At 62.8% G+C, this 57,671-nt stretch carries 52 protein-coding genes, 1 tRNA gene and 1 riboswitch (1 of these 54 cut by a window edge); of the genes, 43 read left to right on the plus strand and 10 right to left on the minus strand.

Annotated features, from left to right (window positions below):
- The 33 genes from KIT10_12930 to tsaB form a co-directional block, all read left to right on the plus strand.
- Nucleotides 1-294, plus strand: partial view of an aldehyde dehydrogenase family protein gene (locus tag KIT10_12930; GenBank protein MCW5900164.1) — the end only. Its footprint begins 657 nt before the window's first position; 294 of the gene's 951 nt are visible here — the last part of the coding sequence; its start codon lies off the left edge, out of view; its stop codon occupies nucleotides 292-294.
- A gap of 31 nt (nucleotides 295-325) precedes the next feature.
- A complete protein-coding gene (locus KIT10_12935) occupies nucleotides 326-1,327 on the plus strand; it encodes a serine protease (GenBank protein MCW5900165.1) in 1,002 nt (333 codons plus the stop codon).
- Between the two features lie 164 nt (nucleotides 1,328-1,491).
- Complete coding sequence (locus KIT10_12940; protein ID MCW5900166.1) at nucleotides 1,492-1,641, plus strand: hypothetical protein; 150 nt, start codon at nucleotides 1,492-1,494, stop codon at nucleotides 1,639-1,641.
- Nucleotides 1,642-1,727: 86 nt separating this feature from the next.
- Nucleotides 1,728-2,579 carry a 3'(2'),5'-bisphosphate nucleotidase CysQ gene (gene cysQ / locus KIT10_12945; GenBank protein ID MCW5900167.1) on the plus strand — a complete coding sequence of 284 codons (852 nt, stop codon included), beginning with the start codon at nucleotides 1,728-1,730 and terminating at the stop codon, nucleotides 2,577-2,579.
- Between the two features lie 5 nt (nucleotides 2,580-2,584).
- Nucleotides 2,585-3,718 carry a GDP-mannose 4,6-dehydratase gene (gene gmd / locus KIT10_12950; GenBank protein ID MCW5900168.1) on the plus strand — a complete coding sequence of 378 codons (1,134 nt, stop codon included), beginning with the start codon at nucleotides 2,585-2,587 and terminating at the stop codon, nucleotides 3,716-3,718.
- Nucleotides 3,719-3,805: 87 nt separating this feature from the next.
- On the plus strand, nucleotides 3,806-4,744 hold the full coding sequence (locus tag KIT10_12955; protein MCW5900169.1) for a GDP-L-fucose synthase: 939 nt from the start codon (nucleotides 3,806-3,808) through the stop codon (nucleotides 4,742-4,744).
- Between the two features lie 14 nt (nucleotides 4,745-4,758).
- Nucleotides 4,759-6,381, plus strand: a complete 1,623-nt coding sequence (locus KIT10_12960; GenBank protein MCW5900170.1) for a hypothetical protein — start codon at nucleotides 4,759-4,761, stop codon at nucleotides 6,379-6,381.
- 16 nt (nucleotides 6,382-6,397) lie between these two features.
- Nucleotides 6,398-7,516, plus strand: a complete 1,119-nt coding sequence (locus tag KIT10_12965) for an undecaprenyl/decaprenyl-phosphate alpha-N-acetylglucosaminyl 1-phosphate transferase (GenBank protein MCW5900171.1) — start codon at nucleotides 6,398-6,400, stop codon at nucleotides 7,514-7,516.
- A complete protein-coding gene (locus KIT10_12970; protein ID MCW5900172.1) occupies nucleotides 7,513-9,108 on the plus strand; it encodes a hypothetical protein in 1,596 nt (531 codons plus the stop codon). Before KIT10_12965 ends, KIT10_12970 begins: the two co-directional genes overlap by 4 nt.
- Before the next feature lie 64 nt (nucleotides 9,109-9,172).
- Nucleotides 9,173-10,066 carry a heme o synthase gene (cyoE, locus tag KIT10_12975; GenBank protein ID MCW5900173.1) on the plus strand — a complete coding sequence of 298 codons (894 nt, stop codon included), beginning with the start codon at nucleotides 9,173-9,175 and terminating at the stop codon, nucleotides 10,064-10,066.
- A gap of 59 nt (nucleotides 10,067-10,125) precedes the next feature.
- Nucleotides 10,126-10,788, plus strand: coding sequence for a cytochrome c oxidase subunit 3 (locus KIT10_12980; GenBank protein MCW5900174.1), 663 nt, complete (start codon nucleotides 10,126-10,128; stop codon nucleotides 10,786-10,788).
- Between the two features lie 24 nt (nucleotides 10,789-10,812).
- Nucleotides 10,813-11,670 carry a cytochrome c oxidase subunit 3 gene (locus KIT10_12985; protein ID MCW5900175.1) on the plus strand — a complete coding sequence of 286 codons (858 nt, stop codon included), beginning with the start codon at nucleotides 10,813-10,815 and terminating at the stop codon, nucleotides 11,668-11,670.
- 1 nt (nucleotide 11,671) lies between these two features.
- Nucleotides 11,672-12,040, plus strand: coding sequence for a cytochrome C oxidase subunit IV family protein (locus tag KIT10_12990; GenBank protein ID MCW5900176.1), 369 nt, complete (start codon nucleotides 11,672-11,674; stop codon nucleotides 12,038-12,040).
- Nucleotides 12,016-12,774 (plus strand): SCO family protein, encoded by a 759-nt coding sequence (locus KIT10_12995; GenBank protein ID MCW5900177.1) that lies wholly within the window; start codon nucleotides 12,016-12,018, stop codon nucleotides 12,772-12,774. The genes KIT10_12990 and KIT10_12995 overlap by 25 nt, the downstream gene beginning before the upstream one ends.
- Before the next feature lie 36 nt (nucleotides 12,775-12,810).
- Nucleotides 12,811-13,359: a DUF420 domain-containing protein gene (locus tag KIT10_13000; protein MCW5900178.1), complete on the plus strand. Its 549-nt coding sequence runs from the start codon at nucleotides 12,811-12,813 to the stop codon at nucleotides 13,357-13,359.
- A 50-nt stretch (nucleotides 13,360-13,409) separates the two neighbouring features.
- Nucleotides 13,410-13,667 (plus strand): hypothetical protein, encoded by a 258-nt coding sequence (locus tag KIT10_13005; GenBank protein ID MCW5900179.1) that lies wholly within the window; start codon nucleotides 13,410-13,412, stop codon nucleotides 13,665-13,667.
- A 61-nt stretch (nucleotides 13,668-13,728) separates the two neighbouring features.
- Nucleotides 13,729-13,843: riboswitch (SAM riboswitch) on the plus strand.
- A gap of 78 nt (nucleotides 13,844-13,921) precedes the next feature.
- Entirely contained in the window at nucleotides 13,922-14,923 is a 1,002-nt protein-coding gene (locus KIT10_13010; GenBank protein MCW5900180.1) for a homocysteine S-methyltransferase family protein, read from the plus strand.
- Between the two features lie 43 nt (nucleotides 14,924-14,966).
- On the plus strand, nucleotides 14,967-17,657 hold the full coding sequence (metH, locus tag KIT10_13015; GenBank protein ID MCW5900181.1) for a methionine synthase: 2,691 nt from the start codon (nucleotides 14,967-14,969) through the stop codon (nucleotides 17,655-17,657).
- A 26-nt stretch (nucleotides 17,658-17,683) separates the two neighbouring features.
- A complete protein-coding gene (locus KIT10_13020; GenBank protein MCW5900182.1) occupies nucleotides 17,684-18,919 on the plus strand; it encodes an OmpA family protein in 1,236 nt (411 codons plus the stop codon).
- A 128-nt stretch (nucleotides 18,920-19,047) separates the two neighbouring features.
- The gene (locus tag KIT10_13025) at nucleotides 19,048-20,466 is read left to right on the plus strand and encodes a TolC family protein (protein ID MCW5900183.1); all 1,419 of its coding nucleotides are present in this window, start codon (nucleotides 19,048-19,050) and stop codon (nucleotides 20,464-20,466) included.
- A gap of 90 nt (nucleotides 20,467-20,556) precedes the next feature.
- Complete coding sequence (locus tag KIT10_13030; protein MCW5900184.1) at nucleotides 20,557-21,219, plus strand: TetR/AcrR family transcriptional regulator; 663 nt, start codon at nucleotides 20,557-20,559, stop codon at nucleotides 21,217-21,219.
- Between the two features lie 3 nt (nucleotides 21,220-21,222).
- The gene (locus KIT10_13035) at nucleotides 21,223-22,824 is read left to right on the plus strand and encodes an acyl-CoA carboxylase subunit beta (protein MCW5900185.1); all 1,602 of its coding nucleotides are present in this window, start codon (nucleotides 21,223-21,225) and stop codon (nucleotides 22,822-22,824) included.
- 270 nt (nucleotides 22,825-23,094) lie between these two features.
- Nucleotides 23,095-25,074: an acetyl-CoA carboxylase biotin carboxylase subunit gene (locus KIT10_13040; protein ID MCW5900186.1), complete on the plus strand. Its 1,980-nt coding sequence runs from the start codon at nucleotides 23,095-23,097 to the stop codon at nucleotides 25,072-25,074.
- Between the two features lie 47 nt (nucleotides 25,075-25,121).
- A complete protein-coding gene (locus KIT10_13045; protein MCW5900187.1) occupies nucleotides 25,122-25,940 on the plus strand; it encodes an enoyl-CoA hydratase/isomerase family protein in 819 nt (272 codons plus the stop codon).
- 21 nt (nucleotides 25,941-25,961) lie between these two features.
- A complete protein-coding gene (locus KIT10_13050; protein MCW5900188.1) occupies nucleotides 25,962-26,837 on the plus strand; it encodes a 3-keto-5-aminohexanoate cleavage protein in 876 nt (291 codons plus the stop codon).
- Nucleotides 26,838-26,856: 19 nt separating this feature from the next.
- Entirely contained in the window at nucleotides 26,857-27,660 is an 804-nt protein-coding gene (locus KIT10_13055; GenBank protein ID MCW5900189.1) for an SDR family oxidoreductase, read from the plus strand.
- A gap of 121 nt (nucleotides 27,661-27,781) precedes the next feature.
- Nucleotides 27,782-29,569 (plus strand): acyl-CoA dehydrogenase family protein, encoded by a 1,788-nt coding sequence (locus KIT10_13060; protein MCW5900190.1) that lies wholly within the window; start codon nucleotides 27,782-27,784, stop codon nucleotides 29,567-29,569.
- A gap of 147 nt (nucleotides 29,570-29,716) precedes the next feature.
- Entirely contained in the window at nucleotides 29,717-31,411 is a 1,695-nt protein-coding gene (locus tag KIT10_13065) for an AMP-binding protein (GenBank protein MCW5900191.1), read from the plus strand.
- A complete protein-coding gene (locus KIT10_13070) occupies nucleotides 31,408-32,841 on the plus strand; it encodes an aldehyde dehydrogenase family protein (protein ID MCW5900192.1) in 1,434 nt (477 codons plus the stop codon). Before KIT10_13065 ends, KIT10_13070 begins: the two co-directional genes overlap by 4 nt.
- Nucleotides 32,838-33,635, plus strand: coding sequence for an SDR family oxidoreductase (locus KIT10_13075; protein ID MCW5900193.1), 798 nt, complete (start codon nucleotides 32,838-32,840; stop codon nucleotides 33,633-33,635). The genes KIT10_13070 and KIT10_13075 overlap by 4 nt, the downstream gene beginning before the upstream one ends.
- Before the next feature lie 23 nt (nucleotides 33,636-33,658).
- Nucleotides 33,659-35,209, plus strand: a complete 1,551-nt coding sequence (locus tag KIT10_13080; protein ID MCW5900194.1) for an acyl-CoA dehydrogenase family protein — start codon at nucleotides 33,659-33,661, stop codon at nucleotides 35,207-35,209.
- Nucleotides 35,210-35,351: 142 nt separating this feature from the next.
- Entirely contained in the window at nucleotides 35,352-35,651 is a 300-nt protein-coding gene (locus tag KIT10_13085) for an SCP2 sterol-binding domain-containing protein (GenBank protein MCW5900195.1), read from the plus strand.
- Between the two features lie 151 nt (nucleotides 35,652-35,802).
- Nucleotides 35,803-36,480, plus strand: coding sequence for a tRNA (adenosine(37)-N6)-threonylcarbamoyltransferase complex dimerization subunit type 1 TsaB (gene tsaB, locus KIT10_13090; protein ID MCW5900196.1), 678 nt, complete (start codon nucleotides 35,803-35,805; stop codon nucleotides 36,478-36,480).
- Nucleotides 36,481-36,496: 16 nt separating this feature from the next.
- Here tsaB and KIT10_13095 read toward each other — a convergent pair whose 3' ends face one another.
- From KIT10_13095 to KIT10_13110, 4 genes are read right to left on the minus strand one after another with little or no spacing between them, the layout of a single operon-like run.
- The gene (locus KIT10_13095) at nucleotides 36,497-36,934 is read right to left on the minus strand and encodes a hypothetical protein (protein ID MCW5900197.1); all 438 of its coding nucleotides are present in this window, start codon (nucleotides 36,932-36,934) and stop codon (nucleotides 36,497-36,499) included.
- A 44-nt stretch (nucleotides 36,935-36,978) separates the two neighbouring features.
- Entirely contained in the window at nucleotides 36,979-37,476 is a 498-nt protein-coding gene (locus KIT10_13100) for a hypothetical protein (protein ID MCW5900198.1), read from the minus strand.
- Nucleotides 37,477-37,486: 10 nt separating this feature from the next.
- Entirely contained in the window at nucleotides 37,487-38,383 is an 897-nt protein-coding gene (locus KIT10_13105) for a hypothetical protein (protein MCW5900199.1), read from the minus strand.
- Entirely contained in the window at nucleotides 38,380-40,410 is a 2,031-nt protein-coding gene (locus KIT10_13110) for a thioredoxin domain-containing protein (GenBank protein ID MCW5900200.1), read from the minus strand. The genes KIT10_13105 and KIT10_13110 overlap by 4 nt, the downstream gene beginning before the upstream one ends.
- Nucleotides 40,411-40,462: 52 nt before the next feature.
- Here KIT10_13110 and KIT10_13115 point away from each other — a divergent pair, with 52 nt between their 5' ends.
- Nucleotides 40,463-40,987 carry a hypothetical protein gene (locus KIT10_13115; GenBank protein MCW5900201.1) on the plus strand — a complete coding sequence of 175 codons (525 nt, stop codon included), beginning with the start codon at nucleotides 40,463-40,465 and terminating at the stop codon, nucleotides 40,985-40,987.
- Here KIT10_13115 and KIT10_13120 read toward each other — a convergent pair.
- From KIT10_13120 to KIT10_13130, 3 genes are all read right to left on the minus strand, one after another.
- Nucleotides 40,973-41,428 (minus strand): LEA type 2 family protein, encoded by a 456-nt coding sequence (locus KIT10_13120; protein MCW5900202.1) that lies wholly within the window; start codon nucleotides 41,426-41,428, stop codon nucleotides 40,973-40,975. The two genes, KIT10_13115 and KIT10_13120, sit on opposite strands and share 15 nt — an antisense overlap.
- 86 nt (nucleotides 41,429-41,514) lie before the next feature.
- A complete protein-coding gene (locus KIT10_13125) occupies nucleotides 41,515-42,342 on the minus strand; it encodes a class I SAM-dependent methyltransferase (GenBank protein MCW5900203.1) in 828 nt (275 codons plus the stop codon).
- Nucleotides 42,343-42,407: 65 nt separating this feature from the next.
- The gene (locus tag KIT10_13130; protein MCW5900204.1) at nucleotides 42,408-43,784 is read right to left on the minus strand and encodes a dipeptidase; all 1,377 of its coding nucleotides are present in this window, start codon (nucleotides 43,782-43,784) and stop codon (nucleotides 42,408-42,410) included.
- Between the two features lie 147 nt (nucleotides 43,785-43,931).
- Between KIT10_13130 and KIT10_13135 the strand changes: the two genes are divergently transcribed.
- Both KIT10_13135 and KIT10_13140 read left to right on the plus strand, forming a co-directional pair.
- A complete protein-coding gene (locus KIT10_13135) occupies nucleotides 43,932-46,574 on the plus strand; it encodes a choice-of-anchor L domain-containing protein (protein MCW5900205.1) in 2,643 nt (880 codons plus the stop codon).
- On the plus strand, nucleotides 46,574-48,778 hold the full coding sequence (locus KIT10_13140; GenBank protein MCW5900206.1) for a choice-of-anchor L domain-containing protein: 2,205 nt from the start codon (nucleotides 46,574-46,576) through the stop codon (nucleotides 48,776-48,778). The genes KIT10_13135 and KIT10_13140 overlap by 1 nt, the downstream gene beginning before the upstream one ends.
- A 10-nt stretch (nucleotides 48,779-48,788) precedes the next feature.
- On the opposite strand, the gene gpmI is transcribed toward KIT10_13140, so the two are convergent.
- The gene (gene gpmI / locus KIT10_13145; GenBank protein MCW5900207.1) at nucleotides 48,789-50,291 is read right to left on the minus strand and encodes a 2,3-bisphosphoglycerate-independent phosphoglycerate mutase; all 1,503 of its coding nucleotides are present in this window, start codon (nucleotides 50,289-50,291) and stop codon (nucleotides 48,789-48,791) included.
- 23 nt (nucleotides 50,292-50,314) lie between these two features.
- The gene (locus KIT10_13150) at nucleotides 50,315-51,268 is read right to left on the minus strand and encodes a HAMP domain-containing histidine kinase (protein MCW5900208.1); all 954 of its coding nucleotides are present in this window, start codon (nucleotides 51,266-51,268) and stop codon (nucleotides 50,315-50,317) included.
- Between the two features lie 59 nt (nucleotides 51,269-51,327).
- On the opposite strand from KIT10_13150, the gene KIT10_13155 reads away from it, so the two are divergent.
- Nucleotides 51,328-51,924 (plus strand): HD domain-containing protein, encoded by a 597-nt coding sequence (locus KIT10_13155; GenBank protein MCW5900209.1) that lies wholly within the window; start codon nucleotides 51,328-51,330, stop codon nucleotides 51,922-51,924.
- Between the two features lie 42 nt (nucleotides 51,925-51,966).
- Here the strand turns inward: KIT10_13155 and KIT10_13160 are convergent.
- Nucleotides 51,967-52,042: transfer RNA gene (locus tag KIT10_13160), tRNA-Phe, on the minus strand.
- A 71-nt stretch (nucleotides 52,043-52,113) separates the two neighbouring features.
- Between KIT10_13160 and KIT10_13165 the strand changes: the two genes are divergently transcribed.
- Genes KIT10_13165 through KIT10_13190 form a run of 6 tightly spaced genes read left to right on the plus strand, consistent with a single transcriptional unit; the run spans nucleotide 52,114 to nucleotide 57,630 of the window.
- Nucleotides 52,114-52,908, plus strand: coding sequence for a type III pantothenate kinase (locus KIT10_13165; GenBank protein MCW5900210.1), 795 nt, complete (start codon nucleotides 52,114-52,116; stop codon nucleotides 52,906-52,908).
- On the plus strand, nucleotides 52,820-54,184 hold the full coding sequence (locus KIT10_13170) for a hypothetical protein (GenBank protein ID MCW5900211.1): 1,365 nt from the start codon (nucleotides 52,820-52,822) through the stop codon (nucleotides 54,182-54,184). Before KIT10_13165 ends, KIT10_13170 begins: the two co-directional genes overlap by 89 nt.
- Nucleotides 54,181-55,500, plus strand: coding sequence for a hypothetical protein (locus KIT10_13175; protein ID MCW5900212.1), 1,320 nt, complete (start codon nucleotides 54,181-54,183; stop codon nucleotides 55,498-55,500). The genes KIT10_13170 and KIT10_13175 overlap by 4 nt, the downstream gene beginning before the upstream one ends.
- A gap of 7 nt (nucleotides 55,501-55,507) precedes the next feature.
- The gene (lptC, locus tag KIT10_13180) at nucleotides 55,508-56,074 is read left to right on the plus strand and encodes an LPS export ABC transporter periplasmic protein LptC (GenBank protein MCW5900213.1); all 567 of its coding nucleotides are present in this window, start codon (nucleotides 55,508-55,510) and stop codon (nucleotides 56,072-56,074) included.
- 1 nt (nucleotide 56,075) lies between these two features.
- On the plus strand, nucleotides 56,076-56,291 hold the full coding sequence (locus KIT10_13185; GenBank protein ID MCW5900214.1) for a hypothetical protein: 216 nt from the start codon (nucleotides 56,076-56,078) through the stop codon (nucleotides 56,289-56,291).
- Nucleotides 56,292-56,340: 49 nt separating this feature from the next.
- A complete protein-coding gene (locus tag KIT10_13190) occupies nucleotides 56,341-57,630 on the plus strand; it encodes an HlyC/CorC family transporter (protein MCW5900215.1) in 1,290 nt (429 codons plus the stop codon).
- Nucleotides 57,631-57,671 lie beyond the last annotated feature (41 nt).

Here is a 57,671-nt window from a genome sequence, read left to right on the forward strand (position 1 = left end):
GTGCTCGCCACCAGCGATCTGCCAGGTGGTGTGGTGAACCTGATGACCGGCTTCCGCAGCGAACTGCTCAAGCCCTTGGTGGCGCACATGGACATCAATGCGGTGGTCGTGGCCGATGCGTCCAAGGAAGAGCGGATCATGCTGGAGACAGAGGCCACCTGCAATTTGAAGCGGGTGGTCTATCCCAAGTTGGGTGATGCCGCCCATGGTCCGTATGCCATCCTGGACACCCAGGAGGTGAAGACCACCTGGCACCCGATCGAAAAGGGGCAGGGTGGTGGCGGGGGCTATTGAGCGACCAGTCTTCCCGACCCCGACATTCCCCATGCTGAAGGACCGCATCGCCCACTACCGCCAGTTGGAACAGCTGCGCGGCTCGAAGCTGCTGGTGTACGTTACCGGCGACCGCAAGGGCCTGGAGTTGAACATCGCACCGGACATCCTGCCCTTCGTGGGCCGGCACCTGGAGGCGATGGGCGATGTGCCGCGCATATCGCTGCTGCTCCACACCCGCGGTGGCATCACCTTGGCGGCCTGGAGCCTGGTGAACCTGATCCGCAGTTACTGCCAGGAGATGGAGGTGATCGTGCCCTTTCGAGCCTTGAGCGCCGGCACGCTCATCTGCCTGGGTGCCGAGCGCATCGTGATGACGCGCCAGGCCGCCTTGGGGCCCATCGACCCGAGCACCAACGGATACATGAATCCGCAGGTGGACATCAACGGCAAGCGTGTGAAGGTGCCCCTGAGCGTGGAGCAGGTGAGCGCCTACCTGGACATGGCGCGCAATGATCTCGGCATCCACGATCAGCAGCATCTGAAGGACATCCTGATCCAACTCGCCGAGAAGGTGCATCCATTGTCGCTGGGCGATGTGTACCGGTCGCGTGCCCAGATCCAGATGCTCGCCAAGCGCCTGCTGCGCAACCAGAGGATCGATCCGGAAAAGGAGGCACGCGCCATCAGCTTCCTCACCAGCGAGTCCGGCAGCCACGACTACACCATCCACCGGCAGGAGGCTGCCGAGGAACTGGGCCTGCATGTGGAGCGTCCGGATGATGTGCAGGAAGCCCTGGTCCGGGCGATATATCGCGACATTTCCACCGAGTTGGAACTCGACGAGCCCTACGATCCGCGTTTCATGCTGGCCCAGGCGGCTCCCGTGAAGTATGCCCACCGGCGCGGCCTGATCGAGAGCCTGGCCGGTGGCACGCATGTCTTCCTCAGCACCGGCGTGCTCGCCCGGCCCGCCGCCGCCACGCCGCAGGGGCCGCCGTTCATGGACCAGCGCACTTTCGAAGGCTGGCGCCATGAACCTATCGTCGGCTGATCCGATCGCCCGGCCAGGGAGGCTCCTGACGGCCCTCGCCCCAGCACCATGGAAGGCTTGTTGATAACCTGATGGTGTCCAGGGGGACCGGAGCGGCTTCGGCCGGTACCTTGTCCACACGTTCAACCCTTCCGCCCCCGGGCGGATCATCAAACCACAAGACCATGGCCGTTGAAGCATACTGCGTGAAGTGCAAGGCGAAGCGCGACATGAAGGACCCCAAGGAGAACATCATGGCCAATGGCCGCAAGGCGATGAAGGGGACCTGCCCGGTGTGTGGCACCGGCATGTTCAAGATCATGGGCAAGGCCTGAGGGCCGGTCGCCGGTACACCGGTCCGACCGCCGCTGCGAAGGGATCCACGCGGAGGGCACGCGTGTGCCGCTACTTTTGGCGCCGCATGACGCAAAAGGACCTTCCCGCACTCGTCGATCTGGCCATCGAGGCCGCTTTGGATGCCGGACGCGGCATCATGGATGTCTACAGCTCCGAGTTCTCTGTGGACCACAAGGAGGACCGCTCCCCCTTGACGGAGGCGGACCGGCGGGCGCATCGAGCCATCATGGAGGTCCTGGAGCGTTCCGGCTTGCCCGTGCTCAGCGAGGAGGGCCGCAGCATACCGCCCGCCGAACGCCAGGCTTGGGACCGCTACTGGTTGGTCGATCCGTTGGACGGCACCAAGGAGTTCATCAAGCGCAATGGCGAATTCACGGTGAACATCGCCTTGATGGAACGCGACGACCAGCCGGGAGGCCCGCTCGGCACTTCCACGCCCATTGCCGGGGTGCTCTACGCACCTGCGCTGGACATCCTCTACTTCGCGTGGCGGAGTGGTGGGGCTTATCGTGTGAAGGAGGCCACAACCCGTGCGCAAGGGTCAGCGTATGAACGCGCCGCCATGGCCGAGCGACTGCCGATACCACACGATGCAAGAGCCTTCACCATCGTGGCCAGCCGCTCGCACCCCAGCCCGGAAACGGCCGCCTTCATCCAGCGCATGGAAGAGAAGCACGGGGCCGTGGCGCTCACCAGCATGGGCAGCGCCCTGAAGATCTGCCTGGTGGCGGAAGGGGCCGCCGATGCCTACCCGCGCTATGCGCCCACCATGGAATGGGACACCGCGGCGGGCCACGCCATCGCACTGGAGGCGGGGCGTCAACTCACCGATGTGACCACCGAGGCGCCCATGCGCTACAACAAGCACGAACTGGTGAACAATTGGTTCATCGTACAACAAGCGGCAACGCACTAGATCACATGGCGAAGAAGAAAGCGACGACGGCGAAGACGAAGAAGGGCGGCAAGCGCAAGGTGGCGCTCATCACCGGGGTCACCGGCCAGGATGGGGCCTACCTCAGTGAGCTGCTGCTCAACAAGGGATACGAGGTGCATGGTGTGAAGCGCCGCAGCTCCCTGTTCAATACCGACCGCATCGACCATCTCTACCACGACATGCACGAGAAGGGCCGGCCCTTTTACCTGCATTACGGCGACCTCACCGACAGCGTGAACTGTCTGCGCCTGGTGCAACAGGTGCAGCCGGACGAGATCTACAACCTCGCCGCCATGAGCCATGTGCATGTGAGCTTCGAGATGCCCGAGTACACGGCCAATGCGGACGGCATCGGTGCGCTGCGTTTCCTGGAGGCCATCCGCATCCTGGGTCTGGAGAAGAAGACCAGGTTCTACCAGGCCTCCACCAGCGAATTGTATGGCGGTGTTCGGCCCCATGCGCAGAATGAGGAGACCCCTTTCCACCCGCGCAGCCCCTATGGTGTGGCCAAGCTCTACGCCTTCTGGATCACCAGGAACTACCGCGAGGCCTACGGCATCTTCGCCTGCAACGGGATCCTCTTCAACCACGAGAGTCCGCTGCGTGGGGAGACCTTCGTGACACGCAAGATCACGCGGGCCGCGGCCAAGATCAAGCTCGGCCTGCAAGAAACGCTATACCTCGGCAACCTGGACGCCAAGCGGGACTGGGGCCATGCCAAGGACTATGTGGAGGGCATGTGGCTGATGTTGCAGACCAGGAAGCCCGATGACTACGTGCTCGCCACCGGCAAGACCTACACGGTGCGCCACTTCGTGGACCTGGCCTTCGGTGAAGTGGGCATCAAGCTGGAGTGGAAGGGCAAGGGCGAAAAGGAGAAAGGCCATGACAAGAAGACCGGCAAGGTGCTGGTGGCCATTGACAAGCGCTACTACCGCCCCGCCGAGGTGGACCACCTGGAAGGCGACCCCAGCAAGGCCATGCGCGAGTTGGGCTGGAAGCACAAGTACGACCTGAAGGCCCTGGTGAAGGAGATGATGGCCAGTGATCTGGAGCTCTTCAAACGAGACGTGTACCTGCAGAAGGGCGGGCACAAGATCCTGCACGAGCAGGAGTAGCTCGTTGCGTTTTGACGGGTTGGCGGGTTACGCGTTTGACGCGCTCCCAACACGCAACACGCAACTGACCAACACGCAACGCATTCCATGGAGAAGCAAGAAAAGATCTACATCGCCGGCCACCGCGGCATGGTGGGCAGTGCCATCGTGCGCAAGCTCCAGGCCGAGGGCTTCGCGAACATCGTGACGCGCACCAGCGATGCGTTGGACCTGAAGGAGCAGCGGGCCGTGCGCGACTTCTTCGCTGCGGAGAAGCCCGCCTACGTGGTGCTGGCGGCGGCCAAGGTGGGCGGCATCCACGCCAACAACGTGTACCGCGCGCAATTCCTCTACGAGAACCTGATGATCCAGAACAACGTGATGCACGCCAGCCACGAGGCCGGGGTGAAGAAGCTCTTGTTCCTGGGTTCCTCCTGCATCTACCCCAAATTGGCGCCACAGCCGTTGAAGGAGGAAAGCCTGCTCACCGGTCCGCTGGAACAGACCAACGAGCCCTATGCCATCGCCAAGATCGCGGGCATCAAAATGGCCGAGAGCTATCGCAGGCAGTATGGCGACAACTACATCAGCGCCATGCCCACCAACCTCTATGGGCCCAACGACAACTACGACCTCAACAACAGCCACGTGCTGCCGGCCTTGATCCGCAAGTTCCACACGGCCAAGGTCACCGGGGCCAGGCAGGTGGAGGTCTGGGGCACGGGCAGCCCGCGGCGCGAATTCCTGCATGTGGACGACCTGGCCGACGCCTGCCTCTTCCTGATGCTCAACTACGACGAGGAACTCTTCGTGAACGTGGGCACCGGAGAGGACCTGACCATCAAGGAACTCGCGGAGATGATCAAGGAGATCGTGGGCTACTCCGGTGAGCTGGTGTGGAACACCGACAAGCCTGATGGCACACCGCGCAAACTGATGGACGTGGGCCGCCTCCACAGCATGGGCTGGAAGCACCGCATCGGCCTGCGCGAAGGCATCACCGCCGTCTACGCCGATTTCGCGAAGAGCGACCTGGCCAGGGCCTGAGCATCGAAGGCCTGGTGGGCCTACCTTCGGCCGGTCCTATCCGCCGCGCCGTGGCCGCCCGCCGCTCGTTCCGCATTCCTGCCGTGTTCGCCTGGTCGCTGGCCACCTTGCCGGTGCTGGCGCAACATGCGCCGGTGCCCCTGCAACGCGACTTCAACGCGGACATCGAACGGGCCGGTGCCTTGCGGGAAAGCCGCATGCACACAGGGCTCAAGCCCTTGATCGGATCGCGCGCCGAGTTGGACGATGTGCTCGGCTACCGCCAGGACAGTACCCGGCATTACTACTGGCTGACCGAGAAACTGCTGCGCGACCACCTCCTGGAGGTGAAAGGTGATGGCTTCCGATTGATCGCCGATCCGCTCTTCGAGTTCCAATGGGGCATCGACGAGGGCGACCCCTCGGACTATCCCACCAACCGGCGCTACCGGGTGAACACCCGGGGTGTGCGGGTGAAGGGCGACCTGGGCGGCAAGATCTCCTTCGAGTCCATGTTCCATGAGACGCAGACGGTGCTGCCGGGCTACCTCCACCGCATGGTGCAGGAGGAGGGCGTGCTGATGGGGCACGGCCGGGTGAAGTTCGATGGTGGTGTGGTGGACGTGGGTTGGTCACGTTCCTGCGTCAGTTATGTGCCGGTGCGCTGGTTGAACCTGCAGGTGGGGCATGGGAGGCACTTCGTGGGCCATGGCCACCGGTCCATGTTGCTCAGCGACCAGGCTCCCGACGCGCCCTATGTCAAGGCCAGCTTCCTGTTGCTCCAGGATCGCGTGCAGTACACCACCTGGCACACCAAGCTCACGCACCGCCTGCGCACGCCTGACGATCGCCTGGCGGCGGGTGATGCCAGCGAAGCCATCTTCTATTGGTCGCGCGCTCGGTTCAACCATCTGTCCGCCCGCATGGGCCGCGTCGAGCTGGGCCTCTTCGATGCCACCATCTTCCGCAACATCGATGAGAACGGCCTGGTGGCCTTCGACGCCCTGGAGCTGAATCCCTTGGTGGGCGTGGCCGGTCTGGTGGCCGGCTTCGATGGCCCCTACAAGACCTTGGTCGGCGCCGACCTGAAGGTGCGCTTGCACGACCAAGCCATCGTCTATGGCCAATGGGCCAGCGACCGGCCGGGCGAACGCATGGCCTGGCAGGCCGGATTGCGCGTCTTCGACCTGCCGGTCCAGGGCATGAACGCGCAGGTGGAGTACAACACGGCCGACGCCTTCATGTACATGAGCGATCCCGTGCGGCAGGCCTATGTGCATGCGGCCACACCCTTGGCGCATCCCATGGGCGCCCATTTCGAGGAGGTGACGGCCATGCTGGAACACACCTACCGGCGCTTCCGTGGCCAGGCCCGGGTGAATCTGGCCCACTACAACAAGGACCGCGGCTTTCTGGAGAACCATGGCGGTGACCTGCTGAAGCCCGACGTACCCGCATCCGCCCCGGAAGGCCCCTGGGCACAGCGACTGACCTTCCTGGACCTGAACGGCTCCTACCTTTTCAACCCGAAGACCAACATGCGCCTGGTGGCCGGATTCATGCGCCGCGACCTGCAGGGCGCGCCGGACATCCGCCAGTCGGGCTACCTCTACATCGCCCTGCGCACCGGTCTCTACGACCGCTATTACGATCTTTGAACGCCTCCCACGACACGTGAAGGAACACGGCTATATCCTGGTGCTCGGTTTCTTCACCGCCTTCATGGTGGTGCTCTTCACCATGCCCTCGCTCATCAAGGTGGCGCGCATCAAGCACCTGGTCGATGAGCCCGGCGACTTGCGCAAGCTCCATGCGCGCAGCGTGCCCACCATCGGGGGCATCATCATCTTCGCCGCCATCATCTTCTCCTACGCGCTCTGGTTCCCCGAGGCCAAGCTTCTGGGAACGGACGAGGACGGCTACCGTTTCCTCTACTTGGCCATGGGCCAGGCCTACGCGGAGTTCAAGTTCATCCTGGCGGCCATGGTGTTGCTCTTCTTCATCGGCGTGAAGGATGACATCGTGGGTTTCTCTCCGGTGAAGAAGCTGCTGGGCCATATCGTGGTGGGCTACATCCTGGTGGTGGTGGCGGGCGTGCGCATCAATGACCTGCACGGCATTTTCGGCGTCTACGAAGTGCCCGACTATGTGGCCATCGGCTTCTCCTTCTTCGTGTACGTGGTGCTGGTGAACGCCTTCAACCTGATCGACGGCGTGGATGGGCTGGCCGGCGGCGTGGGCCTGATCGCCGCCATGGCCTATGGCACCTGGCTGCTGCTCGCGGGCAATGTGGCGCTGGCGCTGCTCGCCTTCGTGCTGGCCGGGGCCCTGGTGGGCTTCCTCGTCTTCAATTACCACCCGGCGCGCATCTTCATGGGCGACAGCGGCTCGCTGATCATCGGCGCCATCCTGGCCGTGCTGGCCATGCGCATCGTGGACCACGATACCTCGCGCCTGCCCATCCAACTGAAGCAGATCCCAACCCCCATCTTCGTCATGGCGGTGGTGGCCTATCCGCTGGTGGACACCCTGCGCGTCTTCATCGTGCGCATGGCGCGCGGCATATCGCCATTCGCCGCCGACCGCAACCACATCCACCACCGGTTGCTGGACATGGGTCTGGGCCATCGGGGCACGGCGGCCATCCTCTACTTCTACGCCATCCTCATCATCGCGCTCAGTCTCATCACGCGGAAGTGGCACCCGAATGTGGGGCTGATGGTCCTGGGTTCCACCGCCTTCGTGCTGGCCATGCTGCCCTTCGTACTTCCCAAGCGCAAGGACGAGGCATGAGACGCTGGGCGTTGGTGCCGGTGCTCTGCTGGGCCATGTCGGCGCACGCCCAGCCCGCCTGGTTGCCCCTGAGTCGCGATGTGGAGCGGCCCCATGCGAAAGGCCTGCAGGCCGTAGGGTCGGAGGCGCACACCGCCATACGCCCCTACCGCCGGGAAGAGGTCCAGGCGCTTGCCGTGGAGGACAGCATCCGGCTGAGCGCCGTGCTGCCCGCTTTGGACCGATGGGCGGGCGTGCGCAACGGCCGGAAGTTCCGCTGGGGACCCTTGCTGGACGCCTCAGCGGGTTTTTCAGCGATGGAGGAGCAGCCTCTGTTGCCGAGAGCCGGCGCGGGTTTCTGGTCCGACCTGGACCTCGGCGACAAATGGTCCTTCCACCTGGACGCCCAGACCTGGGGCGAGCGATTCGTGGACTATATGGACACCCTGGTGCGCGCCACGCGGGTCGCTCCCGGCGAAGGCTATGCCTATGGCGATGGGCCCGAATTCGGCCACTTCGAGGTGAACGGGCAGGTGAGTTGGGACCCCGGGCGCTTCTTCAACCTCACCGCTGGCCGCGGACGGAACGCCATCGGTGATGGCCACCGCTCGATGATGCTCTCCGATGAAGCGGCCTCCTACCCATTCCTGCGGATCACCACTTCGGTCTGGCGCATCCGGTACATGAACCTCTTCGCCCGCATGAGCGACATCCGCGGATCGCGTGGATACATCGGCGACTACCGGCCGAAGTACGCCAGCATGCACTACTTGAGCTGGAACATCACCAAGCGGATCAACGTGGGACTCTTCGAAGCGATCATGTGGAGCGCCGGAGACAGCACCTATCCGCGTGGTTTCGACCTGCACTACCTGAACCCCCTCATCTTCTACCGCCCGGTGGAGTTCCAGATCGGATCGCCGGACAACGCGCTGCTCGGCGGATCCTTCAGTGTGAAAGTGTGGAAGCACACGATGGTCTATGGGCAGGTGATGCTGGACGAATTGCTGCTGGACGAGGTGCGCGGCGGCAAAGGCTGGTGGGCCAACAAACAATCGCTGCAATTGGGCGTGGTGGCCCGCGAAGCCTTCGGCGTGCACGGCCTGCACTTGCGTGCCGAGTGGGACTACGTGCGTCCCTTCATGTACACCCATTCGGACACGCGGCAGAACTATGCCCACTTCGGCCAACCGCTGGCCCATCCCTTCGGCAGCAACGTGCAGGAAGCCATCGTGCATGCCGAGCGTGACCATGGCCGCTGGATGTATGGGCTGCGCACCAGCATGGCATGGTTGGGCAGTGACACGGAGTACAGTTACGGGAACAACATTTTCCGCCCCGAGCGCGACCGGCCGCGGGATGCGGGTGGCAACCCGGTGAACTACGGCTACTACCCCGGCAACGCCAGCCTGGTGACCCTGTTCCATGGAGAAGCGCGAGGCGGCTTCTTGTTGGATCCGAGTACAGGCACCCGGCTGGAAGCCTCCTACCTGTACCGGCAGCGTGATGCGGAAGGCGGCAATACCACCACCACGCACTTCTTCCGGCTGGGCGTGGTGTGCCATTTACGCGAGCGGCATCCGGAGCAGGAGGTGCGCTACCTGCTGCCCTGAACCGCTGGCAGGTGATTTCCCCGCGAAGGGTACTTTTGCGCCGCTCCGTTCGCCCGAACCCCTCTTGGCCCGTTCCGCCGCATACGCCGCCTCTTCGCCCTGGTCCAGGGTCCGCGAATTCGCCGTCCTCTTCAAGCTGCGCCTCGCCTCCCTGGTGGTGGTGAGCGCTGCGCTGGGCTACCTCATGGGCATCCCGGCGGGTGCCTTTTCCTGGGCCGGACTTTTGGGCCTGGTGGTAGCGGGTACCCTGCTCACCGGGGCCAGCAACGCCTTGAACCAGGTTCTCGAGATCCGGGAGGATGCCCTGATGGCGCGTACGGCCAACCGCCCCCTGGTGCGCGGCACGCTCACCTCCGGCCAGGCCGTGGTGGCCGCCTTCGTAGCCGGAGGCCTGGCCACGCTGATGCTCTGGCTGCAGTTCGGGCCGCTCACCGGCATCCTGGGCTTCATGTCGCTCTTCATGTATGTGGCGCTCTACACCCCGCTGAAGAAGCACAGCGCGTGGGCCGTGTTCGTGGGCGCCTTCCCGGGGGCTTTTCCGCCCATGATCGGCTACGTGGCCGCCACGGGCCAGTTCGGCCTGGGGCCGGGTCTGCTCTTCGCCATGCAGTTCATGTGGCAGTTCCCGCACTTCTGGGCCATCGCCTGGGTGCTGCACGATGATTACCTGCGGGCCGGCTATCGCCTGCTGCCCTCAACAGGGGGCCGTGATGCGCGCAGCGCATTTCTGATCCTTTTGTACACCCTGTTCGTTGTTCCGGTCGGCATGATGCCCTGGGTCTTCGGTCTTACTGGAACGGCTTCCATGGTGGTGGCCGTGGTCACAGGCCTGGTGATGCTGGTGCCGGCCTTCCGACTGGTCCGCTCGCACGCGACCCGGGACGCCAGGCATCTGATGTTCGCCAGTTTCCTCTACCTGCCGTTGACCCAGCTGGCCTACGTGCTGGACCGCCTATGACCAACGGGAGCTACACCCCTGAAGAGGAGCGTCAGCGCGCTTTCCGCGCCCGGCGCACCATGACACGCCTGATCGTATTCGCCATCGTGATGTTCTTCGCCGGACTCACCAGCGCCTACGTGGTGAGCATGAGCGGCGGCTACTGGGTGCGTTTCGATCTGCCCAGGCCATTCACTTGGAGCACGGTGGCCATCCTGCTGAGCAGTCTTACCGCCCAGTTGGCCCTGAGGAGCGCCCGGCGGGGGAGCCCCGGCCGGCTACCCGCCTTGTTGCTGGCCACCCTGGTGCTCGGCAGTGCCTTCGCCTGGTTCCAATTCCAAGGCTGGGGCGAATTGGTGCGCAAGGGCAACTACGTGGTGGGCAAGATGCTGGACAATTCCGGCCTCTACGGCGAGGAGTGGACGATCACCTACAAGGGCGAGACCCTGGTGCTGGAGAACGGCGATTTCTACCGCCCCTCCGACGGCCCGCAGGCCAAACCGCTGAACGCCGAACTGGATGAGCAGCGCAACACGGCCAGCAGCTATTTCTACGTGCTTACGGCCGCCCACCTCGCGCACCTTTTCTTCGGCCTCGTGGCGCTGGTGGTGATGACGATCATGGCCCTGCTGGGCCGCTACTCGCGCGACGACCACGCAGGACTCTGGTCCGGCGTGGTCTATTGGCACTTCCTCGGCGGGCTGTGGGTCTATCTCCTTTTGTTCCTCAGCCTGATCCATTAACATTGCGCCCGGAAAACCACGACCATGGCAGGTGAAGCGACCAAGGCTTTGAGCAACGACGTCCTCTGGGGCGGCGGCCGATCCCCGTTCAGCATCAGCTACGGGAAAATGATGATGTGGTTCTTCCTGGTGTCGGACGCGCTGACCTTCTCCGGCCTGCTGGTGGCCTACGGCTTCGTGCGCCACAGCACCACGGATGCCTGGCCCATCGGCGACGAGGTTTTCCGGGCCCTGCCCGGCCTCTCGGGCGATTACCCGCTGATCTACGTGGCGCTGATGACCTTCATCCTGATCATCAGTTCCGTGACCATGGTGCTCGCGGTGGAGGCGGGTCACCGCATGGACAAGAAGGGTGTGATCAAATGGCTCTTCCTCACCGTGATCGGTGGCTTCTTCTTCGTGGGATCGCAGGCTTGGGAGTGGTACCACTTCATCCATGGCGGCGGTGGCTACATCACCACCACCGAGGGGGCCAAGTACTGGGTCATGAACGATGACCATGACACCCACGACCCCGTCAACGCGGCGGGCTTCCATCTGCTCACGGCCAAGCCCGGCCACTACCTGATCGGAGAGGAGCGCATCGAGGGCCCTGCTGCCGTGAAGCTCTGGGAGGACCGGGTGGCCTACATCGACGGGGCCAACATGACCCGCAACGAGTACGGCCCGCCGCAATACGCGAACTTCTTCTTCTTCATCACCGGATTCCACGGCTTCCACGTGTTCAGCGGGGTGGTCATCAACCTCATCGTCCTGATCATGGTGATCAAGGGGGTCTTCCATCGCCGGGGCCATTATGAGATGGTGGAGAAGGTCGGCCTCTACTGGCACTTCGTGGACCTGGTCTGGGTTTTCGTGTTCACCTTCTTCTACCTCGTCTGAAATGGAGCGCGACGACATCATCGAGTACAGCCTGGACGCCCACCACAGCGAGGAGGCTGGCCGGGCCATCCGCAAGAAGATCTATTTCGTCACGATCCTGCTCACCCTGATCACCTGTGTGGAGGTGGGGCTGGGCATCGTGTGGAAAAGCTGGTTCCCCGATTCCTGGGGCATGGTGAAGTGGACCTTCATCGTCCTCACGCTGGTGAAGGCCACCTACATCGTGATGACCTTCATGCATCTGGGTGATGAGCGCCGAAACATCCGCGCGATCATTCTGCTGCCCTACGCGTTGTTCATCCTGTACCTGATCTGGATCGCGATCTGGGAATCGAACTACGTGAATTGGATCTGGAACAACTTCCTCTGAGCCGGGCACCGAAGCCCGCCAGCCCAGCGGTTAAATGGCTGGTGTTGGGTGGCATCGCGCTGTTCGTGGCCAGTCTCTTCATCTTCTTCTCTCCCGCGCTGGGCCTGGTGAAACACAATTTCACCTACCTGCCCTACTACGGCCCCAAGGAACCCGTGCTTGTGGAGCGCGACGGGAAGCCGGTGGTGGATACGATCTACCATACGGTGCCGCCATTCCGTTTCACCGACCAGAGCGGCAGGCCATTCACCGACCGGGACACCGAAGGGAAGATCCTGGTGGTGGACTTCTTCTTCACGCGCTGCACCACCATCTGCCCGCGCATGAAGGTGCGCCTCCAGCAGCTGCAGTTCAAGCTCGACGACAAGGCCTTCAGCGATGTGCTCATCCTCAGCCATACCGTGGACCCCGAGTACGACACGCCCGAGGTGCTGATGGCCCACGCGAAGCAGCTCCAGGCCGACACCAGCCGCTGGAAGTTCCTTACGGGCGACAAGCAGGCGCTCTACACCCACGGTGCCGACGGCTTCTTCCTGGCCGCACGTGAGGATGTGCTGGCGGACGATGGCTTCCTGCACAGCGAGCAATTCGTGCTGGTGGACAAGAACAAGCACATCCGCGGCTACTACGACGGCACCACCGCCGAGGGGATGAACGCCCTGGCCGCCGATCTGAAGATGCTGTTGAAGGAGGAGAAGATCAAGGCGAAGGAGGCGCGTGAGGCCGGCCGCTGAACAAGGACCGGTGCCGGACGTTCCTGCGACAACACCATGAAGCCGTATCCAACCGCCCTGCTGCGCATCGCCGAAGGTCCCGCCAAGCGGTGGATCTGGGCCTTCTCGGTCACCGTGTTCCTGGCCGTGGTGCTGCTGAACCGCGTGCGCATCCTGGCACCCGAAGGGATCGACCCGCACATCTTCGCCCGCATCAACGCCACGCTGAACACCTGCGTGAGCCTCTTGCTTTTGGTGGGTCTATTCACGGCCAAAGCGCGCCTTTGGACCGCGCACCGTGCCGCCATGCTCGGGGCGATCTCCTTCTCGGTGCTCTTCCTGGTCTCCTACATCCTGCACCATCTCTTCACCGGCGATACGACCTACGGCGGGGAGGGCCCCATCCGCTGGGTCTACTACCTCATCCTCATCACACACATCATCCTGGCCGCCGGTTCATTGCCCTTCATCCTGCTCACGGCCTACAAGGCGCTTTCGGCGAAGTATCCTGAGCACCGCAAGATCGCCAGGCGTGTGTGGCCGGTATGGTTCTATGTGAGCGTGAGTGGAGTGGTGGTCTACTTCATGATCAGCCCCTACTACTGATCCGTGCGGGTGTCGGACCCAGCATTCCGCCGTATACATTTGTCCTGCTCATGTTCCGCCATCTGCTCCTTCCACTGGTCGTGATCCTGGCCATGTCCGTACCTGCGGATGTGTGGGCGCAGGGCTGTTCCATGTGCAGGGCCGTGGTGGAAAGCGACCGGGGTGTCTTCGGCGGACGTCAGGAGATCGGCGCCGGGCTCAACACCGGGATCCTCTACCTGATGGCCGTGCCCTATGTGCTGCTCTTCCTGCTCTTCCGCAAGCGACTGGTGGCTTTCGTCAAGGAGATGTCGGGTGCGCAGGGTTGAGCGTGTCGTCCACCTACCTTCGCGCCCATTCGTTCTTTCGCATTCCCACTTGCATGTGGGACGCTTATCCAGAAAGGCTGAGGGATCTGGCCCTTTGAAGCCTTGGCAACCGTCCGGTGGTCCCACCCCCGGAAAGGTGCCAAATCCAGTCCGCCGCATGGCGGAGAAGATGAGCCGTGATCGGGTCCTTGCCTTGAAGCGAACAGGGTATGCCTCATCCGGTAACAACGGGTGGGGCTTTTTTATGACCTGGAATGAAGACGATCGAACAACTCGCAGCAGAACGGATCCTGGTGTTGGACGGCGCCATGGGCACCATGATCCAGAAGCTCGGCCTCACCGAGGCGGACTTCCATCCGAAGGGCATGGAGGACCACAAGATCCTGCTCAAGGGCAACAACGAACTGCTCTCGCTCTCACGCCCCGAGGCCATACGGAAGATCCACGAGCAATACCTCGCGGCCGGTGCGGACATCGTGGAGACCAACACCTTCAGCGCCACCAGCATCGCACAAGCGGAGCATGAGTGCAGTCACCTGGCGCGCGAGATGAACCTTGCATCGGTGCGCTTGGCGAAGGAGGCCTGCGCCAAATACACCGCCATGGACCCCGGCAAGCCGCGCTTCGTGGCCGGTGCCATCGGGCCCATGAACAAGACCGCCTCGCTCAGCCCCGATGTGAACGACCCCGGCTTCCGCGCCGTCACCTTCGATCAACTTGTGGCCGCTTACAAGGAGCAGGTGGAGGCCCTGCTCGACGGCGGCGTGGACATCCTGCTGGTGGAGACCATCTTCGACACGCTCAACGCCAAGGCCGCCTTCTACGCCATCGACGAGGTGTTCGAGGAGCGGGGCACCCGCGTGCCGCTCATGTGCAGCGTCACCATCACCGATGCCAGCGGGCGCACCTTGAGCGGCCAGACCATCGAGGCCTTTCTGATCAGCATGCAACACGTGCCGCTCTTCAGCATGGGCCTCAACTGCGCGCTGGGTGCGGCCCAGATGCGCCCCTACCTGGAGGCGATCGCCGACCATGCACCCTGCCGCGTGAGCATCTACCCCAACGCCGGCCTGCCCGACCAGATGGGCGAGTACCGCGAAACGCCCGAGGTCACCGCCCGCCTCGTGGGCGAGTTCATGGCCAACGGCTGGGTGAACGTGGTGGGCGGGTGCTGCGGGACGACGCCGGAGCATATCGCGGCGTTGGCGAAGGAGGCGGCGAAGTACGCGCCGCGTCAACTTCCTGTTCTAGCGTGATCGTGATCATCTCATTGTCCGATCGTCTGATCATCTGATCGACATGTCCATCCCCACCTACTCCGGCCTCGAGCCCCTGCGCATCTTCCCGGGTTCCAACTTCGTCAACATCGGCGAGCGCACGAACGTCACGGGCAGTGCGGCCTTCCGCAAGCTGATCAAGAACGGCAACTACGATGAGGCCGTGAACGTGGCGCGCCAGCAGGTGGAGAACGGCGCGCAGATCATCGACGTGAACCTGGACGAGGGCCTCATCGATGGTGTGGCGGCCATGACGAAGTTCCTCAACCTCATCGCCGCCGAGCCCGACATCGCGCGCGTGCCGGTGATGGTGGACAGCAGCAAGTTCGCCGTGATCGAAGCGGGGCTAAAGTGCCTGCAAGGCAAGGGTATCGCCAACAGCATCAGCCTGAAGGAAGGGGAGGAGGAGTTCCTGCGCCAGGCCAGGATCGTGCGTCGGCTCGGTGCCGCCGTGGTGGTGATGTGCTTCGACGAGGAGGGACAGGCCGACAATTTCGAGCGCCGCATCGCGATCGCGGAGCGCGCCTACCGCCTGCTCACGGAGAAAGCCGGTTTCCCGCCCCACGACATCATCATCGACCCGAACATCCTCACGGTGGCCACGGGCATGAGCGAGCACGACCACTACGCGGTGGATTACATCCGCGCGGTGGCCTGGATCAAGCACAACCTGCCGGGTGCCTTGGTCAGCGGCGGCGTCAGCAACGTGAGCTTCAGCTTCCGCGGCAACGAACCCGTGCGCGAGGCCATCCACACCGCCTTCCTCTACCACGCGATCAAGGCCGGCATGGACATGGGCATCGTCAACGCTGGACAGATCGGCGTGTACGACGACATCGAGAAGGAACTGCTGGAACACGTGGAGGATGTGCTGCTGGCGCGTCGTCCCGATGCCACCGAACGCATGGTGGCCTTTGCCGAGCAATTCAAGGGCGCGCCCAGCGCCGAGGTGGTGGCCCAGCAGGCAGCCTGGCGCGAAGGCAGCGTGGAGGAACGCTTGAAGCACGCGCTGGTGCATGGCATCACAGAGTTCATCGAGGGCGATACCGAAGAAGCGAGGGAGAAGCTGAGCGACCCCGTGGCCGTGATCGAAGGCCCGTTGATGGCCGGCATGAACGTGGTGGGCGATCTCTTCGGAAGCGGCAAGATGTTCCTGCCCCAGGTGGTGAAAAGCGCGCGGGTGATGAAACGCGCCGTGGCCTATCTGGAACCTTATCTCTTGGAGCGCAAGGCCACCTTGCCCATCGCCCAACAGAGCACCGGCGCGAAGAAAGTGCTGCTGGCCACGGTGAAAGGCGACGTTCACGACATCGGCAAGAACATCGTGGGCGTGATCCTGGCCTGCAACGGCTGGGAGGTGATCGACCTGGGGGTGATGGTGCCCAGCGAGAAGATCCTGGCCGCCGCGAAGGAGCACAAGGTGGATGTGATCGGTCTAAGTGGTCTGATCACGCCCTCGCTGGACGAGATGGTCCACGTGGCCAAGGAGATGCAGCGTGAGGGATTCTATACGCCATTATTGATCGGTGGGGCCACCACCAGCCGCGTGCATACCGCCGTGCGCATCGATCCGCACTACGACAAGCCCGTGGTGCATGTGATCGACGCCAGCCGCTGTGTGCCCGTGGTGAGCGAGCTGCTCAGCGAGGACCGGCGGGAGGCCGCTGCCACGCGGTTCAAGGCCGAGTACAGCACCGTGCGGGAGCAGTATGTCGGGCACGAACGCAGCAAGGAATACCTGCCGATCGAGGATGCGCGTGGCCGTGCCCTGCGCATCGATTGGGTATCCGAACCGCCCGTGGCACCACGCAGCACAGGCGTCTTCACCTACCGCAACTTCCCGTTGGACCAGCTGGTGCCCTACATCGACTGGACACCTTTCTTCCAGGCCTGGGAGCTGCACGGCCGCTATCCCGCCATCCTGAAGGATGCCGTGGTGGGCGCCGAGGCCACCAAGTTGTTCGACGATTCGCGGAGGCTGCTGGACCGCATCGTGAAGGAGCAGTGGCTGCAAGCCCATGGGGTGGCCGCCATCTGGCCCGCCAACGCTGTGGGCGACGACATCGAGGTGTACAAGGATGCTTCGCGCGGCGCCACCCTGGGCCGCTTCCACACCCTGCGCCAGCAGTTGAAGAAGACCGCTGGCCAGCCCCAGTTGGCGTTATCCGACTTCATCGCATCCAAGGAAAGCGGCCTCATCGATCATGTGGGCGGCTTCGCGGTCACGGCAGGGCAGGGCATTGAGGCCCATGTGAAGCGCCTGGAGGCCGAGCACGACGACTATGGGTCCATCCTGCTCAAAGCCCTGGCTGACCGCCTGGCCGAGGCCTTCGCCGAGAAGCTGCACGAGGTGGTGCGCCAGGATCTCTGGGGCTATGAGGCGCGTTCCTTCACCAATGAAGAGTTGATCAAGGAGGCGTACCAAGGCATCCGCCCGGCGCCGGGCTATCCCGCCTGCCCGGACCACACCGAGAAGCCGGAGCTCTTCCGCCTGCTCGAGGCCACCAAGCACACGGGCATCACCCTCACGGAAAGCATGGCGATGTACCCCACGGCGGCCGTGAGCGGCTGGTACTTCGCCCACCCCCAGGCCAAGTATTTCGGTGTGGGCCGGGTGGCACAGGACCAGGTGCTTGATCTGGCGTCCCGCAAGGGCTTGGAAGCCAAGGTCATGGAGCGGTGGCTGGGCAGCTTGCTGGCCTACGAACCTTGAGGCCCCGCCGTGCGTATCGACCGCCCGTGCGAGTATCCGTATTCCATGCCGCATCGCTGCTCATTCTCCTGCCCGCCCAGCTCTGGGCGCAGGGGCAGGTGTCTCCCGGCCTGACCCAGGCCAATGGGGATTGCACCGGCGCGATCGCCATCACCGACTCCATCTTCCGCCAGCCCCAGGCCGTGCGAGGCTTCGGCAACAAGCTCGAGATCAAGGAGAACCCCAGCGACCACAAGCAATGGTTCGAGCGGGAACACCATACCACTTGGTACACTTTCCGGTCACCGGTCACCACCACGCTCACTTTCGACATCATACCGGACAACATCGAGGACGACATCGACTTTCTGGTCTTTGAAGGAGCCATCCCCGGCATTTGCGACAAGATCGCCAGCAAGCAGGTGACGCCCGTCCGCAGCAACATTTCGCGCAACGACAAGGGCGACGGTTCCCGCTGCGGACTGCGCAAGGATGCACCGGACGCTTATGTGCGCAGCGGGGTGGGCAGCAGTTGGAGCCGTGCCCTTGAGGTGCAGCAGGGCGACCTGTTCTACCTGGTGGTCGACTACCAGAACCGTCCACTGGCCGGCTACACCATCCATTTCCACTACGATCCACCACCCCCGCCCGAAGTGGAGGAGAAGGTCAAGCCCAAGCAGAAGCTGGAGGTCGCGATCCTGGACGCGGCCACAGGCAAGCCCGTGGAGGCGAACATCACCATCGATGGGATGGTCTTCGACAAGGTGGTGGAGGGCAGGGGGAAGAGCCGCTATGAGTACGAGATGGACGTGTACCGCAACCTGCGCATCGGATGTGTGCGCAAGGGCTACATGTTCACCAGCATGAAGGTGAAGGGCACTTCCGATCCCGTGGTGAGCGTGGAGGTGAAGCTCACGCCCATCGCCCCGGGTGAAAAAGTGGTCCTGGACGACATCCGTTTCGTGGGCAACGACACCAAGGTGATGCGCCAGAGCGAATCATCACTCCTGATGCTGTTGCAGTTCATGACGGAGAATCCGAATGTGCGCATCGAGATCCAGGGCCATGTGAACGGGCCCACCTTCAAGAACAAGAAGGAGTTCATCGACCTGAGCACCGAGCGGGCCAAGACGGTGTACGACTTCCTCATCGTGAACGACATCGGTCCGCGCCGCCTGGGCTACGTGGGCCTGGGCAACAGCCAGATGCTCTACCCGGAGCCCAAGAACAAGGAACAAAGCGAGGCCAACCGCCGGGTGGAGATCAAGGTGCTGGGGATGTGAGCCCCGGTGCGCCTTCCGCCCCGTCCTTCCGCCGCTCATCACAAGCCGTCCCTCCTGCCGGGGCACCCCGGTAGTTTTGCCTTGCCCACGTTCCGGCCTGCGGCCTGCAAGGGCGAACCTATCCCGACATGCGCATCCTTCCCATCACGGTCGCCGCGGCCCTTGCGTCGTCGCTTTCCGCCCAGCAATACCTCACCCTCCAACAGTGCATCCAGCGCGCGGAGGAGAAGAACCTCATGGTGATCAACGCGTTGCTCGATGAGGAGATCTCCCAGGCGGCGCGCAGCCAGGCGAAATGGGACCTCGCGCCCGACCTCAACGGCTTCGCTTCGCACTCCTACAACTTCGGCCGGGTGGTGGACCGCTTCACCAACACCTTCGCCAACGACCGCGTGCGCAGCAACAACTTCTTCCTCAGCGCCAACGTGGGGCTATACGAAGGTGGGCGCAAGATGAACCGCATACGGCAATCGGAGCTGGATGTGCAGACCGCGGAACAGGCCCGCGAGGCCATGCTGAACGATGTGCGGCTGGAGGTGACACAGGCCTTTCTGGATGTGCTGGGTCTGCGGGAGCGGATCAAGGCCGGTGAGGCGCAGGTGGCCAACACGCAGGAGCAGATCGTCTTCACACAGGCCCTGGTGGAAGCCGGTCGCATGCCGCAGGCGGAACTGTTGACACTGCGTGCGCAGCTGGCCCAGGAGGAATTGCAGTTGACCGATGTCACCAACCAGCATGACCAGCGCCTGCTGGCGCTGGGCCGCACCATGCAGATGCAGCTGAACGAGTTGGTGCGCTTCGACATCCAGGCGCCTGACATCAACGGACTGCGCATCGTGGAACCCGCGGCCGGCGCGGAGGAGGTGCTGGAGGCCACGCTGAAGACCAACCCCAGCTACGCGCAGGCCGAGCGGACGATGCGGAGTGCTGAGAAAGGGATCGATATCGCCAGGGCGGACCATTTGCCATCACTCTTCCTCGGCGCTTCCGTGGGAACAGGCTATTCGGGCCTCAACCGCCGTGTGGTGGGCGAGCCCATCATCGGAAGCCCGCAGGCCATCGGCTTCACAGCGGGCGGCGAGACCGTCTTCGCACCGAACATCGGCTTCAACACCGAGCTCACGCCCTTCGGTAGCCAACTGGACCAGAACCTCAACGAGACCGTGGGCCTGCAGTTGAACATCCCCATCTTCAACAACATGCGCATCCGCACCAACGTGGCCCAGGCCCGGATACGGCATGAACAGGCGCGCAACCGCATGACCATGGTACGCGACGACCTGCAGCGCAACGTGGTGGACGCCTTGGTGATGCAACGCAGCGCCTACCGCCAATACCTCGCTGCGGATCGCGCCGTGGAGGCCGGCACCCTGGCCTTGGAATACGCCCAGGAGCGATTCAACGCGGGCGCCATCACCTCCATAGAACTCATGGCCTCCAAGACCCAGCTCAACCGCAATACCGCCGAGCTGATCAACGCCAAGTACCAGTACCTGATGGCCAGCAAGTACCTGGATATCCTGCAGGGGATACCGGTGGCATTGTAGCGCCTGCTCGTCGGGCGCAGCAACAGAACGCCTGATGTCGCGTATTAGTCAATATCGACTAACTTTGTTGTCGATATTGACTAAGCGCCCATGCCCCGCGATACCAAGGAACTCATCCTCGACAAGGCCAAGGAGGTCTTCAATGTACGCGGCTATGACGCCGTGACGCTGCACGAACTGGCCGCCGAGCTCGACATGAGCCGCGGCAACCTGGCCTACCATTACAAGGACAAGGACCTGCTGCTGGAGGCCATCGTGGCCGAGATGTGGGAGCGCATAGAGGAGGACCGCCGCAAGTTCCGGCCCTTCCCCAGCTTCGAGAACCTGCACAACGAGGTACAACTCTACTACAAGTACCAGCAGGAGTACGCCTTTCTCTTCCTGAACCCGCTCCTGCTGAACCACCCGGCGGTGCAGGCGCGGTTCCGCGAGATGACGCGCAAGACCATCGCCGACAACGAGGCCTCCCTCGCCTTCGCCATCAAGAACGGCACGCTGAAGCCTGAGCCGGTGCCGGGCTTATACCACAACATCGCCTTCATCACCTGGATGCTCGCGTTCTACTGGCTCTCCCAGCAACTGATCCGCGGTGAGCGCACCCGTGAGGATGGTGAGAAGGTGATCTGGAGCCAGCTGATACCGCACCTCACCGCCAAGGGCCTCAAGGACTTCAAGGCCTTCTTCGGCGAGGACTACTTCAACAACCTCGGTGAGCCGCTCCGCATGGAGACCGCGCACACCTTCACCTTCTGATCCATGGCCGTTCTGCAAAGCAACGTGAACACCGCCGCCGAAAGCGCCCGCGCCAACCGCGCGGAGATGATGAAGCTGCTGGAGAAGCTCGGCGGCCACATGGAGGAGAGCCGCTTCCAGGGAAAGCCCGAGACCTTGGAGAAAGCCCGCAAACGCGGCAAGCTCCTGGCCCGCGAACGCATCGAACTGCTGCTGGACCGCGACAGCCCCTTCCTCGAACTCCTGCCTTTGGCAGGCATGAGCGTGAAGGGCGGCTTCGGCGCGGGCGGCACCAATGTCAGCGGCATCGGCATCGTGCAGGGCAAGTTGTGCATGATCAACGCCAACGTGGGTACACGCAAGGGCGGCTCGGTGGACCAAGCCACGCTGCTGAAGGCGCTGCGCATCGGCAAGATCACCGAGGAGAACCGCCTGCCCACCATCAACATGGTGGAGAGCGGCGGCGCCAACCTCACCGACCAGGACAAGGTGTTCAACTACGGCGGCGAGACCTTCCGCCAGATCACCCAGCGAAGCAAGATGGGCATGACGACGATCGCTGTCGTCTTCGGGAACGCCACGGCCGGCGGCGCATATGTGCCCGGCATGAGCGACTTCTCCATCTTCCAGAAGAAGGCCGCCAAGGTCTTCCTGGCCGGTCCGCCGCTGGTGAAGATGGCCACCAACGAGGAGAGCACCGACGAGGAATTGGGCGGCGCCGAGATGCACAGCCGCGTATCGGGTGTGAGCGACTACCTCGCCGAGGACGAACTGGACGGCATCCGCATCGCACGCGAGCTGATGCAATGGGTGAAGGTGGAGCGACCGCACCTGGTGCCACAAGGTCCCATCGCCGAACCGAAGTTCGATCCCGAGGAGATCCTCGATGTGGTGCCCGCCAATGTGAAGACGCCCTTCGATGTGCGTGAGCTGATCATGCGTGTGGTGGACGGCAGCGAGTTCACCGAGTTCAAGCCCGAGTACGGCGGCACCATGGTCTGCGGCTGGGCAAGGATCCACGGCTATCCCGTGGGTATCCTGGCGAACAACGGTGTCATCTTCAGCGAGAGCGCCAACAAGGGCACGCAGTTCATCCAGCTCAGCAACAAGAACGACATCCCACTGCTCTTCCTGCACAATACCACCGGCTACATGGTGGGCAAGGAGTACGAGGAGGGCGGTATCATCAAGCACGGCGCCAAGCTGATCAACGCGGTCAGCAACAGCGAAGTGCCGCACCTCGCGCTGATGATCGGCAGCAGCTACGGCGCCGGCAACTATGGCATGAACGGCCGCAGCTACCACCCGCGCTTCCTCTTCGCCTACCCGAACAGCAAGATCGGCGTGATGGGCAGCGAGCAGATGGCCGGTGTGATGGAGATCATCCAGCGCCAGAGCGCCGCTGCTGCAGGCAAGGAGTACGACGAGCAGCAGGGCGCGATGATCAAGGCCATGCTGATCCAGGAGGCGGAGAAGAAGGCCAACGCGTGGCACAGCACCAGCGAATTGTGGGACGATGGCATCATCGACCCGCGCGAGACGCGCAATTACCTCGGCATGGCGCTGGCCATCGTCTACAACAGTCCCATCAAAGGCACGGAAGGCTACGGCGTATTCCGCATGTGATCAAGGAACATCCATGAACACGGCGCGATACGAAGAAGTGAGGGAGGTCCTGGCAAAGGAGGGGGAGCAACGGCTGCGACCCCTTCAGGGTCGTGGTCCGGTCGCCTGCACATTCTCAACAAGCTGTGACCCCTCCGGGGTCATTCCTCCAATGGCGTGCTTTCTGACCCCGAAGGGGTCACAGCCTGTAGCCCGCAGGGCGTTTGAGGGCAGTAGTGTATTTCCGACCCCGAAGGGGTCGTAGCCGATGGACCACAACACATGTTTCGCATGACCCCGCGCGTCATCAACGCCATCCTCATCGCCAACCGGGGCGAGATCGCCAGCCGCGTCATCCGCACCTGCCGGAAGATGGGCATCAAGGCCATCGCGGTGTACAGCGAGGCCGACCGCAATGCGCCCTTCGTGGCCCAGGCCGATGAAGCTGTGTTCCTCGGAGGCCATGCACCTGCCGAGAGCTACCTGGACATGGACAAGGTGATCGCGGCCGCCAAGGGTTGCGGCGCCGATGCCATCCACCCCGGCTACGGCTTCCTCAGCGAGAACGCGGCCTTCGCGGAGCGCTGCGCGAAAGAGGGCATCGTATTCATCGGTCCGCACCCCGGCGCGATCGCCGCCATGGGCTCCAAGAGCGAGGCGAAGACCCTGATGATGAAGGCCGGTGTGCCCGTGGTCCCCGGCTACCAGGGCGAGGACCAAAGCACCGAACGCCTGATCAAGGAGGCCACTGCGATGGGCTTTCCGGTACTGCTGAAAGCCGCTGCCGGTGGCGGCGGAAAGGGCATGCGCATCGTGCACGACGAAGCTGGCTTGAAGGCGGGCATCGATGCCGCCAAACGCGAGGCGAAGAGCGCCTTCGGCGATGATGAGCTCATCGTGGAGAAGTACATCGCCAGCGGCCGCCACATCGAGTTCCAGATCTTCGGCGACCAGCACGGCAACGCCATCCACCTGTTGGAGCGCGAGTGTACCATCCAGCGTCGCTACCAGAAGGTGATCGAGGAAAGTCCTTCGCCGGTGATGGGGGAGGACCTGCGCCAACGCATGGGCGAAGTGGCCGTGAACGCCGCCAAGGCCCTGCGCTACGACAACGCCGGTACGGTGGAGTTCATCTACGACGACAGGACCGGCGATTTCTACTTCCTGGAGGTGAACACCCGCCTGCAGGTGGAGCATCCTGTGACGGAGGAGATCACCGGGCTCGACCTGGTGCGCATGCAGATCGAACGTGCGCAGGGCATGCCCTTGCGTGTGAAGCAGGAGGACATCCGTGGTAATGGCTACGCCATCGAATGTCGCTTGTACGCCGAGGACGCGGCCAACGACTTCATGCCGGTGACCGGCACCGTGGAGCGCTTCAGCTGGCCTGCGGTGGATGGGCTGCGCATGGAATCGGCCGTGCAGAGCGGTTCCGCTATCAGCGTGCACTACGATCCCATGATCGCCAAGGTGGTGGTGCATGGCGAGGACCGCGCCACGGCCCAGCGCAAGATGGCGTACGTGCTGCGCCAGTTGGTTTGTCTGGGTACCACCACCAACCAGCACTTCCTGCTGAAGCTGATGGAACACCCCGAGTTCCAGGCCGGGAAGTACGACACGCACTTCATCCGCGATCGCTTCGACCTCGCTTCGCTGGAAGCCACCGGGGAGCATTTGCAGCTCGCGGCCATCGCATCCATGTTGCACGGCTGGCACCAGCGCGAAGGTCAACGCACCTTGCTGCGATCCCTGCCCAGCGGTTGGCGCAACAGCTTCTACGCCCACCAGCAGGTGGACTTCTTCCACGGCGACCAAACCCTTTCCGTAAAGTATCGTGCACTGAAGAACAGCTTCGAGCTGCTGCTCGGCGAAAGCACGCACACCCTGAAACCGCAGGGCGTGTATGGCGACTTGGTCCGTTTCGAACTGGATGGCGTGCAGCACCGCATGACCGTCGTCCGCCGGGGCATGGAGCGGTTCGTACACGGCGAGCGCACCGGTCCGCTGCGGCTGGTGGAGAAGGAGCGCTTCCCCGCCAAGGAGCGGGAGCGGGTGAAGGGTGGCTACACCGCACCGATCCCCTCGCAAGTAGTGAAGGTGCTGGTGGAGAAGGGCCAGTCCGTGAAGCCCGGTGATGGCCTGCTCGTCCTCAGCAGCATGAAGATGGAAAGCACCGTTTCCGCCGCCGAGGAAGGCGTGGTGGAGGAGGTGTTCGCTGCCGAGGGCAGCAGTGTGGAAGCGGGGGCGTTGCTGTTGAAACTGAACACGTGAGGATCAGATGATGAGAGGATCAGATGATCGGATAATGACCTGACGCGATGGAACTCTACAGCAAGGACCAACTCACCAACGCCCTCTCCGAGACCTACGCCTTCCTGGAGGTGCAGCAGAGCGGACAGGTGCTCACCATTCGCCTCAACAGGACCGAGAAGAAGAATGCCCTGCACCCGCACATGGTGAACGAGCTGGCCTTCGCGATGAGCTACGCCAAGCATGAGAAGAGCGTATGGGCCGTGGTGCTGGAGGCCCAAGGCGATGTGTTCTGCGCCGGGGCCGACCTCAAGGCCTTCATGGGCGGCGACAACAACTTCTCCTCCACCATTCCGAAGCCGAATGGTGAAGTGCTCATCGGCGAGCTCTTCAACAAGGTGTACAAGCCGGTGATCGCCAAGGTGGGCGGCGACGTCTTCGCGGGCGGCTTCCTCTTCCTCGCGGGAAGCACCTACGTGGTGGCTGCGGAAGGGCTTCGTTTCGGTCTGCCCGAAGTGAAGCGCGGTCTCTTCCCCTACCAGGTGATGGCATCTCTGCTGAACGTGATGCCCGCCCGCACCGTGATCGACTGGTGCATCCGTGGCTACGACCTGCCCGTGGAGCGTGCCAGGGAACTGGGCCTGGTAACGCACTGCGTGAAGCGCGATGAACTGGACGGCACCGTGCAGGGCCTTCTCGATGAACTGCTGGTCAACTCGCCCACCGCCATCCGCATGGGCCTGGAGGCCTTCGACCACATCCGCCCGGCCGAGGCCGAACACGCCTACCTGCTGCAGATGCTCCAGAAGACCGTGGGCACCAAGGACGGTATGGAGGGCCTCACCGCCTTCCGCGAGAAGCGCGCACCGAAGTGGACCGGCGAATAACAACGAACGAACCGAACGAGCATGTCACAGGACAAGGTCATCATCAGTGCGGCGCTCACCGGGGCGGCCACCAACCGCAGCCACTGCCCGCACATCCCCTACACGCCGGTGGAGATCGCCGAGGAGGCCAAGCGCGCCGTGGATGCCGGGGCCGCCATCGTGCACATCCATGCCCGTGAGGACAACGGCATGCCCAGCTGGCGCACGGAGGTCTTCGAGGCCATCAGCAAGGAAGTGCGCGAACGCTGCCCGGACGTGATCATCAACTACAGCACCGGCGCCATCGGCCTCAGCACCGCCGACCGCATCAAGCACCTGCCCGCCACCAAGCCCGACATGGCCGCCTTCAACATGGGCAGCATGAACTACGCGATCTTCAGCAAGAAGCAGAAGCAGTTCTTCTGGAATGGCGTGTTCGAGAACAGCTTCGACACCATGATGGCCGTGGTGAAGTGCATGAACGAGAATGGTATCACGCCCGAGATGGAGTGCTTCGACACGGGCCACATCCGCAACGCCGAGCCGCTGCGCGAGATGGGACTGCTGCCCGCCAACGCCTGCTACAGCCTGGTGATGGGCGTGTTGGGCGGCATTCCCGCCACGCCGGAGAACCTCATGCACCAGATCAGCCAGGTGCCCAAGGGCGAGTTCTGGCAGGTGATCGCGATCAGCCGGAAACAGTGGCAGATGGCCGCCATCGCCTGTAGCATGGGAGGCAACTTCCGTGTGGGGCTGGAGGACAACTTCTACCTGCCCAACAACGAGATGGCGAAGAGCAATGGCGAATGCGTGGAATGGGGCGTGAAGCTGGCCCGCATGATGGGCCGCGAACCGGCCACCATCGCCGAAACGCGTGCAATGTTGAACATTCCCTTGCGCGACACGGTGGCATCCTGACAACCGGCAACCGGCATCCATGTTCCACGAAAGCACATTCCAAGGAAAAATAGCGTTGGTCACCGGTGGCCGTTCCGGCATCGGCTACGCCATCGCCAAGCAACTGCTGCAGCTGGGTGCCACGGTGATCATCGTGTCGCGCAAGGAGGAGCCGCTGCTGAAGGCGCAGCAGGAACTCGCAGCCTTCGGCAATTGCGATGCACTGGCCTGCGACATCCGCGACACCGAGCGCATCGCCGTGCTGGTGGAGCACATCAAGCAGAAGCACGGCCGGCTCGACATCCTGGTGAACAACGCCGGCGGTCAGTTCCCCGCGCTGGCCGAGTACATCAGTGACAAGGGCTGGAAGGCCGTGGTGGAGAACAATCTCAACGGCACCTTCTTCATGACGCGCGACATGGCGAAAGCCTTCTTCATTCCGCAGAATGACGGCACCGTGGTGAACATCGTCGTCGACATGGCGCGCGGTTTCCCCGGCATGGTACACACCGGTGCCGCGCGGGCCGGGGTGGAGAACATGACCAAGACCCTCGCGCAGGAGTGGAGCCAGTACAACATCCGCCTCAACTGCGTGGCGCCCGGCATCATCGAGTCCTCGGGCCTTTCCACATACCCACCCCAGGTGCAGGAGATGTTCAGCGAAGCCCGCAAAGCCATTCCCCTGAAGCGCTTCGGCGACCCGCAGGACATCGCCAACGCGGTGTGCTTCCTCGCCAGCCCGCTTGCCAGTTACATCACCGGCATCACACTCTACGTGGACGGTGCCCAGCATTTGAACTTCGACAAGATGGGACTGCCCAATGTCCTTCGATCATTCCTCTGATGATGTCATCCGTGTCCATCCGTGTCCATCCGTGGTTCAATGAACCAGAGCGCTGCGCCAGCAGTGCTCATCCGCGTTCATCTGCGTCATCCGCGGTTGCATTTCCTACCGATCCCCGTTCATGACCACCACCCAAGCCACAGCCCTCGTCAAAGGCGCCGAGTTCCTCATCAAGGCCTCACGCCCCGAGGACATCTTCACGCCGGAGGACTACACCGAGGAGCAGCACATGTTCCGCAAGTCCATGCGCGACTTCCTCGACAAGGAGTTGGAACCGATCAAGGACAAGTTCGACACCGTGGAAGGCACCACCATCGCACCCGGACTGCTGGAACAGATGGGCGAGCTCGGCTTCCACGGCATCGGTGTGCCCGAGTCCTTTGGTGGCCTGGGTGCCGACTTCAAGACCGAGCTGGCCTTCGGGGAGATCGCCAGCGACAGCTTCTCCTTTGCGCAGAGCATCGGCGTGCATACGGGTCTCGGCATCTATCCCGTGCTTTACTACGGCACGCCCGAGCAGCAGGCGAAGTACCTGCCGGACATCATCGCGGCGAAGATCAAGTGCAGTTACTGCCTCACGGAACCCGGCAGCGGCAGCGATGCCAACGCCGCCCGCACCCGCGCCGTGCTCAGTGCCGATGGCACGCATTACGTGCTGAACGGCCAGAAGATGTGGATCACCAACTCGGGCTTCGCCGATGTGTTCTTCGTCTTCTGCAAGATCGGGGATGACAAGAACCTGTCCTGCCTGATCGTACACAAGGAATACGGCGTGAAGCTGGGCGCGGAGGAACGCAAGCTGGGCATCCACGGCAGCAGCACGCGGCAGGTCTTCTTCGAGGACGTGAAGGTGCCCGTGGAGAACCTGTTAGGCGAGCGCGACAAAGGCTTCAAGATCGCCATGAACGCGCTGAACGCCGGGCGCATCAAGATCGCGGTGGCCAACAGTGCCATCGCAAAACGTGCGTTCCGTTTGGGTGTGAGCTACGCCAACCAGCGCGTGCAGTTCGGTCAGCCGATCGCATCGTTCGGGGCCATCCAGCGAAAGATCGCGGCCATGGCCACCCGCATCTACGCCAACGACAGCGCATGGAACCGCGTGGCACACCAGGTGGACCAGGTGCTGGAGAGCATGATCGCCGGTGGCATGCCCGAGTTGGAGGCCAAACAGCGCAGCGTGGCCGAGTTCGCCTTGGAATGCGCCATGACCAAGGTCTACGGCTCCGAGATGGAGCAGTTGGTGGTGGACGAAGCGCTGCAGATCCACGGCGGCATGGGCTACAGCGCCGAAAGCGAGATCAGCACGCTGTACCGCAACATCCGCGGCAACCGCATCTACGAGGGCACCAACGAGATCAACCGCCTGCTGATGCCCACCACGCTGCTGCGCAAAGCGATGAAGGGCGAGGTGGCCCTGATGCCCGCCGCCATGCAGGCTTTCCAGGATCTTCAGGCCGGCAAACTGAACCCCGCAGCGGACACGGGTGAGCCCTTCGGCTTGGAATTGTCCTTCCTCGAGTGCGCGAAGACCGTCACCATCCTAGCCGCCGGGCAGGCCATGCAGCGCTTCCAGGAAGCGATCAAGGACGAGCAGGAGGTATTGATGGAACTGGCCGACATGCTCATGCACGTCTACCTCTTCGAGAGCGCGCTGCTCCGTACCATGAAGTACGGCGAGGGTGACACCGCCACCGTGCGCAAAGCGATGACCAACGTGCTGATGCACGACACCGCCGAGGTATTGCGCCATGCCGCGCGTGAGGTGGTGTGTGCCAGCGCGCAAGGCGACATGGCCGCCATGACCGTGAAAGCCCTCACGCGTCTGCTGAACCTCCCGCCACAGGACCTGAAGGAAACGCGGCGCACGGTGGCCGCACATTTCATCGCACGCAACGCCTACGAACTATGAGAGGGATGATGAACCACAGAGGCACAGAGGGCACGGAGAAATGCCCTTGGATCAAGTGGCGAGTCGCTCCTTCCCCGTTTCCTGCGGATCCGGATCCGCTCTGTGTCCTCTGTGCCTCTGTGGTTTCACGCATTTCATTTTTCTGAGGTGAACACCGACGCCCTATACCAGGACCTCCGCACTCCGCTGGACGACTTCCTTCACTGGGAGAAGACCACGCCGGACGCCCTATTCCTGCGGCAGCCCTACGGCCGGGAGTGGCACACGTTCACCTATGCGGAGGCAGGCACCATCGCGCGTCGCATGGTCGGCGCGTTGCGTATGCTTGGCTTGCAGAAAGGCGACCACATCGGCATCCTCTCCAAGAACTGCTACCACTGGATCCTCGCCGATCTGGCGATCATGATGGGCGGCTACATCTCGGTGCCCTTCTATGCCAGCACGCCCAAGACATCGCTTGCGGACCTCATCGCCAAGAGCGACATCAAGGCCCTCTTCATCGGCAAGCTGGAACACTGGGGCAACAAGGCGGAAGTGGTGCCGCCCAGTGTCACGTGCATCCGCTTCCCGCACTACGCGGGCAATGCCACAGTGGACCTTGGTCACGAATGGGATGTGCTCATCGCAGCCCAGAAACCCGTGCAGGATATCCACAAGCCTGCCCTCGATGAGCTCTGGACCATCCTCTTCACCAGTGGCACCACGGGCAGCCCGAAAGGTGTGATGCACAGCTACCGCACTCCGGCACTGATCATCCGGGGTGAACGGCTCACCAATTTCATCGGCATCTTCCAGGTGCCGCACCAGAAGTACTTCAGCTTCCTCCCACTGAACCACGTGGGCGAACGCATCGGTGTGGAGATCAGCTGTCTCGCATCCGGTGGCACCATATCCTTCGGCGAAAGCATCGACACGTTCATCCACAACCTGCAGGACACACAGCCCACGATGCTCTTCGCGGTGCCGCGCATCTGGACCAAGTTCCACCAGGGTGTGCTGTCGCGGATGCCTGAGAAACGCCTCAGCATGCTGCTTTCCCTGCCGGTGATCGGCGGTATCGTGCGCAACAAGATCCGCACGGGGCTGGGCATGCGCGATGTGCGCACCGTGGCCACCGGCGCCGCGATCACACCGAAGCACATCAAGCGCTTCTTCCGCAAGCTGGGCATCCACCTCATTGAGAGCTACGGCATGACCGAGGCCTGCGGGTCCATCAGCAACGGCGTGGATCGCGACACACCGGAGAACAGCGTGGGCCGTGTGGTGCCCTTCTGCGAGGTGCGCATCGACCCGGACAACGGCGAGATCCTGATGAGGACGCCGCACGCGATGATGGGATATTACAAGGAACCGGAGATGACCGCCCAGGTGCTGCGCGATGGATGGATCCACAGTGGCGACAAGGGCCACATGGACGACAAGGGTTTCCTCTACCTCACCGGCCGCATCAACGATGCGTTCAAGACCGCCAAGGGACAGTTCATCGTGCCCAATCCCATCGAGGAGCGGTTGTCCACCTGCCCGCACATCGAACAGGTGTGCCTGGTGGGCATGACCTGCCCGCAGCCGATCGCTTTGGTGAACCTCAATGCCGCGTCGTTCAAGGCGGACCGAAGCACCATGCAGGCAGTGCTGGCCGAGCACTTGGAGAAGGTCAATACCGACGTGGCGAACCACGAGCGCATCTCGACCCTTGTCATCACACGGGAGACATGGAGCGAGGACAATCAACTGCTCACGCCCACGCTGAAGGTGCGCCGCGAGCAGATCGACGCGCGCTACGGGGAACATTACCTGGGTTGGCACAACCACAGCGCCACCATCATCTGGGACAAAGCATGAGCAACGGACGTTTCCACAACATCTCAGAGGCCGAGCGGCTCTTCGCACTGCAGCACACAGACGCCAACCTGCAACTGGCCAAGGAGATCAGCGTGAAGGAGCGTATCACCCGCATCCGGAAGATCGAGCGCTACCTGCTGGACGAACGGCACATGGCCGAGTGGACCGACGCGTTACGGCAGGACCTGGGACGCGCCCCCGAGGAGAGCAGGGTGATCGAGCTGCTCCCCTTCCTGGTGGCCTGCAAGCACGTGTACGACAACCTGCACGGCTGGGTGAAAGACCATCCGGCGGGTACACCGCTGGCCATGGCCGGCCTGAAGGGGTGGACCCGGTACGAGCCGAAGGGGCATGTGCTCATCATATCGCCATGGAATTATCCCCTGCAACTCACCGTTCTGCCACTGATCCACGCCATCGCCGCCGGGAACGTCGTGCTGATCAAGCCTTCGGAGATCTCGGCGCACACATCCGCCTTCATTGATCGGATGATCGGCGATCTCTTCGACGAGCGCGAAGTGGCCGTTGTGGAGGGCGATGTGCCCACCACCACCGCCCTGCTCAACAAGCCCTGGCACCACATCTTCTTCACCGGCAGCCCGGCCGTGGGCAGGATCGTGATGAAGGCCGCCGCCGAGCACCTCACGAGCGTGACCTTGGAACTGGGCGGCAAATCGCCGGTGATCGTGCACGACAGCTATGACATCACCAAGGCCGCGCGCGACATCGCCTGGGCCAAACTGCTCAACAAGGGGCAGACCTGCATCGCACCGGACTACGCCCTGATCCCCGATGGCGAGCTGGAGGACTTCCTCAAGGCCTATCGATCGGCCGTGGACCGCATGTACGACCCGCAAAGCCAGGGGTTGAAGCGGGCGAAGGACTATGGCCGCATGGTCGATGGCCGCAACTTCAAGCGGGTGAAGGCACTGATCGTTGACGCTGTGGCGAAAGGCGCGCGCATCGCCATTGGCGGGGACATGATCGAGGATGAGCGCTTCATCGACCCGCATGTGCTCATCGATGTCACACCGGACATGGGCGTCATGCGGGAGGAGATCTTTGGTCCCGTGCTGCCGGTGCTCACCTACCGCGATGTCAAGGAGGTGCCTCAGATGATCGCACGACTGGAGCGTCCGCTCTCGCTTTACATCCTCAGCCACGACCGAAAAGCCACCGAGTATCTGCTGCGCACCACCACCGCCGGCACCACCGCGATCAATGAACTGATGGTCACCACATCGAATCCCATGGTCCCCTTCGGTGGGATCAACAACAGTGGGATCGGCAAGGCCGGTGGGCACCGCTCGTTCGTGGAGTTCAGCAACGAGCGCGGCATCCAGAAGCGGACCTGGGGCACATTGGCGCCGCTGAAGCCGCCCTTCAAACCCTTCTTCATCAAATGGGCCATGCGCCTGTCACGCCTATGAGGACGGCATTGATCACCGGCGGTTCCAGCGGCATCGGCTACGCCATGTCAAAGCGCTTCGCACGCGACGGATACCGCCTGCTTTGGGTTGCGCTTGATGAGCAGGAGCTCATAAAGTCCAAGGCCGCTTTGCAGACGGAGATCGACCATGCGCAGGTGGAGTTCATGGCCATCGATCTCTCCGAACCGGAGAGCGCGCAGTCCGTGTACGACTGGTCCGCGCAGCACGGCTGGGCCGTGGATGTGCTGGTGAACAATGCCGGCTTCGGCACCTACGGTTATGTGAGCGACATCCCGGTGGAACGCGAAGAGGCGATGATCCACACCAATGTGCTGGCCACCTACCGGCTCACACGTCTCTTCCTGGACGATATGCTGAAGCGCGATGCGGGCACCATCATCCAGATCGCCTCCAACAGCGCCTTCCAACCCGTGGCCCGCATGAACACCTATGCCGCTACCAAGGCCTTCGTGCACCAGTTCGGCCGTGCCCTGCAGGAGGAACTGGAACTGAAGAAGAGCCGGGTGAAGTGCATCACCGTGTGCCCGGCCGCGATCAAGGACACCGCCTTCCGTACCGCCGGACACATGGACGATGCGAAGACCTTCAATGGCCTGGCGGCGACCACCGCCGATGAGGTGGCGGATGATGTCTGGCGTGGTTTCGTAAGGGGCAGCACCTTCATCGTCACCGGCGCCCGCATGCGCTTCCTGCATGGGATCCGGCGATTGGTGCCCTACGTGTTGCAGCAATGGATGGTGCGGCGCGAAACTGCGCGGGCCAACGACAATTGATACCTGACAACGGACAACCCTTCATGGACAGCTACTACTTCACCGAAGAACATGAACTCTTCCGCGAAAGCCTCCGCTCCTTTCTCCAGAAGGAAGTGGTGCCGCACATCGAGATCTGGGAGGAACAGGGCCGCATCCCGCGCGACATCTGGAAGAAGATGGGCGACATGGGCTTCCTCGGTCTGGGTTACCCCAAGGAATACGGGGGCATGGAGCTCGACTTCTTCTACGACGTAGTCTTCTGCGAAGAGACCTCGCGCGTCTTCTCAGGCGGCTTCACCATCACCCAATTGGTGGTGCAGTACATGAGCAGCCCGTACATCCTGAAGTATGGCAGCGATGCGCTGAAGAAGAAGTACCTGCCGGGCATCATCAGCGGGAAGCTGGTGGGCTGCATCGGCATCAGTGAACCAGGCGCGGGCAGCGACGTGGCCAACATTCAGACCACCGCCGTGCGCCAGGGCGACCACTACGTGGTGAACGGCAGCAAGACCTTCATCACCAACGGCGTGTACGGCGACTTCATCGTGGCCGTGGTGAAGACCGACCCCAAGGCCGGTGCCGGTGGGGTAAGCCTGCTGGTGATCGACAAGGACCTGCCGGGCATCACCACCACCAAGCTGAAGAAGCTGGGCTGGCATGCCAGCGACACCGCCGAGCTGGGCTTCGACAACGTGAAGGTGCCCGCCGAGAATCTCATCGGTGAAGAGGGACAGGGCTTCTACTACCTGATGGGCGGCCTGCAGCTGGAGCGACTGGCCGGCGCCATCAGCGCCTATGCCGCCTGCGAAAGCGCACTGACCTACACCCTGGAGTACATGGCCGCCCGCGAAGCATTCGGTCGCCCGATCAACAAGTTCCAGGTATTACGTCACCGTGTGGCGCAGATGGCCTCGGAGATCGAGAGCACCAAGCAGTTCGTGCGCCACTGCAGCCACATGCACGCCGACGGCCACTACGCCGTGAAGGAGTGCTCCATGGCCAAGCTGCTTGCCACCGAACTCAGCGACAAGGTGATGACCACCTGCCTGCAACACTTCGGCGGCTATGGCTTCATGGAGGAGTACAAGATCGCCCGCATGTTCCGCGACAGCCGCGTGGGCACCATCGGCGGCGGCACCAGCGAGATCATGCGGGACATCATCGCCAAGATGGTGATCGATGAGGTGAGCTATGCCAGTGCATCGGAGAAAGCCCCGAAGGCGGCTGCGCCGAAAGCTGTGCCTGCTGCGGAACCAACACCAGCTCCAGCTAATGCAAGCAGCAATGGCAATGGTGTCGACTTCAACCGCCTGCTGGAAGGTGTCCGCGAGCGTTCGGCCACGAAGAAGCCACTCGGCAAGACCCTCAAGTTCGACTTCGGCGAGCACAAGCTCTTCCTGGACGGCACCGGCGACAGCAACATCGCCACTGCCGACGACAAGGATGCCGACTGCACCGTGAAGGTGAGCCTGGAGGACTTCCTCGCCCTCACAAAAGGCAAGCTGAACCCCATGACCGCCATGATGACCGGCAAGCTGAAGATCAGCGGCGACATGGGCGTGGCCATGAAACTGCAAACGGTGTTCGGATGAAATGCAAGCCGCAGATGGCGCAGATGACGCGGATGGAATGTGTCAATGCCAAGTTCCATCCGTGCACCTGTACTGTCGACCCATCGGGCCGACGAACGGGTGCAATAATCGTATGAAACACTAAACGAAAACCCCAACAACCATGACCCTGAACGACATCCTCCCCCTCGTGAACCAGAAGGCCGCCAACGCTGCAGCCCTGGGCAACACTATCCGCTTCGACCTCGGTGACGACAGCGTGCACGTGGACGGCACCGGCAGTGGCAATATCGTCTCCACGGAGAAGAAGGACGCCGACTGCACGGTTACCGTATCCGCCGATGTGTTCCACCAACTGCTCACCGGCGACCTGAACCCGATGGCGGCGGTGATGAGCGGCCAGGTGAAGATCGGCGGCGACATGAGCATGGCCATGAAGCTGCCGGCCATCTTCAACAGCTGAGGAGGGGAGTATCGATCACCGCAGAGAAGCGGGGGCGCGGAGAACGCGGAGGTTGAACCCGGATGCTTGGCTGCCTTCGTGGTCGGGAAGCTGTTGCTCAACCTCTGCGCACCTTTGCGTCTCCGCGGCCCTGCGGTGAATTGTTCCTCCGATGCCCCTCCTCCTCGCCATAGAGACCGCCACCAAGCTCTGCTCCGTGGCCTTGGGCCGTGATGGGCAGGTGTTGGCCATCCGCGAGGTGGACAGCGAGAAGCTCGCACACGCCGAGAAGGTCAACGTCTTCATCGCCGAGGTGATGGAAGAAGCGGGCCTGCCGCTGAAGGACCTCGATGCCGTGGCCGTGGGCATTGGGCCGGGCAGCTACACGGGCCTGCGGATCGGACTAAGTGCCGCCAAGGGCTTGTGCTACGCGCTGGACAAGCCCATCATCGGAATCTCTACGCTGGCCGCGCTGGTGCAAGCCGCACGCACCGCGCATGGACAGCTGCAGGGCACGTTGTGGCCCATGATCGATGCGCGGCGCATGGAGGTCTTCGCGCAGCCATACGATGCCGATGGCCAAGCCTTGGCCGATGTCGCACCGTTGATCCTGGACGAAGCCTGGGCCGCGCTGCCGGAGGCCCGCGTGGTGTTCGGCGATGGCGCCGACAAAGCCGCGCCAACTTGGGCCGGACGCGCAGGTATCACACACTTGCCCGGCATTCGCCCCACCGCATCCGCCATGCTGCCGCTGGCCGAGAAACGCTGTCGGGCCGGCAGCTTCGATGAGCTGGCCTATCTGGTGCCAGTGTATGGGAAGGGGGCCTCCGTGGGCAAGGCGATGATGTGATCGGGACTCTTCCGCTTCAGTTCGCGAACACCACCACCTTGAAGGTCATCATCTGATCGGGCGGGCTGAACTTCTCGCCGTAACGATCGATCATCACCTGCACTTTGCCAACGCCTTTATCGAAGCGCCAGTTCAGTCCGAGTGGCGCGCCTTGGTGGGCCAGCAGGGGCAACTCGGCCCAGTTGTTCGCGGAGCGCTTCACGTAGACCCGCACCGTGCCGCTCTGGAGGACCCCCTCGTCGATGATGTTCACCGTCTTGATCACGTCGTATCCGTGGGTGTCATCACCCGGTATGCCGTAGGCGCTCCATTCGTCGGCCTTCACCTTGAAATGGTGTTCCTGCCCCAGGAGGCCATTGTCGCCCAAGGGTGGGCGCGGCGCGGCGTTCTCGTCCTTGTCGCAGGCGCTGAATAGGATCGCACATATCAGGATCGGAATACGGGTGGCGCGCATGCGGCGGCGGTGTTGTGATGCAATGTTACGCACCACGGCGCGGCTCACAGACCGGCGAGGATCGCCAGCAGGGCGATCATGGGCACATCGCCGCGAACCTGCAGGATGGCGTCGCTCTTGTTGGCGAAGGGACCTTCGGCCAGGTGGACCATGTTCCCGTCCAGGATGAACGCGCCTTCGCTCTTGTTGCAGAAGGGGCCTTCGCCGCGGAACACCTTGTTGCCTTCCAGCATCAATGCGCAGCCGCCTTTGTTGCAGAAGCTTCCATGGCACCGGTACAGGTGGCCGCCATCGGCCAGGAAGGCGCCCTGGCCGCGACCGCCGAAGGGGTCGGCGCTGTGGTAGACCTCCGTGTCGTTGAACACGAAGATGCAGGGGCCTTTCTGGCCGAAGGGACCCGAGGCCGTGTGGATGCGGCCGCGCTCCACGATGAAGGCGGCGTCACCGACCTGCCCGAACGGCCCGTAGGCCCAGTGGATCACGGTGGACTGTGCCTGCAGGAGGCAGGGAAGCAGCAGGGCGATGAGCGATGCGAGGCGCATCCGATGGCGTTCAGCGCCGCTCCGTGCGGAAGCGCAGTACTTCGATGTTGTTCGTTCCGATATCCAGCGTCAACCGCGCTTTCAGCATGCCATTCTCCTCGTAGAGGTATTCGTCGCGGTTGATCTGTTTGTCGTCGTGGAAAAGCGCGCCATCGGTGACATTGCCCGCCGCATCGTACTTCCAGGTGCGGCGCAGGGTGCGTGGCTGGGAGAGGTCGGGTTGTTCGGTGCGCCCCGCCAGCCGGCCCTTTTCGTCGTAGTCGAAGGTGATGCGCGAACGCCGGTTGTTCACCAGGTAGCGGTCCTCGATGCTGCGGAGATAGCCCAGCCGGTCGCTGGTATGCGTCTGCTCGCGGTAGGGCAGGCCCAGGCTGTTGATGTACATGCGTTTCCACACGGTGTCATTCACCGTTTCGTAGCGGAAGTGCTCGTCGCTGATCTCGGTGATGGCCCCCGGCCTCAATTCGTAGCGGTTGGTGCTGAGATTCTCGATGCGGGTGAAGGTCTCGCGCACGGGTCGACCCTGTTCATCGCGTACCACGTCGAAGCCGAAGTAGCCGCTGAGGTCGTTCCGAAGGCGGCGCACCAGGTCGCCTTGCTCGTCGAAGGTGAACATGGTGGAGGCTGTGTCGCGGCCGCTGCCAGGCTGCCCGAAGCTGTGGTTGGAATAGGCCGTTCGTCCCTGCTCATCGAATCGGTACACATGTTTTTCCGGCTTGGCCAGCATGGGCCGGTTGTCCCGTTTCACCGATTGTTCGCCCGTGATGGTGTGGATGCGGTTGCGTGCGATGAACTGCGGGTTGAATCGCAGTTCTCCGGGGTCGTCCGGGCCGGGCTGGATGAGCACCACCTGCGCCGGCAACAGCGTGACCGAGGTCAAAAGTGGAAGGAGGAGCAGGCGTTTCATGTTATTTGCTTCAAGGCTTCTTCCACCGTGGGGACAGGCAATTGGCAGGACTTGTCCACGCAGACAAAGATCGTGCTGGCAGGCAGGAACCTGTCCTTCAACAGCGGGAGATCACTTCGCTTGTTACCACCCAGAAAGACCCGGTTCGGCAGGTAGTGTGCGGCGAATTCCCCGCGCAAACGCAGGGCTTCCGGGCCGGTGATGGCGATCTCCGGGCAGGGGAACACGTGCATGAGCATGAGTTGCGCCCAGTTGCTGTGGCCGCTGGGGTAGCCTGCCAGGTCGTCAGCCACGGTGCCCAGCATGCGCCGGCTCATGGCGAGATAGCGCTCCTCGTCGAGCAGGGTGCCCAGCCCGTGGAGCGCTTTGGCCATGCTGCTGTTGGAGGCGGGGATCACATTGTCGTGCATCTCGCGCGGCCGGGTGATCAATGGCGGGTCCAGGTCACTGGTGAAGTGGAACAGCCCGTTGGCTTCGTCGTGGAAATGCCGGATGGCATGCTCCGCCAACGCTTGTGCCTCGGTGATCCAGCGCTCCTTGAAGGTGACGCCGTACAACGCCAACAGTGCCTCGATGGTGAAGCAGTAGTCCTCCAGGTAGCCGTTGATGGTGGCCTTGCCTTGCTTAAGGCTGTGCCACAGACCGCCGTTGGGGCGTCGGCAGGTGCCCAGCAGCAGTTCCATGGTGTGCTCGGCGGCGGCCAGCCATTCCCCCTTGCCGAACACCTCATAGGCATCACACAGGCCGTGCACCATCAGGGCGTTCCAGCTCACAAGGGCTTTGTCATCGAGCCCCGGCCGTGCCCGCTTGTTGCGTGCTTCCAGCAGCCGACCATTGATGGAAGACACACGTTGACGGAGTTCCTCCTCGGCGATGCCGAACTCCGCCGCGAAGGCCGCATCGTCCTTTTGGCGCAGCAGGATGTGGTCGCCGTGCTCCCAATGGCCGCGTTCGTTCACGTTGTAGTAGGCCGCCGCCAGGTCGAATTCCGCCCCCAGCTGGGCCATCAACTCGTCCTTGGACCACACGTAGTACTTGCCCTCCTTGCCCTCGGTGTCGGCATCCAAGGCGCTGAAGAACGCGCCGTCCGCACCGTGCATGTCACGGAAGAGGAATTCAAGAGTCCGTTCCACGGTATAACGGTACAAGGGCTTCCTGAACGCCTGATACGCCTGGCTGTAGAGCGACACCAGCTGGGCGTTGTCGTAGAGCATCTTCTCGAAGTGCGGCACCTTCCAGAGCACATCGGTGCTGTAGCGTGCGAAGCCTCCGCCCACATGGTCGAAGATGCCGCCTAGGGCCATCTTGTCCAGCGTGAGATCCACGTGCCGCTTCAGGGCGCGGTCGTTGGTGAGCCAGGCGTAGCGCAGCAGGTACTGATAGTTGTTGGGCAGGGGGAATTTGGGCGCTTTGTCGGGCCCACCGTGCACATGGTCGAAATGCGGTTCCCAGTTGGCCACCATGGCCTCCAGGTCGCCCCGGTGGAAGTCCTCGGTAGGCACGGGATCCACCAGCGTGGCGGCCTCCACGCCCTTGGTGAGGCGGGTGGCATAGGCCCTCACGCGTTCGGGTTCGCGCTGCCAGGTGTCGTGCAGGTCGGTGAGCACCTTGGTCCACGTGGCGGGCGGGAAGTAGGTGCCACCGTATACCGGGCGGCCATCGGGTAGGGTGAAGCAGTTCAGTGGCCAGCCCCCGCGCTGGGTCATCAGCTGCACGGCGGTCATGTACACCTGGTCCACGTCGGGCCGTTCCTCCCGGTCCACCTTGATGCAGACGAAGTGGGAGTTCATCAGCCGGGCGATGGCCTCGTCCTCGAAGCATTCGCGCTCCATCACATGGCACCAGTGGCAGCTGCTGTAGCCCACGCTCACCAGCACCAGCTTGCCCTCGTCATGCGCCTTGTCGAATGCCTCCTCGCCCCAGGGATACCAGTCCACCGGGTTGTGCGCGTGCTGCAGCAGGTAGGGGCTGCTTTCCTGCGCCAGGCGGTTGGCAGGGCGGGCGGCGGTATTTTGCCGGGCCATCATGATGGAACAAAGGAAGCCCGCCCCATGGCGGCCGGTCCGTGCCCGGCGCCCCATGCATCAACAGAAGCCGGTGAAGGGCGGGGTGCGGGAGCAGTCCTGGCCAAGCACGCTCATGGGTTTGGGTCTGTTCGTCGCGGTGGTGAGCTTCTTCACGGTGGCCTCCTGGACCCTGATCCGACCTTCCACCTTGCTGCGGGTGCTGTTGGTGCTCTGTTTCATTGGCAATTTGATGCCCTATGCCAGATCGGGATTTCGCCTGGGCATGGAGCGCTTGGAGTGGTTCCTGTTCAATCTGCTGGCTGCGGGGCCACTGCTGACCAGCTTGCTGCTGTGGCTGAACTTCCTCGGCCACGGCCCGGCCACGTACAGCGACCATCGGGTGGACCATGTGGAAGGGGGCCGTACCCGGTATGTCTACTTCTTCGTGGATGGCCACTTGGACGAACTCGTGCTGGCGCGTTCACGCTACCGCGATCGGCACGACCAAGTGGGCCATACCATCCGGATCTCGCAGGCTGATGGGCTCTTGGGCGTACCGGTGATCGTACGTTGGGAGGCGGTTCTATCGGGCCAGTGACCCCAGTTCCACGGTCTCCTCCACCTCAAAGGGATAGCGCTTCCGCAGCAGTCCGGCCTGCCCCAACACAGTGCCTTTCGCCCCGATGGTGGCCTCCCCGCTGAGCGCGCTGCCCAGCATCACCATCAGCAGGTTCAAACCTTTGAATTCGGCGTGGAGCGGCACGCGGTGTATCTCGTTGCTGCGCCGGGGCAGCACCAGGTTGGTGTCCAGGTAGCCCTTGCCCACGTACGTGCCATTGAGGTAAAGGTCCACGTCGGGGTCCTTCACGTGGATCCTGTAGCCGTTCGGATTCTCCAGTTTCACCAGCGCGATGAGCGAAACGCCCTTGCTGTCCAGCTTCTTCAGGTCCACGTCCACGATGTCGTGCATGGCCACTTCCTTATAGGAAAGGCAGCCGGAAAGGAGCACGGCGATCACCAGGAGGGTCAGGTCACGCATACGGGGGAGGGGGAACCGGGTGTATCGGTCCGCAGCGGGCGGAGGGAGGCGGTCGGCAAGGTCCGTGCCGCTGCGTTCGCGTCGCATCATTTGGTGGCCACCATGAAACAACTGCTGCCGAAAGGGATCCTGCGGCATTTCGCCACCCTGTTCTTCTCCCAGGCCCAGACCGCGCGCATGACCCGGTCCAGGGGACCTGACCCGGTCCGGTGCTCCTGGTCCAGGGTCTTCCGGTCGCTGGGTCCGCGGCGTGATCCCAGTCTGCTGGGGATGGAGCGCATGAGGAAAATGGGCAGGGGCAGTGGGGAAAAGAAATAGGTGCCGTAGGTCATGCTGAATCCGGCATTCGTCAGCACTTTTCTGAGTTCGCCCAGGGTGTATCGCCGGAAATGACCGGCCTGCTCGTCCTCGTTGGACCAAAGGAACCCATAGGCGGGCACCGAGATGTAGATCCTGCCGCCCGGCTTCAGGTGGCCATGGGCCAGCTTCAGAAAGCCAAGGTCATCCTCGATGTGTTCCAGCACATCGAACAATCCCATCGCCTCCATGCGCTCCGGCGGGAAGCCGGCGTCCTGCAAGGTGGAGCAGGCCACATGTTCTATTCCCCGGGCCTTGGCATTTCGTGCTCCGGATGGACCGGGTTCGACCAGGACCACCGGGTACCCGGCGTCCTGGATCCCTTTCGCAACGAAACCGTTGCCTCCGCCGATGTCGAAGAAAGCCCCACCGCCATGGAAGTTGCGGATCGCGGCGATGATGATGTCGTTGCGGTGGCGGAACCAGAAGGATCGATCCTCGATCCGCAAGTAATCGTCATTGCCGTCTTCAGGATAGGACACACGGGACTGGACCTTGGCGTAATGGATGCCGTCGTCCTTGCGCTGAAGGTTGGTCGCTCTGCTCAGCGGATCCATCGCCTTGTGGTATGAAGGACCGCCTGGGCCGCGCCCAATGGGTGGTGCCGCATCTCGCTCCGCGATCAGGCACCGTTCATCATTCCCGCATAGTGGTGGAAGAAGCGCGGGATGGAGCGGATGCCCTGGAAGTAGTTGAACACGCCGTACTTCTCGTTGGGGCTGTGGATGTTGTCACTGTCGAGCCCGAAGCCGAAGAGTACGGTCTTCAGCCCAAGTTCTTCCTCGAAGAGCGCCACGATGGGGATGGAGCCGCCGCCGCGGGTGGGGATGGGCTTTTTGCCGAAGGTCTCCTCCATGGCTTTGCTGGCGGCCAGATAGGCAGGGCTGTCGATGGGTGTGACGGCCGCTTCACCACCATGGTGGGGCCTCACCACCACCTTCACGCCCGGCGGGGCGATCTTCTCGAAATGGTCCTTGAAAAGCTTGGTGATGGCACCGCTCTTCTGGTCGGGCACCAGGCGCATGCTGATCTTGGCGTAGGCCTTCGAGGGCAGCACCGTTTTGGCGCCCTCGCCGATGTAGCCGCCCCAGATGCCGTTCACGTCCAGCGTGGGCCGGATGGTGCTGCGCTCCTCGCTGGTGTAGCCCTTCTCGCCGCGCACGGCATCGATGCCGAGGTCCTTCATGAATACCTGTTCATCGAAGGGTGCTTCGGCCAGGGCCTTGCGCTCGGCGGCGCTCAATTCCTGCACGGCATCGTAAAAGCCCGGGATGGTGATGCGGCGGTCGGCATCGTGCAGGCTGGCGATCATCTCGCACAAGGCGTTGATGGGGTTGGCCACGGCACCGCCGTACACCCCGCTGTGCAGGTCGCGGTCCGGACCGGTGACCTCCACCTCCACATAGCTCAGGCCCCGCAGTCCGGTGTTGATGCTGGGCACGTCGTTGGCGATCATGCTGGTGTCGCTGATCAGCACCACATCAGCCGCGAGTTTCGCCTTGTTGGCGCTGACGAAAAGCCCCAGGTTGTCGCTGCCCACCTCCTCCTCTCCCTCGATCATCACCTTCACGTTGCAGGGCAGGCCGCCGTTCCGCATCATGGCCTCGATGGCCTTCACATGCATGTAGAACTGACCCTTGTCGTCGGCACTGCCACGGGCGTAGATCATGCCGTCCTTGATCACCGGGTCGAATGGGCCGCTGTGCCAGAGGTCCAAGGGGTCGGGCGGCTGCACATCGTAGTGGCCATAGACCAGCACGGTGGGCAGCTTGGGGTCGACGATCTTTTCGCCGTACACGATGGGGTGCCCGGCGGTGGGGCAGACCTCCACCCGGTCCAGGCCGGCCTCCTCCATGCGCTGTTTCACCGCTTCGGCGCAGCGGGCCACATCGGCCTTGTACTTGGGGTCGGCGCTCACGCTGGGGATGCGCAGCAGGTCGAGGAGTTCGTTGAGGAAGCGGTCCCTGTTGGTCTCGATGTAGGTATCCAGTTGTTGCACGGGCGGCTGGGTTTTCGGTGGGTGGCGAAGATAGCCGCCATGATGCGCCCGGAACGCCCTGGCCCCTTGGGGCAACCTTTGGCCACCCCCGTGGGTCTACTGTTCCGACGACAAACCCTACCTTCACCTTTCCACTTTCGCGCAACCATGACCTATCGCCATCTTCTGGGCTTCCTGCCCCTTCTGTGGGCCGCCCATGCGCAAGGCCAGATGAACGTCTCCACCGCGCTCACGCCCAACCAGTTGGTGCAGGATATCCTGCTGGGCAATGGGGTGCAGGCCTTCAACGTCACGTACAACGGGGTGCCCAGCCCGCCCGGCGGCCAAGCAGGATCGGGTTCATTCACCGCCATCAATACGAATCTGGGCTTGGAGGCTGGGGTGATCCTGTGTTCGGGATTCGCCCAGAACGTGGCCGCTCCGGCCTCGGGCTTCCAGAGTGATTGGCTGAATACCGGCAGTGACCCAGACCTGGTGGCCATCTCGAATTCGGCGATCAATGACAAGGCGGTGCTGGAGTTCGACTTCATTCCCATCGGTGACACGCTGCGCTTCCGGTACGTGTTCGGATCCGAAGAGTACCCGGAATGGATCTGCAGCTTCAACGACGCCTTCGGCTTCTTCCTCAGTGGGCCCGGCATCACCGGACCCTACTCGAACAATGCCGCCAACATCGCGCTCATCCCCGGTACCGCCATTCCGGTGACGATCAACAATGTGCACAACGGACTGAACAACAACCCCAACGCCCCCGGGTGCCCGGCGCAGAACCCGCAGTTCTACATCAACAACGGTTTCGGTGGGCAGGTGGTATACGATGGCATGACGGTGGTGCTGACCGCATTCGCCTTGGTGGAGTGCGGCGCCACCTACCACATCAAGCTCGCCATCGGCGATGCTTTGGACACGGCCTTCGACAGTGGCGTTTTCCTGGAAGCAGGCAGCTTCACCAGCACAGGCAACGTGATCCCCTCGCTGGAAGAGTCCTTCGGGGTGATGCCAGGCAATGTGATGCTCGAAGGCTGCGGACCCTATGAGCTCGTGTTCACCCGCCTTGGGGACCTCAATGAGGAACTGATCGCCGACCTGGTCATCAGCGGCACGGCCACGCCCGGTGTGGACTATTTCCCGCCCATCCCGGATCAGTTGGTCTTCCCGGTGGGCGAGGAGACGGTAAGTCTCTTCCTGGACATTCCCTTCGATGGCGACGGGCCGGAGACGATCATCATCGCCATCACCTCCCTGATCGAATGCGCCAACATCATCGTGGAGACCGTGTTCACCTTCAACATCGACACGGCGCCACCGATCAATGTGGCCACCAACAACCTCAACTCCATCTGCGGGCAATCCCATGTACTGGCTCCCACGGTCACGGGTGGCCTGGGTCAGTACACCTTTCTCTGGAGCACCGGGGAGACCACGCCGACGATCACAGTGTCACCTGGGGTGACCACCACCTACACCGTGGAGGTGGGTGATGTCTGTGGCGTACTGCCGGTGCAGGGCAATTTCACCATCACCCTCCCGGTCTATCCGCCGTTGGACATCGAGGTGAGCCCACCCACGGAGGTGGACTGCATGAGCACCGGCCCGATCAGCGTGATCAATGCTTCCGGTGGCGACAACAACTTCACGTACCAGTGGACGCTGAATGGCTTGGTGGTGGGCAACACGGCCACGATCGACGTGCCTTCAAGCCCGCCCACCTGGTATGTGGTAACGGTGACCGACGGCTGCGGCACCTCCATCCAGGACAGCGTGCTTGTCAGCACTGTGCCATTGCCCGATGTGGAGGTCACCCTGAACCCCTACCAGACGGTGATCTGCTCCGGCGATCCCACCACGCTGGAGGTGGCCAACATCATCGGCGGCAATGGGGTCTACAGCCTGGCCTGGACCAACCAGATCGGACAGACCATCGGCACCACCTCGGAACTGACGGTGAACGTGGACGGCAGCCATACCTACACGCTTACGGCCACCGACCAGTGCCAGAACCAGGGCTCGGCATCGATCACCGTATACCTGCCGATATACGATCCGTTTGTGCTGGAACTCACACCGGACCAGACCATTTGTGCCGGTGACGACATCACCTTGCACGCCCAGGTGTCGGGTGGATCGGGCTACTACTTCATCGACTGGCACGGCCTGAACTTCACCGACCCCATCATGGTGGTGGAACCCGACCAGTTGACCGAGTACGTGGTGACCGTGACCGACCAATGCGGGGAGCAGATCACCAAGCGCGTGCGGATCGATGTGGAGTACGTATTCACCAGCATCGTGGTGACCAACCAGGGCCAGGACGACTGGTACCTGCAGGCCGCCACATTGCCCTTCGCCGAGACCTGGCTGTGGGACATGGGTGACGGCACGCGCTACCGCGGCAAGGAAGTGGTGCACAGCTATTACGACCTGGAGGACCATTGGGTGACCCTGTGGATCACCACGCCCACGGGATGCACCGGAGTGGATTCGGTACTTTTGCGCGCCCCGGCGCACATCTACTTCCCCAACGCGTTCACGCCGGACGGTGATGGCATCAACGACTTCTTCGGCCCGATCGGCCATTACATCGACGAGTTCGAGATGACCATCTTCGACCGCTGGGGCATCGAGGTCTTCAACACCAAGGACATGACCATCCAATGGGACGGCCGTGTCAACGGTTCGGGTGATCCCGTGACGGGGGTTTATGTATACATGTACAGGGCGAAGGGCCATTACTTCCCGGCTGTGGAGGGTTATGGCCATGTGACCTTGATCGCTGGTTCCCAATACTGATGAACAACATGGACTTGAAGCAGAAGGCAGGTGCGGTCATCATGATGGCCATGGGGATGGGCACGGCCCACGCCCAGTTGCAGGTGAGCACGAATCTTACCGTGCAACAATTGGTGACCGATGTGCTCGTCGGTTCCTGCGTGACCGTGAGCAACGTGACCTACAACGGAACCGCCAACCCGCCGGCGGGCAATGGCCGGGGTTCGTTCAACTCGATCAACACCAACCTGGGTCTTGGTCAGGGCATCATCCTGTCTTCGGGCAATGTGCAGAACATCCCCGGGCCGGCATCAGGATTCCAGAGCGACTTCCTGGGCACTGGCAGTGACCCTGACCTGGTGGCCATCGCGGGGGTGGGTATCAATGACAGGTCCGTCCTGGAGTTCGACTTCATCCCCACTGGTGACACGATCCGCTTCCGTTACGTGTTCGCATCAGAGGAGTATCCCGAGTGGGTATGCAGCTTCAACGATGCTTTCGGTTTCTTTCTGAGCGGTCCGGGCATCACTGGTCCCTATTCGAACAATTCGGCCAACATCGCGCTGATCCCCGGTACCACCACACCGGTGACCATCAACAACGTGAACAACGGCCTGAACAACAACCCCAACTCACCCGGTTGCCCCGCCCAGAATCCGCAGTACTACATCGACAACGGTACGGGCGGACAGCTGGTCTATGATGGCATGACCGTGGTGCTCACGGCCACGGCGGTGGTGCAGTGCGGGGAGACCTACCATATCAAACTCGCCATCGGCGATGCTTTGGATACGGCCTTCGACAGCGGAGTGTTCCTGGAGGCTGGCAGCTTCTCCAGTGTGCCCTATGTGCCGGAGATAACCCCAGGCCCCACCATTGTGGGCAACATCATCTATGAAAGTTGCATCGAGCTGGATATCGTATTCCGCAGGACCTCATGCAACGAGAATGAGGAGGATGTCGTGTACCTCTCCTACGAGGGTACGGCTGAGAACGGTGTGGACATCGTTCCTCCCCTGCCGGACGAGATCGTGTTCGGACCCGGTGTCTCCTCCATCACGATACCCTTCGAAGCACCGCTGGATCCCGATGGCCCCGAGACCTTCATCATCAACATCGCGGCGCTGGACTGCAACGGCAACCTCGCCACCAACAGCTTCGAGTTCATCATTGACCAGCTGCCGGACCTGCAGGTGACAGGCACGGGTGGCAGCATCCTATGCGGGGAGAACATCACGCTGACGGCAACGGCGGGTGGTGGTTTGGAGCCATATGGCATCAGTTGGGCCCCAGGCGGAGAGGACACACCGTCCATATCCGTATCGCCCACCGCCACCACCACCTACACTGTGACCGTGACGGACTTCTGCGGATCGCAGGTGACCCTGGATTATGAGGTGGTCCTGCTTCCCGCGCCGCCCCTGGTGATGAACATCATCGGCAGCGCTGATGTGCTTGAAGGATGTGGCACCGGGCAATACAACATCATACGTCCTTCCAGCACCACGGGCGATCTGGTAATTACGCTCACGGGCTCAGGCACGGCCACGCAAGGCGAGGATTACAGCCTGCCGCCCACGGTGACCATCCCCGCAGGGCAGCAGAACGTGATCTTCAACTTCAACCCCTTCGCGGACCAGATCATCGAAGGCAATGAAACGGTGACCATCACCGGCACCTACACCAACCCCTGCGGACAGACGGTGACGGCATCGGTCACCTTCACCATCATCGATGTGCCACCCCTGGTGCTGGAGATCAACAACATCCTTTCCGAATGCAGCCCGGACAGCGCGGAGATCTTCGTGTCCGCGACCGGTGGTCTGCAGCCCTATGCTTACGAGTGGTACAACGGCGCCACCGATCCCTTCATCTGGGTGGGTCTGCAGAACAGCGGGCTGGCCGCGGTGACCGTGACCGACGCCTGTGGCGGATCGGCCACCATCGCCGCCACCATCACCATCGAATGTGAGGTGGAAGTGCCGAACGTTTTCACGCCGAACGGCGACGGCATCAACGATTTCTTCGTGATCGCGGGCCTCGGCAACCAGGAGAACACCGTACGCATCTTCAACCGCTGGGGCCAGCTGATCCTGGACGCCAAGAACTACCAGAACAACTGGGCCGCGTTGAACGTGCCCGATGGCACCTACTACTACGAAGTGCTCGTGCGGAACCGGGAAGCGAAGACCGGTCACCTGACCATTCTGCGCAATCGCTGGTAAGCGCCCGATCCTATCCGACCCACAGTGATGAGCCCGTCATCTCGGCGGGCTTTTCCATGCCCATGAGGGCCAGGATCGTGGGGGCCACATCGGCCAGGATGCCGTCGCGCAATTCATGGACCCGTTCATCGAGCACCACCAGGGGCACCGGATTGAGGCTGTGCGCGGTGTTGGGCGTGCCGTCCGCATTGCGGGCCTTGTCGGCATTGCCATGGTCGGCGATGATCACCACCGCATAGCCTTGGGCACGCGCGGCCTCCACCACCTGCCGGGCGCATTGGTCCGTGGTCTCCACCGCTTGGATGATGGCCTCGAAAACGCCCGTATGGCCCACCATGTCCGGATTGGCGAAGTTGAGTACGACCAGCCCCGCCCCACCTTGATGCAACTCGGGCAGGATGGCGTCCACGATCTCGCGGGCGCTCATCTCGGGCTTCATGTCGTAGGTGGCCACCTTGGGCGATGGCAGCAGGATCCGTTCCTCCCCTACGAAAGGCCTTTCCCGGCCACCACTGAAGAAGAAGGTCACATGCGGATACTTTTCCGTTTCCGCGATGCGGATCTGCCGCAGGCCAAGGTCCGAGACCACTTCCCCCAGGGTCTTCCGCAGATCGTCCTTGCGGAAGATCACGCGCACATCCCGGAAGGTGGCGTCATACTCGGTCATGGTCACGTAGTGCAACGGAATGGGTGACATGCCCTGTTCGGGGAAGGTCTGCTGGGTCAGGGCCTGTGTGATCTCCCTGCAACGGTCCGTGCGGAAATTGAAGCACACCACCACGTCGTCCTTGCCTATCGCGGCCAGCGGGCGCCCATGGTCCCCGACCACCACATGTGGCTCGATGAACTCGTCCGTTTTACCCGCGGCATAGCTGTGTCGGAACGCGTCCAGGGGGTCGGTGATCGGTGTGCCCTGGCCCCGGACGAGCAGATCGTAGGCTTTGGCCACGCGTTCCCAGCGCTTGTCGCGGTCCATCGCGTAGTAGCGCCCGATGACGGAGGCTATCCTGACGGGCAGTCCGCGCATGTTGTACAGGAACCGTTCAGTGTAGCCGAGCCCGCTGCGCGGGTCGGCGTCGCGGCCATCGGTGAACGCGTGCAGGAAGATCTCCTTCACCCCGCCGTCGGCGAAAATGCGGCACAGGGCTTCTGCATGCCTTCGCATGCTGTGCACCCCACCATCGGACAACAACCCGATGAGGTGGAGTCTGGCCCCCGGCAAGCGCGCCCGGTCGATCACCTCCTTCACCTCGGGGTCATTGGACAGACTCCCATCCGCGATGGCCTTGTCGATGCGCACCAGGTCCTGGTGTACCACGCGCCCGGCGCCGATGTTGAGATGCCCCACTTCGCTGTTCCCCATCTGGCCTGCCGGCAGACCCACATGTTCGCCGTCGGTGAGCAGGCGCGCATGCGGCGCGTTGGCGAGAAGGTCGTCCATGAATGGGGTCCGCGCGGCCGCTATGGCATCCGTGCGGTCCCCGGCGCCGATCCCCCATCCGTCCAGGATGATCAGCACCGCTTTGTGATGCGCGCTCAATGCTCGGGAAATGAGGCTGCGAAGATAGACCCGCCACCGGGGCGTTCCTGAACGGTGACCTGACCGCCCAGGCGCTTGGTAAGGCGGTCCACGATGTAAAGCCCGAGACCCGTGCCCTGCGACTGGCGCGTCTCTTCGTTCCCGGCTCGGTAGAAGCGCTGGAAGATCCGTTCACGTTCCTTCGGTGGTATGCCCGGTCCCTCGTCCGCCACTTGAATGCGCCAGCCTTCCCGGCCTTTCAGCACCTCCAATAGTATCGTGGTCCCGGGGGGGGCGTACTTCGCGGCGTTCTCCACCAGGTTCTCGGCGATGCTGCGCAGGGCGGCACCATCACTTTTTACAATGAGTTGACCGGGTCCGCTGAGGTCCAGCCGATGACCATGCGCATGGCCGGCACGTGCACGTTCCATCACGCCACGCAACAAGGCCATCACCTCCACTTTGGAATGGTCCAGTGCCAACAGACCTTCCTGGGCCTGCGTGGCCAGAAGCACTTTGTCGGTCAGCGACGCCAGGCGATCCACCTCGCCCAAGGCGCCGGTCTTCAAGGCGTCCAGGTGTTCAGGAGGCACTCCCGGGCGCGCGAGTGTTTGCAGCTTCAGTTTGATGGCCGCGATGGGGGTGCGAAGTTCATGGGTCACCGCCAGCAGGAAGTTGCGTTGAGACCTTGCCAGTGCCAGGTCGCGGCGCATCGCCCGCCAAGTGAGGAGCAGCAGAACGATCAGCAGCAGGAAGAACACGGCCCCTTCGCCCATCACCATGCGCCTGCCACGGCCCGGTTCGGCCAGGGCACCCGGCTCGCCGCCCAAGGCCAGAACCTCCATGGCCAGGCGGTGGGTCTCCGAATCCTGCCTCAGGAGCAACACGGCCCACCAGGCGAACTGCGCCATGATGTAGACCGCCATCGACCCGAACAGGATCATGGTGCTGCGGCGTGGATGGTCGGTCATGTCCTGCGAAATTAGACCCGGTGCCGTTGGTGGGCGCTGTGTAAATTGCCCGCCTTGCCATGGACATCCAAGCAGCCAAGGCCTATATCCTGCGCCGGTTGAAGGAGGAGCTTCCCAAGGAGCGCACCTATCACAGCCTGGAGCACACGTTGGATGTGTACGCCAGTGCCATCGACATTGCGGCCATGGAGGGTGTCGGAGGAGAGGACCTCGTGCTGCTGAAGATCGCGGCGCTATATCACGACTCTGGATTCCTGCTCCAGGATCTCGAGCACGAGGAGGCGGGTTGCCGTATCGTGCAGGAGCACTTGCCCCCCATGGGCTTTACCGATGAGCAGGTGGTCCGTATCCGCTCCATGATCATGGCCACCAAGGTGCCCCAGAGCCCCTCCAACCATGTGGAACGCATCCTGTGCGACGCCGACCTCGACTACCTGGGCCGGAATGATTTCAAACGCATCGCGGCCACGCTGTACGAGGAGCTCATGAATTACGGGGCGATCAAGGGCGAGCTTGAATGGAACGAGTTGCAGGTGCGCTTTCTGGAGAACCACAAGTTCCATACGGCCACCAGCATCGGTTCGCGCGAGACGGCCAAACAGGCCTATCTGGAAGAGTTGCGCCGGTGGCTTCGCCAGCATGCGGGCAGCGCATGATGGAAGTAGAAAGCCCCCCGGGGTCTCCGGAGGGCTCTGCTTTGGTGGTGCCTCCCAGAATCGAACTGGGGACACACGGATTTTCAATCCGTTGCTCTACCAGCTGAGCTAAGGCACCGAACTTCGAGGGCCGGCCCTGGTATGAACCCCGGCCCACGAGGGCGGCAAAGATAGACAAGTACCCCACCCATGGATGCTGAACTCGTGTTGGTGATAGATGTGGGCAACACCCGCATGAAACTTGCCCTGTTCCGGGCGGGAAGGGTCATCCGTCATCGGGCCTTTGGGCATGGGGACGTGGCTGGCGTTACAGCCTTGCTCAACGGGGCGCGTCCCCAAGCCGTGGTCCTCGGATCCGTTTCCCATCTGGACAATGGTTTCGCCGACCAACTCGCCCGGATCGCCCCGCTGACCATCATGCGGGGCGACGGTCCTTCACCATTCCCGAGCAAGGTGCAGGAGCGCGCCACGCTGGGCGTGGACCGACTGGCCAATGTGGTGGCGGCCGCATGGCGCTTCCCAGGCCGCGCAGCGCTGGTGGTGGATGCCGGCAGCTGCGTCACCTACGATCTGGTGGAGCCCGATGGCACCCATGCCGGTGGCATCATCGCGCCGGGGATGGCGATGCGTGCCCGCGCCATGCATGCGTACAGCGCCAGACTACCCGAAGTGGAGCCGGGCCAAGCGCCGGTCCGATGGGGTCTCCGCACCGACGATGCCTTGGCGGCGGGCATCCACCACGGCATAGTAGGCGAGATCGATGGGCACTTCCGCAGCGTGCGCGAGCGTTATACGCAGGCCGTATTGCTGCTCTCGGGCGGGGATGCGATGCGGTTCGCCAAGGCCTTGAAATGTGGCATCTTTGCCGTCCCTTTGCTCACCCTTGAAGGCCTCCATGCCCTATACCTCCACCACCGCGCGCTCGCTGGCGATCGTCATGGTGCTTTGGGTGGCGCGGGTCTCGGGCCAGGAACAGCAGGGTAGTGGCTCGGTCTACTCGGCCTATGGGCTGGGCGACCTGATGGGCAATCTTCAGGTGCAGCAATCCCTCATGGGTGGTGTGGGGGTGGCTGTGGCCGATCCCTACGGTGTTTCACCCTTGAATCCCGCCGCGCATGCTTTTCTTCTGCGGCCTGTGTTCGAGACCGGGGTCAAGGGTCGCTGGGTGGCTTCGGAGATCGGGGAGGAGTCCAATACCGGTGGAGGCATGGAGCTGACCGGCATCAGCTTCGGGGCGCCCTTTGGCCAGGGGCGCTGGGGCATGGCCTTGGGACTGAGTCCTGTGAGCCGTGTGGGATACGACATCGAAGACCGGATGCAGGTACCTGGGCAGGAGACCGAGGTGGAGTTGCGTTACCTGGGTTCGGGCGGCTTGAATCGCGCCTTTCTGGGTGTGGGCCACATGCTGTTGCGCCGAGCGGACTCCCTGGGCAATGGCGGTCGCCTGGCATTCGGTGCCGAGGTGGACTATGTGTTCGGCGCGGTGGAGGAGACACGCAAGGCGATCTATCCACGGGGATCGGGCTTCTACAACGCGAACATCTTCTCCTCCTTGGTGCTGCGTGGCCCCACCGGCAGGCTGGGCGTGCAATATCATGGTGATCTGGTCAGGAAGCGCGATCGTGATGATGACGGCCTGCGCTGGATCGTTGGGCTTTCGGCCGAGTTGCCCACCCGTATGCCCGCCCGCCGCACCCAGGTGGTGAACAACTACCTGCTGGGAAACACCGGTGTGGAGTTCCCCATTGATACGATCTCTTTCACCGATGGACAGAAAGGACGGTTGCTGCTGCCCCTGCAATGGAACCTGGCCGTGTCCGTGCAGGACGCCCGCTGGATGGCCACCGCCGAATACCGCCGGCGCGATTGGCAGCGCCTGGAGGCCGATGTGGCGGACCTTGCCCTGAGGACCGAGTTGGGAACCCAGGTGTACCATGGCTTGGGCTTCTCCTACAAACCATCGGGCGACGGTCGCGGAAATTTCTGGTCCACCACGATCTACCGCGCAGGATTGCGCTATGTGGAGGACTACCTCGTGGTGCGCGGTGAACCCATTCGGGAGTTCGGCATGGCCTTTGGCCTTTCCATGCCCGTGATGTCGAGCACCACCCGCAGCCGGGTGTCCATCGGCGCCGAGTTGGGCGAGCGTGGCACCTTGGAGCAGGGCCTGATCAGAGAACGATTCGCCCACCTGTTCGTTGGGCTCTCCATCACCCCCGACCTCAGAGAGCAATGGTTCAAGAAAAGAAGGATCGAATGAGCACACCGAAGATCATGATCGCCATGGCCGCCGCGCTTTTCGCGGTGCAGGCCGCCAAGGCCCAAGGGAAGTATGGCGCCACGCCGGAGGACAGTGTCACCTGCGTGCAGAACCTGTCGCTGTACCAGGAGTTCATGAAGCAGAACTCCCTGAACGATGCCTACGCCCCATGGCGCCGGGTGCTGGACGTGTGCCCAGCTTCCAGCAAGGGTGTCTACCAGAACGGCACACGCCTGTTGAGCACCTTCATCCAGAAGGAGAAGGACCCCGCCCGCAAGGCCGCGCTGACCGATTCGCTCTACGTGATCTACGACCTGCGCATCGCCCATTTCGGTGAGCAGGCTTTCGTGCTGGGCCGCAAAGGCGTGGACATGCTCATGTTCAGCCCGGACCGTTGCCAGGACGCCTTCAACATCCTGAAGGAGTCGGTGGACCTGGGTGGCGCGCGCAGCGAGGCCGGCACGCTCAGCGGCTACTACCAGGCGCTGAACTGCCTTTATGGACAAGGCAAGGCCACCAAGGACCAGATGCTTCAGGACTACGTGACGATCATGGAGCACATCGATGCCAACCTGTCCAACGAGCACATGAAGCCCGAAGACCGCGAATACTTCGTGAAAGCGAGGGACAACGTCTACGCCATGTTCTTCAAAGTGGCGGAATGTGAGGACATCGGCCGCATCGTGACCGACATGCTCAAGACACGGGCGGATGACCAGGAGCTGAAGGTGCGCCTGCTGCGTGTGCTCAACAGCAAGGAGTGCACGGAGGAGAAGGTCTACTTGTCGCTCGCCCAACAGGTGCATGAGGCCGCACCCAGCAGTGAAAGCGCCTACAGCCTGGGCATGTACCTGGTGAAGCGTAACGATCTGGGCGGCGCGGCGCGCTATTTCAAGGAGGCCGCCGACCTGTGCAACGGTTGCCCCGACAAGGTGAGGTACCTCCTCAAGGCAGGCCAGGTGGCCAGCGCCAATGGCAACCATTCGCTCTCACGCGGCTATGCCGGCCAGATCCTGCAGATCGAACCGCGCAATGGCGAGGCCATGATCCTGGTGGGCAATGCCATCTCGGCCCAGGCCGGCGGCTGCGATGCGCCACAATCCTGGGGCGTCTACTGGCTGGCCTATGACCAGTACAGCAAGGCCCGCAGCTCGGACCCGAGCGTGGCGGACAAGGCGGGCGATCGCATGGCGGCCAGTCAGGCGCGCTTCCCCACAGCCAGTGAGGCCTTCTTCCACCAGCTAACGGACGGGCAGAGCTTCCAGGTGAACTGTGGTGGTCTGAACGAGTCCACCACGGTGCGCACCCGTAAGTAGTACCGCCGTGGGCCGCGTCCACCGCACGATCCTGCTCGGCATTCCCGCCCTCCTGGGGGCGGGAATGTTCTTTTCATGCCGGAACGATCTGGACAAGGTGGCCGCCGTGGAGATGCCCGAGGCCGGTCCGGACCGGGTGACCTTCGACGCCGAATACCTGATGTCCGATTCCGGCCATGTGCGCAACCGCTTGCGTGCCGGCCGTATCGCGGAATGGACAGGGGGAGAGCGCCAAACGGAGCTTGCCGATGGCCTGGAACTCATTTTCCTGGATGCTGATGGTGGGCAGCGCGGCATGCTCACCGCGCAACGGGGCACCATCCGGCCGGAAGAGCGCCGCATGGAAGTGCAGGATGATGTGGTCTTCATCAACGTGCGTGGCGAACGCCTGGAGACCGAGCGGCTCGTGTGGTCGCAGGACAGTGCCCGCGTTTCCACCGACCGGCCGGTGCGCATCCAGCGCGGCCAGGATGTGATCCACGGCGTGGGGCTCGATGCCGCCGAGGACATGAGCAGCTACACCATCAGGCGCATCACCGGCGAACTGTACCTTGCCCCGGACAGCGTGGAATAGGATGCGCAAGATCAACCGGTTCATGGAGCATTTCTGGCTGGCGGTGGCCATCGGCACCGGCGTTTCCGCGCTGTGGGTCATCGTGCAGGATGGTTTCCAGGCCGGCCGTCAGTGGCTCTGGTTCCCGGGCATCGCCCTGGCCATGTTCTTCTTCCGGCGCGTCACACGGCGTCGCTTGGAGGCCATGGACGATCGCGACCGGGAGCGGCGGGCCTGATGCGCATCCGGCACATGGTATTTTCGTCCAACCCGCCTTTCGGCATGCCATGCCTGTGATCGGTACCGATCTCATCCTCATCCTCGCCGCTCTGGTCGTCTCGGCCCTGTGTTCCGGCCTGGAGATCGCCTTCGTGAGCAGCAACAAGCTCTACGTGGAACTTGAGCGCAAGCGCGGTGCCCTCTGGGCCCGCCTCGTCTCAGGCCTGTTGAAACGCCCTGCCCGGCTCATTGGTGCCTTGCTGGTGGGCAACAACATCGCGCTGGTGGTCTATGGCGCAGTGATGGCCCGGATACTGGAGCCCTGGCTGCATGGCTTCGGCTGGGGCGGTGGCTTCGTATTGGCGGCACAGACCATGATCGGTACGCTGGTGATCCTGGTGCTCGCTGAATTCCTGCCCAAGACCCTGTTCCGCCTGGACCCCAACGGCGCCTTGGGGCTCTTCGCCGTGCCGTTGCAGTTGCTCTACATCGTGCTTTGGGCCCCCATGATGGTCATGACCGGACTGGGCGAATTGCTGCTACGGGCATTCGGGGTGCGCGTGAAGCCCGGCGAAACGGTCTTCGGTCGCATCGACCTGGACGCTTTTATCCGCGAGATGGGCGAAGGCGGGCGCCGCGAAGGCACGATGGACGCCGAGGTGGAGTACTTCAGGAACACCTTGGAACTGAGCAACACCAAGGTGCGTGACCGCATGGTGCCCCGTGCGGAGATAGAGGCCGTGGAAGTGGACGTGTCGATCGAGGAGTTGCATGCACGCTTCGTGGCTTCCGGCATGAGCAAATTGCTCGTGTACAAAGGCAGCATCGACAACATCATCGGCTATGTGCACGGCTACGAACTGTTCCGCAAGCCCCGCAGTGTGCGGGCCATCCTCCGCGCGGTGAACTTCATTCCGGGCACCATGCCGGTGGACGAGCTGTTGCGCATGTTCACCAAGCAGCGCAGCCATGTGGCCGTGGTGGTGGATGAATTCGGTGGCACGGCCGGCATGCTCACCATCGAGGATGCGGTGGAAAGCATCGTGGGGGACATCGAGGATGAGCACGATCTGCCCGATGGCGGTGACGAGCGGTTGGGCCCGCACCTTTTCCGGCTTGAGACACGTGCCGAGGTGCGCCACCTCCGCGAGGACTTTGACCTGGCCATACCCGAAAGCGAGGAGTACGACACCCTGGCGGGCTACATTCTGCAGAGCACAGGCGACCTGCCCGAAGAGGGCCAGGTCCTGGAACTCGGTCCTTTCCGTATCACGGTGACCCAGGTCTCGCAGAACCGGATCCATGAGGTGAGGCTGGAGGTGACCGACCCCGAGCGGGGCTACCTCCACAGGCCGTAAAGGCCTTGCCCACAGGACCTTCCCGCAGGCCTGAAGCGTAC

This window comes from Flavobacteriales bacterium, from assembly GCA_026129465.1.
In the GTDB taxonomy this organism is placed as follows: domain Bacteria; phylum Bacteroidota; class Bacteroidia; order Flavobacteriales_F; family PHOS-HE28; genus PHOS-HE28.

Coding starts and splice junctions, on each gene's coding strand:
- KIT10_12935 (MCW5900165.1), top strand. CDS start 326: ATGCTGAAGGACCGCATCGCCCACTACCGCCAGTTGGAACAGCTGCGC.
- KIT10_12980 (MCW5900174.1), top strand. CDS start 10,126: ATGACACGCCTGATCGTATTCGCCATCGTGATGTTCTTCGCCGGACTC.
- KIT10_13110 (MCW5900200.1), bottom strand. CDS start 40,410: ATGATGGCCCGGCAAAATACCGCCGCCCGCCCTGCCAACCGCCTGGCG.
- KIT10_12990 (MCW5900176.1), top strand. CDS start 11,672: ATGGAGCGCGACGACATCATCGAGTACAGCCTGGACGCCCACCACAGC.
- KIT10_13155 (MCW5900209.1), top strand. CDS start 51,328: ATGGACATCCAAGCAGCCAAGGCCTATATCCTGCGCCGGTTGAAGGAG.
- KIT10_13105 (MCW5900199.1), bottom strand. CDS start 38,383: ATGAAACGCCTGCTCCTCCTTCCACTTTTGACCTCGGTCACGCTGTTG.
- KIT10_13135 (MCW5900205.1), top strand. CDS start 43,932: ATGACCTATCGCCATCTTCTGGGCTTCCTGCCCCTTCTGTGGGCCGCC.
- tsaB (MCW5900196.1), top strand. CDS start 35,803: ATGCCCCTCCTCCTCGCCATAGAGACCGCCACCAAGCTCTGCTCCGTG.
- KIT10_12985 (MCW5900175.1), top strand. CDS start 10,813: ATGGCAGGTGAAGCGACCAAGGCTTTGAGCAACGACGTCCTCTGGGGC.
- KIT10_13115 (MCW5900201.1), top strand. CDS start 40,463: ATGCATCAACAGAAGCCGGTGAAGGGCGGGGTGCGGGAGCAGTCCTGG.
- KIT10_12970 (MCW5900172.1), top strand. CDS start 7,513: ATGAGACGCTGGGCGTTGGTGCCGGTGCTCTGCTGGGCCATGTCGGCG.
- KIT10_12955 (MCW5900169.1), top strand. CDS start 3,806: ATGGAGAAGCAAGAAAAGATCTACATCGCCGGCCACCGCGGCATGGTG.
- KIT10_13005 (MCW5900179.1), top strand. CDS start 13,410: ATGTTCCGCCATCTGCTCCTTCCACTGGTCGTGATCCTGGCCATGTCC.
- KIT10_13050 (MCW5900188.1), top strand. CDS start 25,962: ATGTCACAGGACAAGGTCATCATCAGTGCGGCGCTCACCGGGGCGGCC.
- KIT10_13070 (MCW5900192.1), top strand. CDS start 31,408: ATGAGCAACGGACGTTTCCACAACATCTCAGAGGCCGAGCGGCTCTTC.
- metH (MCW5900181.1), top strand. CDS start 14,967: ATGTCCATCCCCACCTACTCCGGCCTCGAGCCCCTGCGCATCTTCCCG.
- KIT10_13060 (MCW5900190.1), top strand. CDS start 27,782: ATGACCACCACCCAAGCCACAGCCCTCGTCAAAGGCGCCGAGTTCCTC.
- KIT10_13025 (MCW5900183.1), top strand. CDS start 19,048: ATGCGCATCCTTCCCATCACGGTCGCCGCGGCCCTTGCGTCGTCGCTT.
- KIT10_13140 (MCW5900206.1), top strand. CDS start 46,574: ATGAACAACATGGACTTGAAGCAGAAGGCAGGTGCGGTCATCATGATG.
- KIT10_13150 (MCW5900208.1), bottom strand. CDS start 51,268: ATGACCGACCATCCACGCCGCAGCACCATGATCCTGTTCGGGTCGATG.
- KIT10_13035 (MCW5900185.1), top strand. CDS start 21,223: ATGGCCGTTCTGCAAAGCAACGTGAACACCGCCGCCGAAAGCGCCCGC.
- KIT10_13055 (MCW5900189.1), top strand. CDS start 26,857: ATGTTCCACGAAAGCACATTCCAAGGAAAAATAGCGTTGGTCACCGGT.
- KIT10_13170 (MCW5900211.1), top strand. CDS start 52,820: ATGCCCTATACCTCCACCACCGCGCGCTCGCTGGCGATCGTCATGGTG.
- KIT10_13000 (MCW5900178.1), top strand. CDS start 12,811: ATGAAGCCGTATCCAACCGCCCTGCTGCGCATCGCCGAAGGTCCCGCC.
- KIT10_13010 (MCW5900180.1), top strand. CDS start 13,922: ATGAAGACGATCGAACAACTCGCAGCAGAACGGATCCTGGTGTTGGAC.
- KIT10_13030 (MCW5900184.1), top strand. CDS start 20,557: ATGCCCCGCGATACCAAGGAACTCATCCTCGACAAGGCCAAGGAGGTC.
- KIT10_13075 (MCW5900193.1), top strand. CDS start 32,838: ATGAGGACGGCATTGATCACCGGCGGTTCCAGCGGCATCGGCTACGCC.
- KIT10_13165 (MCW5900210.1), top strand. CDS start 52,114: ATGGATGCTGAACTCGTGTTGGTGATAGATGTGGGCAACACCCGCATG.
- cysQ (MCW5900167.1), top strand. CDS start 1,728: ATGACGCAAAAGGACCTTCCCGCACTCGTCGATCTGGCCATCGAGGCC.
- KIT10_13085 (MCW5900195.1), top strand. CDS start 35,352: ATGACCCTGAACGACATCCTCCCCCTCGTGAACCAGAAGGCCGCCAAC.
- KIT10_13175 (MCW5900212.1), top strand. CDS start 54,181: ATGAGCACACCGAAGATCATGATCGCCATGGCCGCCGCGCTTTTCGCG.
- KIT10_13095 (MCW5900197.1), bottom strand. CDS start 36,934: ATGCGCGCCACCCGTATTCCGATCCTGATATGTGCGATCCTATTCAGC.
- gmd (MCW5900168.1), top strand. CDS start 2,585: ATGGCGAAGAAGAAAGCGACGACGGCGAAGACGAAGAAGGGCGGCAAG.
- KIT10_13100 (MCW5900198.1), bottom strand. CDS start 37,476: ATGCGCCTCGCATCGCTCATCGCCCTGCTGCTTCCCTGCCTCCTGCAG.
- KIT10_13080 (MCW5900194.1), top strand. CDS start 33,659: ATGGACAGCTACTACTTCACCGAAGAACATGAACTCTTCCGCGAAAGC.
- KIT10_13045 (MCW5900187.1), top strand. CDS start 25,122: ATGGAACTCTACAGCAAGGACCAACTCACCAACGCCCTCTCCGAGACC.
- KIT10_13125 (MCW5900203.1), bottom strand. CDS start 42,342: ATGGATCCGCTGAGCAGAGCGACCAACCTTCAGCGCAAGGACGACGGC.
- KIT10_13040 (MCW5900186.1), top strand. CDS start 23,095: ATGACCCCGCGCGTCATCAACGCCATCCTCATCGCCAACCGGGGCGAG.
- KIT10_12940 (MCW5900166.1), top strand. CDS start 1,492: ATGGCCGTTGAAGCATACTGCGTGAAGTGCAAGGCGAAGCGCGACATG.
- KIT10_13185 (MCW5900214.1), top strand. CDS start 56,076: ATGCGCAAGATCAACCGGTTCATGGAGCATTTCTGGCTGGCGGTGGCC.
- KIT10_13190 (MCW5900215.1), top strand. CDS start 56,341: ATGCCTGTGATCGGTACCGATCTCATCCTCATCCTCGCCGCTCTGGTC.
- KIT10_13120 (MCW5900202.1), bottom strand. CDS start 41,428: ATGCGTGACCTGACCCTCCTGGTGATCGCCGTGCTCCTTTCCGGCTGC.